Annotated in this window: 49 protein-coding genes; 26 read left to right on the plus strand and 23 right to left on the minus strand. The window is 66.8% G+C overall.

Annotated features, from left to right (window positions below; translation table 11 throughout):
* Nucleotides 1-395: 395 nt before the first annotated feature.
* The 10 genes from GIW57_RS10940 to GIW57_RS10985 all read right to left on the minus strand — a co-directional run bounded on the left by GIW57_RS10940 (nt 396) and on the right by GIW57_RS10985 (nt 16,993).
* Nucleotides 396-821, minus strand: coding sequence for a DUF2752 domain-containing protein (locus GIW57_RS10940; RefSeq protein ID WP_236510689.1), 426 nt, complete (start codon nt 819-821; stop codon nt 396-398).
* 43 nt (nt 822-864) lie between these two features.
* Nucleotides 865-1,149 carry a CD225/dispanin family protein gene (locus GIW57_RS10945; protein ID WP_100462178.1) on the minus strand — a complete coding sequence of 95 codons (285 nt, stop codon included), beginning with the start codon at nt 1,147-1,149 and terminating at the stop codon, nt 865-867.
* Between the two features lie 33 nt (nt 1,150-1,182).
* Nucleotides 1,183-1,470: a CD225/dispanin family protein gene (locus GIW57_RS10950; protein WP_089237339.1), complete on the minus strand. Its 288-nt coding sequence runs from the start codon at nt 1,468-1,470 to the stop codon at nt 1,183-1,185.
* Nucleotides 1,471-1,665: 195 nt separating this feature from the next.
* Nucleotides 1,666-3,555 (minus strand): MFS transporter, encoded by a 1,890-nt coding sequence (locus GIW57_RS10955; protein ID WP_100462179.1) that lies wholly within the window; start codon nt 3,553-3,555, stop codon nt 1,666-1,668.
* A gap of 144 nt (nt 3,556-3,699) precedes the next feature.
* Nucleotides 3,700-4,497, minus strand: a complete 798-nt coding sequence (locus tag GIW57_RS10960; RefSeq protein ID WP_236510692.1) for an SDR family oxidoreductase — start codon at nt 4,495-4,497, stop codon at nt 3,700-3,702.
* A 129-nt stretch (nt 4,498-4,626) separates the two neighbouring features.
* On the minus strand, nt 4,627-6,804 hold the full coding sequence (gene yccS / locus GIW57_RS10965) for a YccS family putative transporter (RefSeq protein ID WP_236510695.1): 2,178 nt from the start codon (nt 6,802-6,804) through the stop codon (nt 4,627-4,629).
* A gap of 183 nt (nt 6,805-6,987) precedes the next feature.
* Nucleotides 6,988-9,045, minus strand: coding sequence for a TonB-dependent receptor (locus GIW57_RS10970; RefSeq protein ID WP_236510698.1), 2,058 nt, complete (start codon nt 9,043-9,045; stop codon nt 6,988-6,990).
* Between the two features lie 247 nt (nt 9,046-9,292).
* The gene (locus tag GIW57_RS10975) at nt 9,293-12,415 is read right to left on the minus strand and encodes an efflux RND transporter permease subunit (RefSeq protein WP_236510701.1); all 3,123 of its coding nucleotides are present in this window, start codon (nt 12,413-12,415) and stop codon (nt 9,293-9,295) included.
* A 31-nt stretch (nt 12,416-12,446) separates the two neighbouring features.
* Entirely contained in the window at nt 12,447-15,680 is a 3,234-nt protein-coding gene (locus GIW57_RS10980) for an efflux RND transporter permease subunit (protein ID WP_100462184.1), read from the minus strand.
* 74 nt (nt 15,681-15,754) lie between these two features.
* Entirely contained in the window at nt 15,755-16,993 is a 1,239-nt protein-coding gene (locus GIW57_RS10985) for an efflux RND transporter periplasmic adaptor subunit (protein ID WP_236510704.1), read from the minus strand.
* 186 nt (nt 16,994-17,179) lie between these two features.
* Between GIW57_RS10985 and GIW57_RS10990 the strand changes: the two genes are divergently transcribed.
* The 12 genes from GIW57_RS10990 (at nt 17,180) to GIW57_RS11045 (ending at nt 29,946) form a co-directional block, all read left to right on the plus strand.
* Nucleotides 17,180-18,499 carry a M20 family metallopeptidase gene (locus GIW57_RS10990; RefSeq protein ID WP_236510707.1) on the plus strand — a complete coding sequence of 440 codons (1,320 nt, stop codon included), beginning with the start codon at nt 17,180-17,182 and terminating at the stop codon, nt 18,497-18,499.
* A 556-nt stretch (nt 18,500-19,055) separates the two neighbouring features.
* A complete protein-coding gene (queF, locus tag GIW57_RS10995; RefSeq protein ID WP_236510710.1) occupies nt 19,056-19,874 on the plus strand; it encodes an NADPH-dependent 7-cyano-7-deazaguanine reductase QueF in 819 nt (272 codons plus the stop codon).
* Between the two features lie 262 nt (nt 19,875-20,136).
* Complete coding sequence (locus GIW57_RS11000) at nt 20,137-20,430, plus strand: LysM peptidoglycan-binding domain-containing protein (RefSeq protein WP_025878595.1); 294 nt, start codon at nt 20,137-20,139, stop codon at nt 20,428-20,430.
* Between the two features lie 47 nt (nt 20,431-20,477).
* Nucleotides 20,478-20,981 (plus strand): hypothetical protein, encoded by a 504-nt coding sequence (locus GIW57_RS11005; RefSeq protein WP_100462188.1) that lies wholly within the window; start codon nt 20,478-20,480, stop codon nt 20,979-20,981.
* A 351-nt stretch (nt 20,982-21,332) separates the two neighbouring features.
* Complete coding sequence (locus GIW57_RS11010) at nt 21,333-23,555, plus strand: NADP-dependent isocitrate dehydrogenase (RefSeq protein ID WP_100462189.1); 2,223 nt, start codon at nt 21,333-21,335, stop codon at nt 23,553-23,555.
* Nucleotides 23,556-23,882: 327 nt separating this feature from the next.
* Entirely contained in the window at nt 23,883-24,830 is a 948-nt protein-coding gene (locus GIW57_RS11015) for a hypothetical protein (RefSeq protein WP_236510713.1), read from the plus strand.
* Nucleotides 24,823-25,371, plus strand: coding sequence for an ATP/GTP-binding protein (locus GIW57_RS11020; RefSeq protein ID WP_089237316.1), 549 nt, complete (start codon nt 24,823-24,825; stop codon nt 25,369-25,371). The genes GIW57_RS11015 and GIW57_RS11020 overlap by 8 nt, the downstream gene beginning before the upstream one ends.
* Nucleotides 25,364-25,780, plus strand: a complete 417-nt coding sequence (locus tag GIW57_RS11025) for a roadblock/LC7 domain-containing protein (protein ID WP_100462191.1) — start codon at nt 25,364-25,366, stop codon at nt 25,778-25,780. Before GIW57_RS11020 ends, GIW57_RS11025 begins: the two co-directional genes overlap by 8 nt.
* Before the next feature lie 52 nt (nt 25,781-25,832).
* Entirely contained in the window at nt 25,833-26,192 is a 360-nt protein-coding gene (locus GIW57_RS11030) for a hypothetical protein (protein WP_025878601.1), read from the plus strand.
* Between the two features lie 114 nt (nt 26,193-26,306).
* Nucleotides 26,307-28,037 (plus strand): bifunctional isocitrate dehydrogenase kinase/phosphatase, encoded by a 1,731-nt coding sequence (gene aceK, locus GIW57_RS11035; RefSeq protein ID WP_100462192.1) that lies wholly within the window; start codon nt 26,307-26,309, stop codon nt 28,035-28,037.
* Between the two features lie 63 nt (nt 28,038-28,100).
* A complete protein-coding gene (locus GIW57_RS11040; RefSeq protein ID WP_236510716.1) occupies nt 28,101-28,994 on the plus strand; it encodes an energy transducer TonB in 894 nt (297 codons plus the stop codon).
* Nucleotides 28,995-29,070: 76 nt separating this feature from the next.
* Nucleotides 29,071-29,946 carry an energy transducer TonB gene (locus GIW57_RS11045; RefSeq protein WP_268927330.1) on the plus strand — a complete coding sequence of 292 codons (876 nt, stop codon included), beginning with the start codon at nt 29,071-29,073 and terminating at the stop codon, nt 29,944-29,946.
* A gap of 58 nt (nt 29,947-30,004) precedes the next feature.
* Here GIW57_RS11045 and GIW57_RS11050 read toward each other — a convergent pair whose 3' ends face one another.
* From GIW57_RS11050 to trxA, 3 genes are all read right to left on the minus strand, one after another.
* On the minus strand, nt 30,005-31,579 hold the full coding sequence (locus tag GIW57_RS11050) for a sensor domain-containing diguanylate cyclase (RefSeq protein WP_236510721.1): 1,575 nt from the start codon (nt 31,577-31,579) through the stop codon (nt 30,005-30,007).
* Between the two features lie 223 nt (nt 31,580-31,802).
* Nucleotides 31,803-33,569 (minus strand): transcription termination factor Rho, encoded by a 1,767-nt coding sequence (gene rho / locus GIW57_RS11055; protein ID WP_100462196.1) that lies wholly within the window; start codon nt 33,567-33,569, stop codon nt 31,803-31,805.
* A gap of 229 nt (nt 33,570-33,798) precedes the next feature.
* Complete coding sequence (gene trxA / locus GIW57_RS11060) at nt 33,799-34,128, minus strand: thioredoxin (protein WP_025878607.1); 330 nt, start codon at nt 34,126-34,128, stop codon at nt 33,799-33,801.
* A 512-nt stretch (nt 34,129-34,640) separates the two neighbouring features.
* Here trxA and rhlB point away from each other — a divergent pair.
* From rhlB to rpoH, 6 genes are all read left to right on the plus strand, one after another.
* Nucleotides 34,641-36,371 (plus strand): ATP-dependent RNA helicase RhlB, encoded by a 1,731-nt coding sequence (rhlB, locus tag GIW57_RS11065; protein ID WP_100462197.1) that lies wholly within the window; start codon nt 34,641-34,643, stop codon nt 36,369-36,371.
* A 116-nt stretch (nt 36,372-36,487) separates the two neighbouring features.
* A complete protein-coding gene (gene ftsE, locus GIW57_RS11070; RefSeq protein WP_025878609.1) occupies nt 36,488-37,174 on the plus strand; it encodes a cell division ATP-binding protein FtsE in 687 nt (228 codons plus the stop codon).
* Between the two features lie 2 nt (nt 37,175-37,176).
* Nucleotides 37,177-38,124: a permease-like cell division protein FtsX gene (gene ftsX / locus GIW57_RS11075; RefSeq protein ID WP_089237302.1), complete on the plus strand. Its 948-nt coding sequence runs from the start codon at nt 37,177-37,179 to the stop codon at nt 38,122-38,124.
* Nucleotides 38,125-38,131: 7 nt separating this feature from the next.
* Complete coding sequence (locus GIW57_RS11080; RefSeq protein ID WP_089237300.1) at nt 38,132-38,974, plus strand: response regulator; 843 nt, start codon at nt 38,132-38,134, stop codon at nt 38,972-38,974.
* Nucleotides 38,971-39,696 (plus strand): uracil-DNA glycosylase, encoded by a 726-nt coding sequence (gene ung, locus GIW57_RS11085; RefSeq protein ID WP_236510723.1) that lies wholly within the window; start codon nt 38,971-38,973, stop codon nt 39,694-39,696. Before GIW57_RS11080 ends, ung begins: the two co-directional genes overlap by 4 nt.
* 254 nt (nt 39,697-39,950) lie before the next feature.
* Entirely contained in the window at nt 39,951-40,826 is an 876-nt protein-coding gene (rpoH, locus tag GIW57_RS11090; RefSeq protein ID WP_100462199.1) for an RNA polymerase sigma factor RpoH, read from the plus strand.
* Between the two features lie 201 nt (nt 40,827-41,027).
* On the opposite strand, the gene purD is transcribed toward rpoH, so the two are convergent.
* From purD to purH, 3 genes are read right to left on the minus strand one after another with little or no spacing between them, the layout of a single operon-like run.
* A complete protein-coding gene (gene purD, locus GIW57_RS11095; protein WP_236510725.1) occupies nt 41,028-42,311 on the minus strand; it encodes a phosphoribosylamine--glycine ligase in 1,284 nt (427 codons plus the stop codon).
* 58 nt (nt 42,312-42,369) lie between these two features.
* Complete coding sequence (locus tag GIW57_RS11100) at nt 42,370-43,248, minus strand: hypothetical protein (RefSeq protein ID WP_100462201.1); 879 nt, start codon at nt 43,246-43,248, stop codon at nt 42,370-42,372.
* 17 nt (nt 43,249-43,265) lie between these two features.
* A complete protein-coding gene (gene purH / locus GIW57_RS11105) occupies nt 43,266-44,849 on the minus strand; it encodes a bifunctional phosphoribosylaminoimidazolecarboxamide formyltransferase/IMP cyclohydrolase (protein WP_100462202.1) in 1,584 nt (527 codons plus the stop codon).
* Between the two features lie 204 nt (nt 44,850-45,053).
* Here purH and GIW57_RS11110 point away from each other — a divergent pair, with 204 nt between their 5' ends.
* The 6 genes from GIW57_RS11110 to GIW57_RS11135 are packed head-to-tail and all read left to right on the plus strand — an operon-like array spanning nt 45,054 to nt 50,864.
* Nucleotides 45,054-45,671, plus strand: a complete 618-nt coding sequence (locus GIW57_RS11110; protein WP_100462203.1) for a CDP-alcohol phosphatidyltransferase family protein — start codon at nt 45,054-45,056, stop codon at nt 45,669-45,671.
* 39 nt (nt 45,672-45,710) lie between these two features.
* Nucleotides 45,711-47,462, plus strand: coding sequence for a bifunctional alpha/beta hydrolase/class I SAM-dependent methyltransferase (locus GIW57_RS11115; protein WP_236510727.1), 1,752 nt, complete (start codon nt 45,711-45,713; stop codon nt 47,460-47,462).
* Nucleotides 47,462-48,796: a phosphatase PAP2/dual specificity phosphatase family protein gene (locus GIW57_RS11120; RefSeq protein WP_236510729.1), complete on the plus strand. Its 1,335-nt coding sequence runs from the start codon at nt 47,462-47,464 to the stop codon at nt 48,794-48,796. The genes GIW57_RS11115 and GIW57_RS11120 overlap by 1 nt, the downstream gene beginning before the upstream one ends.
* On the plus strand, nt 48,793-49,230 hold the full coding sequence (locus GIW57_RS11125) for a hypothetical protein (RefSeq protein ID WP_236510731.1): 438 nt from the start codon (nt 48,793-48,795) through the stop codon (nt 49,228-49,230). The genes GIW57_RS11120 and GIW57_RS11125 overlap by 4 nt, the downstream gene beginning before the upstream one ends.
* A gap of 12 nt (nt 49,231-49,242) precedes the next feature.
* On the plus strand, nt 49,243-49,872 hold the full coding sequence (locus tag GIW57_RS11130) for a lysophospholipid acyltransferase family protein (RefSeq protein ID WP_025878621.1): 630 nt from the start codon (nt 49,243-49,245) through the stop codon (nt 49,870-49,872).
* Entirely contained in the window at nt 49,869-50,864 is a 996-nt protein-coding gene (locus tag GIW57_RS11135) for a phosphatidate cytidylyltransferase (protein WP_089237282.1), read from the plus strand. Before GIW57_RS11130 ends, GIW57_RS11135 begins: the two co-directional genes overlap by 4 nt.
* Nucleotides 50,865-50,957: 93 nt before the next feature.
* Here the strand turns inward: GIW57_RS11135 and fis are convergent, their stop codons facing one another.
* From fis to prmA, 3 genes are all read right to left on the minus strand, one after another.
* Nucleotides 50,958-51,233, minus strand: coding sequence for a DNA-binding transcriptional regulator Fis (gene fis / locus GIW57_RS11140; protein WP_006397198.1), 276 nt, complete (start codon nt 51,231-51,233; stop codon nt 50,958-50,960).
* A 115-nt stretch (nt 51,234-51,348) separates the two neighbouring features.
* Entirely contained in the window at nt 51,349-52,098 is a 750-nt protein-coding gene (locus tag GIW57_RS11145) for a DUF3426 domain-containing protein (protein WP_236510733.1), read from the minus strand.
* Nucleotides 52,099-52,140: 42 nt separating this feature from the next.
* On the minus strand, nt 52,141-53,061 hold the full coding sequence (prmA, locus tag GIW57_RS11150; RefSeq protein ID WP_100462747.1) for a 50S ribosomal protein L11 methyltransferase: 921 nt from the start codon (nt 53,059-53,061) through the stop codon (nt 52,141-52,143).
* A gap of 150 nt (nt 53,062-53,211) precedes the next feature.
* On the opposite strand from prmA, the gene GIW57_RS11155 reads away from it, so the two are divergent.
* Nucleotides 53,212-54,177: a hypothetical protein gene (locus GIW57_RS11155; RefSeq protein WP_236510735.1), complete on the plus strand. Its 966-nt coding sequence runs from the start codon at nt 53,212-53,214 to the stop codon at nt 54,175-54,177.
* Entirely contained in the window at nt 54,174-54,548 is a 375-nt protein-coding gene (locus GIW57_RS11160) for a hypothetical protein (protein ID WP_100462209.1), read from the plus strand. The genes GIW57_RS11155 and GIW57_RS11160 overlap by 4 nt, the downstream gene beginning before the upstream one ends.
* Before the next feature lie 137 nt (nt 54,549-54,685).
* Here GIW57_RS11160 and accC read toward each other — a convergent pair whose 3' ends face one another.
* The 4 genes from accC to aroQ are packed head-to-tail and all read right to left on the minus strand — an operon-like array spanning nt 54,686 to nt 57,483.
* Nucleotides 54,686-56,053, minus strand: coding sequence for an acetyl-CoA carboxylase biotin carboxylase subunit (gene accC, locus GIW57_RS11165; protein WP_100462210.1), 1,368 nt, complete (start codon nt 56,051-56,053; stop codon nt 54,686-54,688).
* Between the two features lie 12 nt (nt 56,054-56,065).
* Nucleotides 56,066-56,557: an acetyl-CoA carboxylase biotin carboxyl carrier protein gene (gene accB, locus GIW57_RS11170; protein WP_100462211.1), complete on the minus strand. Its 492-nt coding sequence runs from the start codon at nt 56,555-56,557 to the stop codon at nt 56,066-56,068.
* 54 nt (nt 56,558-56,611) lie between these two features.
* Nucleotides 56,612-57,034, minus strand: a complete 423-nt coding sequence (locus GIW57_RS11175; RefSeq protein ID WP_089237270.1) for a lysozyme inhibitor LprI family protein — start codon at nt 57,032-57,034, stop codon at nt 56,612-56,614.
* Nucleotides 57,031-57,483, minus strand: a complete 453-nt coding sequence (gene aroQ, locus GIW57_RS11180; protein WP_100462212.1) for a type II 3-dehydroquinate dehydratase — start codon at nt 57,481-57,483, stop codon at nt 57,031-57,033. The genes GIW57_RS11175 and aroQ overlap by 4 nt, the downstream gene beginning before the upstream one ends.
* Nucleotides 57,484-57,671: the final 188 nt, after the last annotated feature.

Here is a 57,671-nt window from a genome sequence, read left to right on the forward strand (position 1 = left end):
GGGTTGGGCGTCCTGCCCAACCCGCCCGAGGCATGCCTCGGGCCCATGGCGCCAACGGTCCTGCAGCCCCACACCGCCCCACCCCCGACAGGTTCCGGCGGCTGTTGGTAGGTGTCGACCTTGGTCGACACGGTAGATCCACGCCATGCGTGGATGCCGAGCGCAGCGACCCGCTTCCGCTTTTGATCTTCTCTTCTTTCTTCCGTGGTGGGCGCACGGAAATTGTGCGTGGCCGGGCGGGTGGGTTGCGCAGGGGCGTAAGCCGCATGGATGCGGCGACCGAGCTTACATGGACGTACTTGCAGCGACCCCTGCGCAGCCCACCCGCCCGGCCAACCCCAACGGCTTCTGCTTCCAGCGACCAACCACGAGGGGCTGCGCCGTTGGCTGGAAACCTACACCGGAGCCAGCGCGGTAAAAGGCGCCCACGGCAGGTTGCGCAGCACGGCATAGCCCGGCAGCAGCCACAGCCAGAACGTGGGACTGGCCAGTACCCGCATCAGCGGATCGAGCACGCGCGGGCGCACGTCAGCCATGTTGAGCAGCATCAGGAACAGGAAGGGCAGGCTGATGACCAGCAACGGGTTCATCGCCATCGCGCCGGGCAGGTCGAAGTGGACCAGTGAATACAGGCAGCGCGTGCTGCCGCAGCCGGGGCAGTAGAAGCCGGTCAGTGCGTACAGCGGGCAGCCCGGCAGCGGATTGCCGGAGACATACGGATTGACGTGGCGCAGGACCACGGCGGCACCCGCGGCCAGACCGGAAGCGGCCAGCAGCGGAGCCCAGCGGGCGAGTCGGGAACGCGCAGGAAGTGCGGACATGCGGGAGCGGGATCCGGCGCGTGGCCGGACCCCGTCGCGGGCATCAGTAGCTGCCGTTGCCGCCGCTCAGCGCGCCCAGGCCGCCAACGGCCATGATCACGATGAAGTACAGCACCATGACGACGACGGCGGCGATGGCCGACCACATGGCCCATTTCTTGGCCTTGTCGGCCGAATCACGGGCACCGGCGACGTCGCCAGCAGCCAGCTTGCCGTTGACCTGGGCGGCGTAGACGATCGACACGATGCCGGCCGGCAGGCAGCAGAACAGGGTGGACAGGATGGCCCAGACCAGATTGTTGGGGACCTGCGGGGTACTGGTGTTCATGGTTCAAGCTCCTCGATGGGTGGTGGTGGTGAATCAAAGGTCGGATAGAGCGCCCAGCACGGCCAGGCCGCCGAACAGCCCGAACCACAACAGCAACAGGACCGGCAGGGCAACGGCCGAAGCCACCGCCCACCAGCCCGCCTTGCGCGACGCGCTGTATGCCCCCGGCAGGTCACCGGCCGCGCGGCGACCATCGACCTGGGCGGCATACACGATCGACACCACGCCCAACGGCAGGCAGCAGAACAGCGTCGTCAGGATCGCCCAGACCAGATGGTTGGGGATGTAGACCGGACGGCTGAGCGGTGGCGGTTGATTCAAAGCAAGACTCCATTCCTTGGTGGCCGGCCGTGTGAACTGGCCGAACCTCCCCCCTGTGGGTGCGTAATCTACCGCAACCTGCGACGCATGTATGCGGTTACAGCCAGATCCCGACGCCTTCGGCGCTTGACGGGACAAGAAAAAGCCGGCGCTTGGCGCCGGCTTTCAGAGCACGCTGCGGCGCGATCGGCCCCCTCAGGCGAGATCGCCGCGCAGGGTACGGACCTGGGCTTCCAGGGTGGCGGCATCGGTCGAATGGCCATCCACCGCCGGTGCCGCGACCACCTCTACGGTCGCCCGGAACCGGCGCGGCACGCGCATGCGGCCCAGCCGGGTATCGCGGCGGCTCCACATGCTCGACCACATGCCGCGCAGGGCCATCGGCACCACCGGTACCGGGCGGCGTTCGAGGATCTTCTCCACGCCGGACTTGAACGGTGCCATCGTGCCGTCGCGGGTCAGTGCGCCTTCCGGGAAGATGCACACCAGCTCGCCTTCGGCGAGTGCGGCATCGACTTCATCGAACGCACGCTGCATCAGCGCAGGATCTTCGCGCGCACCGGCGATCGGGATCGCCTTGGCGGTGCGGAAGATCCAGCGCATCACCGGGATATTGAAGATCTTGTAGTACATGACGAAACGCACGGGACGCGGAATCGTCGCCGACAAAATCAGTGCGTCCATGTAGCTGACGTGGTTGCAGACCAGCAGCGCGGCGCCTTCATCGGGCACGTTGCCCTCGATGCCATGCGGGCGCAGGCGATACAGCGTGCGCACCATCACCCAGCTGAGGAAACGCATCAGGAATTCGGGGACGATGGTGAAGATGTAGATCGCCACCACGGCATTGGCGATGGCCAATGCCAGGAACAGCTGCGGGATGGTCCAGCCGAGCAGGCGCTGGGTGAGAAGGCCAAGTACCGCCGCAGCGACGATGAAGCCGGAGTTCTGGATGTTCAGCGCGGCGAACACGCGCGACATCTCCGACTTCGGCGTGCGGCTCTGGATCAACGCAAACAGCGGCACCACGAAGAAGCCGGTGAACAGGCCGATGCCGAGCAGGTCGACGATGATGCGGATGCTGCCGGCCTGGTGCACGAACTGGGTGACCGACAGGCCCTGCGCGGTGGCTTCACCGGCGCGTGCGAAGTACAGGTCGAGCAGGAACGCGGTCATGCCGAACGCGCCCAGCGGCACCAGGCCGATCTCCACGGTGCGCGCCGACAGCTTTTCGCACAGCAGCGAACCAACGCCGGTGCCTACCGAAAACAGCGCCAGCGCGAAGATGTACAGGGTGGGCTCGCCACCGAGGTTGGTAACCGCATAGGACGGCAGCTGCGCGGTGAGGATGGTGCCGACGAACCAGAACCAGGACACGCCGAGGATGGCGTTGCGTACCGACTTCTGCTTCCTGGCCATGCGCAGCACGGCCAGCGATTCGGGGATCGGGTTCCAGTTGATCTTCAGATCCGGCGCGCCCGCATCGACCTTGGGGATCATGCGCGCGGCGAGGTTGCCGCAGATCGCCAGCGCGATGACCGCCGTGGCGGCCACGATCGGTCCATGGGTGCCGGCCAGGGTGAACACCAGGCCGCCGACGATCATGCCGGTCAGGATCGACATCGACGTGCCCATCTCGACCAGGCCATTGCCACCGGTCAGTTCTTCCGGGCGCAGTACCGAGGGCAGCACCGAGTACTTCACCGGGCCGAACAGGGTGGATTGCAGGCCCGTGCAGAACAGGGCCACCAGCAGCACCGGCAGGCTCTCGGTCAGAAAGCCCACCGCCGCCAGCGTCATGATCACGATCTCCATGGTGGTGGTGATCACGATCAGTCGCGACTTCTCCAGCTTTTCCGCGATCTGCCCGGCCAGGGCGGAGAACAGGAAGTAGGGCAGGATGAACAGCGCCGGCGCCAGGTTGGTGTAGAGCGTGCGCTCGCTCTCGGCAACGCCGAGGTAGAACAGCAGGCCGATGATCGCCTGCCGGTACACGTTGTCGTTGAAGGCACCCAACCCCTGCACGATGAAGAACGGCAGGAAACGGCGCTGGCGCAGCAGGGCGAACTGGTTGTGACCGGACATGGAACCTCCTTGGACCGGCGCAGCCTAGCATTCCTGCCCATCCGTCGGGACCGTGGCGGCATGCATCCACGCATGGCGTGGATCTACTCAGACCCCTCGGTGCGGACGGTGGGTGCGGACGGTTGGTCCGCACACCTGAGAACCTCAGACGATATCGTCGACTACGCCGCCATCGACCCGCAACGCTGCTCCGGAGGTGGCCGACGCCTGCGGCGAGGCGAGGTAGACCACCATGTTGGCCACTTCTTCGACGGTGGCCGCGCGCTGGATCAGCGACGCAGGACGATGGGCCATCACGAACTCACGGCCGATCTGTTCCAGCGGCTTGCCGGTACGCGCGCGTTCTTCTTCGAACATCGTTGCGAAGCCGTCGGACAACGTCGGGCCGGGCAGCACCGCATTGACGGTGACGCCGCTGCCGGCCACGCGCTTGGCCAGGCCGCGCGACAGCGACAGCTGCGCGGTCTTGCTGACGCCGTAATGGATCATGTCGGCCGGAATGTTGCGTGCCGATTCGGAGGAGATGAACAGCACGCGGCCCCAGCCGGCGTCGACCATCGCCGGCAGCAGGGCGCGCGACAGGCGCACGCCGGACATGACGTTGGTCTGCCAGTACTGCTCCCAGGTGGCATCGTCGGTTTCGAAGAAATCCTGCGGGCCGAAGATGCCGGCATTGTTGACCAGGATGTCGACTCTTCCCGGCAGGCCGGCCAGCAGGGTGTCGACGCCGCTGGCATCGGACAGGTCGGCGGCCACGCCCAGCACGTTGGCGCCGGGAATGGCAGACAGCAGGCGCTGGCGCGCGCGCTCCACGCTGTCGGCACTGCGGCCGTTGAGGATGACCTGCGCACCGGCGGCAGCGAGCCCCTGTGCGATGGCGTGGCCGATGCCAGCGGTGGAGGCGGTGACCAGCGCGGTGCGGTCGTTGAGTTCGATCTTCATGGAGGAGATCCTGCGTGGGCGACACGGCAGTATCGGCGCCGGGGCGTGATCGGAATGCCCCCGTGGACGCAACACGATGTTGCACGGCCGACAGCCGCTCCAGTAGATCCACGCCACGCGTGGATGCCATCAGCTCAAACCACGCACCGCACCATTGGCCGCCGCTCTCACCTTCGGCAGCATCCGCAGCACCAGCGCCATCTGCGTACGGATCAGCTGCAGTTTCGGTGGCATCGTCTCATCAAGCTGCTCCAGTTCCGCAGCCACCGCGCGATCGGCGTCGTTGTCTTCCTCCGACACCGGTTGCTGCGCAGTCAATGCCGACGCCAGCTGCTGCAATGCCTTGCGCACCCGCTCGCCAGCGGCCAGCGCCAGTGGATCACCCGCGTAGCTGTCGACCTGGTCGCGGTGCGCACCCAGCGCCGACAGGTGCCCGAGCAGGGTGTTGGACAACGCCAGGAAGTGGAAACCCGAATCGAGGTTGCGGCGCACGTGGCCCGGTTCGCGCAGCATGTTCGACAACGCGGTGGACAGTGCGGCATCGGCGTTGTGCATGTCGCGGCGGGCGATGCGGTAGGCCAGATCGTCGCGCATGCCGCTGCGGTACTGGCCCAGCACCGATTCCAGATAACGGGCGGCGGTATCCAGCACCCGCGCCAGCACGCGGTGCAGCTGTCGGCCTTGCCAGTCCGGCAGGATCAGGAACGCGGCGGCGGCGGCGATCGCGCAGCCGAGGATTGTATCGACCATGCGCGGCACGATCAGCACGAAGCCGTCGCCGATCAGGTTGAAGCAGGTCAATGCCATCACCGTGATGGCGGCCGAGGCGACCAGATAGCGGTCGGTACGCGTGAAGAAGAACAGCAGCGCCGACAACAGCGCGATCAGCAGCTGGATGTCCAACCGGGGGAACAGCTGCAGCAGTGCCCAGGTCAGTACCAGGCCGGCCAGCGTACCGACGATGCGTTGGGCCAGGCGCTGGCGGGTGGCACCGAAGCTGGGCCTGCACACGAACACGATGGTCAGCAGCACCCACGAGCCGTTCTGTGCATTGAACAGACGGATGGCAACGAAACCGGCGATCAGTGCCAGCGCCATGCGCAGGCCATGGCGGAACAGCACCGAGCCCGGGGTGAGCTGCTGACGCAGGCGCACGCCCATTTCGCGCAGCGTGTGCGGGTTGCTGTCGCGCAGGCGGGTATCGACGTTGTCCAGGCTGGCTTCGGAACGCTCGGCATCGAGCAGGCGGCGCTCGATGCTGCGCAGGTTGTGCACCAGCAGGTCCAGCGAGCCGAGCAGGCGCTGCCACTGCGGGCGTTGCTGGTCGCGCAGGTAGGTCAGCGCATCGGCAAGATCGCGCCCGGCCTGCTGGTTGCTCTCGCCGTAGACGAACGGGCGGCGCAGCCGGATCGCTTCGCCCAGCCGTGCACAGGCCTGGCCCTGCAGGTCGAGCAGGCGCTGGCAGCGGTACAGCACGTCGCTGTGGAAGAACGCATCGACCAGCGCGCCGTACGGATAGTGCGAGGAGCTGGCGCGCTCATGGAAATCCTGTGCCATGTAGTACAGGCGCAGGTACAGGCCGGAATTGACGCCAGGCCGACCGGAGCGGCCAAAGCGCGCCAGGATCGCCGTCTTCGCCTCGTTCAACGCACCGACCACGCGGCGGTTCTGTTCGGCCAGGTCGAGCTGGCGGCGCTGCAGGTCCGCCTCGCGCACGGGTTCGAACAGGGCGGCCTTGAGCTGCAGGTAACGGCCCAGTTCTACGTACAGGCGGGCCACGCGCTCGCGCACCGGCCGGTTGGCGAACAGCGTGGTCCACAGAATCGACAGCAGCCCGTACCAGACCGCGCCCGCCAGCAGGTGGCTGACCGCATCCAGCGCACTGTGCAGGTCATGGGCACCATGCTGCTCCAGGCCGATCATGGTGTAGATGGCCAGGGTGACGGTCGCCTGGGCGATGGACGCGTAACGCTCGCCGAGTGCGCCGAGCAGTGTCAGGCCGAACGTGGACAGCGCAAGGGCCGTGATGAAGATCCACGGCCAGGGGAACAGCCAGATCACCGAGGCCGCCGCCAGGCAGAAGCACAGCAGCGACAGCAGCACGGCCTTGGTCCGGCCCCACCAGTTGTCATCTGTCTCGGCAATCGCGCTGGCGATGATGCCGAGGAACACGCCAGGCAGCGCGGTCAGCGCATCCAGGTGCCAGCACACGGCCAGGGCCGCTGTCAGGGCAATGAACACCCGCAGGCCATAGCTGGCCTTCTCGTGGGCCCACAGGCGGCTGAGGCGGGATTCGCGTGCGGACATGCAGGCTCGGCGGAAGGATCGACCTCCATTATTGCGGGCCGCGCGTGAAATGGTAGATCCACGCCATGCGTGGATGATTTTCCGCTCCATACCCGGTAGCGCCGGCCGCCGGCCGGCTCCTCATGAGCCCGGACGAAGGTGCGAGGAGCCGGACAGCGGCCGGCACTACCGTTTGCCGGTCGCTTACATGTCGAACCGCACGCTCAGCGCGAAGGTGCGCGGCAGGCCGACGCCGGCATTGGACCAGTACCTGCGGTTGGTCAGGTTCTCCACGCTGGCACGCAGGGTCACCGGGTGGCCGGAGGCCAGCAGGCGGTAGCCGATGCCGGCATTGACGAGCGTGTAGTCGGGCAGCTTCAGGGTGTTGTCGGCGTCATACCAGACATCGCCGTAGTAGCGCACGGCGGCATAGGTCTCCAGCCCTTCCACCCACGGCAGCTGGTAGGTGGCGTGCAGCACGCCGCTCCAGCGTGCTGCACCGACGGTGCGGTTGCCTTCCTGCGCCGCGCTGCCCGGTGACAGCTTGTCGTAGGTCGGGTCAAGCCAGGTCACGCCACCACCGACGGTCAGCGCATCGCTCAGGTGCAGGTCGGCGCTGGCCTCGATGCCTTCGTACAGGGTGATGCCATCCTGCACCAGGCGCTTGCCTGCATCGGTCAGCTGATCGATGTTGGCGCCGCGCTCCAGGCGGAAGGCAGCGACGTTCGCGTTCCAGCGATCCGCTTCAACCTTGGCGCCGATCTCGTACTGCTTGCTGATGGTGGGGTCGAGCACATCGCCGGCATTGACGTAGCTGTTGCCGACGCGGCCGCCGGCTTCCAGCGACTCGATGTAGCTGGCATACAGGGTGACGGCGTCGCTGGGCTTGAACATCACCGCGTAGGTCGGGGTGACCGGATAGGTGTGGTAGGCGCCCTTGGTCTCGAAATCGTTGTGGCGCCAACCGGCCAGTACCGACCAGCCATGGCCGAGGTCGACGGTATCGCTGACGAACACGGCCTTCTGCACGGTTTCGCTGCCACGGCTCATCACCCGCGAACCGACTGCGTCGTGGCGGATGTCATGGCGCTGGTAGAGGTTGGCGCGGCCGATCAGGCTGAACTCGTAAGGACGATCCCAGCCCAGTCCGGTCTGGTGGCTGACCCCGGCCACCAACTGGTGCCGCAGCGGGCCGGTGCCGAAGCTGCCCTGCACCAGTGCCTGCGCCAGCTTCCACTCGCTCTTGCCGCCGAGCTCGTAGACGTTGACGTCGTAGTCGCCGTTGAGGTCGTCGATGTAGGCGAAAATCTTGTTGACGTCGTTCCACGAGGTGGTGACGCCATAGCTCAGGCTTGCCTTCCAGTCGCTGTTGATCTGCCAGTTCAGTGCGGTGGACAGCAGGCTGGAGCGGGTGTCGTAGTAGGTGCCAGGCACGCTGTTGTCGACATCGCCAGCGATCGGCCGCGGCAGCGACGTCAGGCCACGGAAGTAGTACTGCGGTGATTCCTCGCGCAGGTCGCGCGACTGGAATACGCCGTCGAAGGTCCAGGTGAGGGCATCGCTCAGGCGCGCGTCCAGCGACAGTGCGCCGACCTTGCGATCGACATGGCCGCCGTTGAAGGTTTCGCCCTTTTCCTGGTAGGCGTTGAAGCGGTAGCCGAACATCTGCTCGTTGCCGAAGCGGCCGCCGACGTCGATGCCGCCGCTGACGATGCCCTGCTCGCGCCAGCCGAGCTGGGCGGAGAAGGTCGGTACCTCGGTCGGCTTCTTGGTGATGTAGTTGACGATGCCGCCTGGTGCGCCGAAGCCGTACAGGAACCCGCCGGGGCCCTTCAGCAGGTCGACCTGTTCCATCACCTCCAGCGGCCACTCGGTGCCCCAGGACGAGACCTGCAGGCCGTTGACCCGGTAGCTGTCGAAATTCAGGTCGATGCCACGGTTGCGGATCGGCGAGCTCCAGCCGCTGGCATAGGCGCTTACCTGCGTGGTGACCGAGGGGTCTAGCAGGAAGGCTTCGCCCAGCGAGACGACCTGGCGCTGTTCGATCTGCTCCCGGCCGACGGCGGTGATCGCAAACGGGGTATCACGCAGGACGCGATCGCCCAGGGCGCCGGCCTCGGTGTGGGTACGCTCGGCGATGACCTTGACCGCGTCCAGATCGGTGGCACTACGGGCGTCGGCGGAGGCTTCGGCGTGTGCCGTGCAGGCGGCGGACAGCGCTACGGCCAGCACGGCCAGGCGGGGGGAGCGGATGGGCAACATCGATGGGGTCCTCGGCGGACGGCCACGGGCCATCCGCCCATGCAGGGGGAAAGGTCGGTGGCTGGGATCACGCAGGCGTGCCGGCAACGGCAGCGGGGCGCCGCAAGGGGGCGCAGGACCATGGCTGGATGAGAATTGTTCTCTTTTCGTTACAGCGCGTCAAATGCCATCGGCGTGCGGACCAACGGTCCGCACCCACCAGAGACAGGTGTTGCAGTAGATCCACGCCATGCGTGGATGGGCCTTGCTATGCCCGCTGCGCGCGCCTGAGCAGCTTCGCTTCACGCCTGCGCGCACGCCGCGCCTTCCAGCGCTCGGCCAGGCACGAGAAGATCACGTACAGCGCCGGCGTACTGAGCAGGGTCAGGCTCTGCGAGAACAGCAGGCCGCCGATCATCGCGATGCCCAGCGGGCGACGCAGTTCCGAACCTTCACCCAGGCCGATCGCCAGCGGCACCGCCGCCAGGATCGCCACCATCGTGGTCATCATGATCGGGCGGAAACGCACGATGCTGGCTTCGCGTGCCGCCTCGCGCGCGGTCAGCCCATGTTCGCGCTGCGCCACCAGGGCGAAGTCGATCATCATGATCGCGTTCTTCTTGACGATGCCGATCAGCAGCACCAGCGCGATCATCGAGATCACCGACAGTTCGGTGTTGGTGCCGAACAGCGCCAGCAACGCACCCACGCCGGCTGCCGGCAGGGTGGACAGGATCGTCACCGGGTGGATCAGGCTTTCGTACAGGATGCCCAGCACCAGGTAGACGGTGAGGATCGCCGCCAGTACCAGGATCAGCATGTCGCTGGGGTCGGAATTGAAGCCGAAGCCCGCGTCGTCGGCCAGGCGGATGTCGCCGGGCATGCGCATGCCCGCCACGGTGCTGTCGATGATGGCCTTGGCCTCGCCCATGCTGACGCCGGGGGCGAGGTTATAGCTCAGGTCCATCGTCGTGTACTGGTTTTCATGGGTGATCTGCGAGGGCGCGAGGCCCGGCGCCTGTCTGGCCACCGCCGTGATCGGCACCATCTCGCCGTTGCGCGCGCGCACATGCACTTCGTCCAGCGCCGCGGGCGTGGCGGTCTGCGACGGCAGCGCATTGACCACCACGCTGTACTGGTTGATGTCCGAGTAGATGGTGGAGATCTGGCGCTGGCCGAAGGCGCCGTACAGCGCACCGTCGATGGCGCCGACCGAGATGCCCAGGCGCGCGGCCTTGGCGCGGTCGATCTCGATGTTCTGGCGCAGGCCGGCGTTGTCGACGTCGGTGCCGACATCGCGCAGCTTCGGGTTCTTCTTCAACGCCGCCTGCAGCTTGGGCAGCCATTCCTGCAGCGCGGCCAGATCGTTGCCCTGCAGCGAGACGCGGTACTGCGCGCCCTGGCTGTTGCCACCACCATCATTGCTGGGCAGGTCCTGGATTGCGCGCAGGCGCAGCTGCAGGTCCGGGTAGCGGTCGGCCTTCGCACTCAGTCGTGCCAGTGCGTGTGCGGTGGTTTCGCGGCGGCCTTCCTTGCGCGACTTCAGTTCGACGTTGAACTGCGCGCTGGAGCCCTGGCGGCCACTGCCCAGGCGTACGCCCACGGTCTTCACCGCCGGGTCGGCCATCAGCATGTCGGTGATGCGACGCTGGCGGCTGACCATGTCCTCGAAGGACACCGTCGCACTGGAGTTGGCGCGGCCCCAGATCAGGCCGGTGTCCTGCGGGGGGAATGCCCCCTTCTTCACCGCACCGAACAGGAAGATGGTGACGCCGATCAGGATCAACGGCGTCAACGACAGCAGCAGCGCATGGCGCAGCGAGAAATCAAGGAACACGGTGTAGACACGCAGCATCCGCTCGTGACCGGCATCAAGCCAGCGGCCGAAGCGCGACGGTGCAGCTTTGTGGTCGTGCGCGCTGAGGAAGCGGCTGCACAGCGCCGGGGTCAGCGTCAACGAAACGATCATCGACACCACGATCGCCGCCACCAGGGTCACGGTGAACTCGCGGAAGAACGCGCCCATCATGCCGCTGGCGAACAGCAGCGGGATGAACACCGCCACCAGCGAGGCGGTGATCGAGACGATGGTGAAGCCGATTTCACGCGCACCGGCGAAGGCCGCCTGCATCCGCGGCATGCCCTCGTCGAGGTGGCGCATGATGTTCTCGATCACCACGATCGCATCGTCGACCACGAAGCCGATCGCGATCACCAGCGCCAGCAGGCTCAGGTTGTTCAGGGTGAAGCCCATCACGTACATCACCAGCGCGGCACCGGCCAGTGACAGCGGCACGGTGACCGCAGCGATCAGCGTCGGCGCCAATCGGCGCAGGAACAGCGCCATCGTCAGCACCACCATCGCCAGGCTGATCAGCAGGGTGATCTGCACTTCGTGCAGCGACGACCGGATGGTCGGGGTGCGGTCGAAGTAGGGCGTCATCGTGGTGCCCGGCTGCAGGTAATCGCGCAACGCGGGTATCTGCGCTTTCACCCGGTCCACGGTTTCCACGATGTTGGCGCCGGCACGGGTGAACACGTACATCACCACGGCCGGTTTGTGGTCGAACCACGCAGCCTGGTAGGCGTCCTGCTGGCCGTCGTAGACGTTGGCGATGTCCTTCAGGCGGATCACCCGGCCGTCGCCCTGGGTCTTGACCACCAGATCGGCGAAGTCGGCGGCGCGTGCGACCGAATCGTTGGCAATGATCGCGGTGGTGGTGTTGCCATCGCTGAGGAAGCCGGTGGGCGAGGTCACGTTGGCCGCGCGCACGGCATTGCGCAGGTCGTCAGCGGTCAGTCCCAACGCGTTCATCAGGCGCAGGTTGACGTCCACGCGCACCGCCGGCGTGGAGGCACCAGCGATGTCCACCGAGGCGACACCGCCGATCTGGCGGATGCGCTGGGCCAGCAGCGAATCGGCGACGTTGTACAGCTCATCGGCGGACTGCGTCTGCGACGTCAGCGCGATGGCGATCACCGGGTCGTCGTTCGGGTTCGCCTTCTGGTACATCGGCGAGCCCATGCCCGAGGGCAGGTCGGCCTGCGCCGAATTGATCGCCGTCTGTACGTCCAGCGCGGCTGAATCGATGTCGCGGTCGCTCTGGAAGATCATGAACACCAGCGAGCTGCCTTCCGAACTCGACGAGCGCATGCGGTCGATGCCCGGCAGCTGGCCGAGGTGGCGTTCCAGCGGCGCGGTCACCGTGGAGGCCATGGTCGCTGCGTCCGCACCGGACTGGCTGGCGTGCACGAAGATCACCGGGATCTCGATGTTCGGCAGTGCCGACACGCCGAGCCGCAGGTAGCAGATCACGCCGACCATGAACAAGCCGATGGCCAGCAGGGCGGTGCCGATCGGACGGCGGATGAAGGGGCCGGACAGGTTCACCGTGCAGCCCCCCGGAGGCTCGGGGCCAGGGTCATGCCTGCGGCTCCTGTGCCGTGCCATCGCGCAGCGCACGCTGTTCACGGCGACGGGCAAGCCATTCCGAGAAGCGTTCCATGTACAGGTAGATCACCGGCGTGGTGTACAGGGTCACCAGCTGCGACAGCAGCAGGCCGCCGACGATGGCGATGCCCAGCGGGCGACGCAGTTCCGAGCCGATGCCGGTGCCCAGCGCCAGCGGCAACGCGCCGAGCATGGCTGCCGCGGTGGTCATCATGATCGGGCGGAAGCGCAGCAGGCAGGCACGGCGGATGGCCTCGCGTGCGTTGGCACCGGTGCGCCGCGCCTCGATGGCGAAGTCGACCATCATGATGCCGTTCTTCTTGACGATGCCGATCAGCAGCACGATGCCGACGATGCCATCCACCGAAAGGCTCAGGCCACAGACCATCAGTGCCAGCAGCGCACCGACGCCGGCCGGCGGCAGGGTCGAGATGATCGTGATCGGGTGGATGTAGCTCTCATACAGCACGCCCAGCACGATGTAGATCACCACCAGCGACGCCAGCAGCAGCCACACCACGTCGGTCTGGCTGCCGGTGAATTCGGCGGCCTTGCCGATGAACTGCGCATGCACGTGCGCCGGCATGTCCAGGCTGGCCTTGGTGGCTTCGATGGCCTTGACCGCATCGGACAGCGAATAGCCCGGGGCGACGTTGAACGACACCGTCACCGCAGGCAGCTGCTGCTGGTGGCTGACCAGCAGCGGCGCGCTGGACACCTTGGCCTCGGCCAGCGCCGACAGCGGGATGATGCTGCCGGCACCGACGGTGATGCCGGTGTTCTGCGCACCGATACCGGTGGCCGTGGACGAGTTGGAGGAAGTGACCTGGCCGAAGCTGGTCGCGTTGGTGCCGGTCAGTGCGCCGGCGCCATTGGAGGCGACCGCCAGCTGTTCCATCAGCGCAGTGCTGGTACGGAACTGCGGCGCCACTTCCAGCACCACCCGGTACTGGTTGAGCTCGGTGAAGATGGTCGAGATCTGGCGCTGGCCGAACGCATCGTAGAGCGTGTCGTCGATGGTCTGCATCGGCACGCCCAGCACGCTGGCCTTGTCGCGGTCGATGTTCAGTTCCAGTGCGCGGCCCTGGTTGGACAGGTTGTTGTCGACGTCGGCCAGTTCCGGGCGCTGGCGCAGCGCCTGGGTCAGGCGGTTGGCCTGCAGTGCAACCTCCGCGCTGTCCACGTCCGACAGCGAGTACTGGTACTCGGTGGCGGCCACGCGGGTATCCAGGGTCACGTCCTGTACCGGCTTCAGGTACAGCGCCACGCCGGGAATGCCGGCGACGGACTTCTGCAGGCGCGGCAGGATGTCATCCAGTCCGTCCCGATCGCCGCGCTCTTTCAGCACGATCGACAGCTGGCCCTGGTTGAGCGTGGGATTCATGCTGCCGGCGCCGATGAAGGCTGACACGCCGGTCACGTCCGGGTCCTTGCGCAGCGCCTCGGCAACCTGCTTGGTGCGCTGCTCCATCTGCGGGAACGCGATGTTCTGGTCGGCCTGGACCACGGCGGTGATCAGGCCGGTGTCCTGTTCGGGCAGCAGTCCCTTGGGAATCAACACGTACAGCAGCACGGTCAACACCAGCGCGGCAGCGGCCACGGCCAAGGTGAGGGGCTGGTGTTCCAGCACCCAGTCCAGGCTGCGCTCGTACAGGCCGACGGTGCGCGTCCACAGGTTCTGCTTGCCGGCCGCGGCGGCACGCTCGTGCGCGTCCTCGCCCTCGGGCAGCGCATCGGGCTTGAGCAGGTAGGCACACATCATCGGGGTGAGCGTCAGCGAGATCAGCATCGACAGCACCACCGCGATGCTCAGCACCCAGGCGAACTCGTGGAACAGGCGGCCGGTGACGCCGGGCATCAGCAGCAGCGGCAGGAACACCGCCACCAGTGAAACCGTCAGCGACAGTACGGTGAAGCCGATCTGGCGTGCACCGATCTCGGCCGCTTCCTTGCCGCTCTTGCCTTGTTCGATGTAGCGCACGATGTTCTCGATCATCACGATCGCATCGTCGACCACGAAGCCGGTGGCCACCACCAGCGCCATCAGCGAGAGGTTGTCCAGCGACATGCCGGTAAAGGCCATCACCGCGAAGGTGCCGGCCAGCGACAACGGCACCGCCACCGAGGGAATGATCGTGGCCCAGAACCGTCGCAGGAACACGAAGATCACCGCCACCACCAGGCCGATGGTCAGGATCAGGGTGAACTGCACTTCATGCACCGACGCGCGGATGGTTTCGGTGCGGTCGGAGAACACTTCCAGGTGCACGTCGGCCGGCAGCACGCCCTGCAGCTGCGGTAGCAGCGCGCGGATGCGCTCGACGGTCTGCACGATGTTGGCGCCCGGCTGTCGCCGCACTTCCAGCAGCACCGCCGGCTTGCCATCGGCCCATGCGGCGAGCTGGTCGTTCTCCACGCCATCGATCACTTCGGCCACGTCGGACAGACGCACCGGGCGGCCGTTCTTGTAGCTGATGATGGTGTCGCGGTACTCGGCAGCGCTGGCCAGCTGGTCGTTGGTGCCGATGCTGTAGGACTGGGTCTTGCCGTTCAGCGAGCCCTTCGGCGCATTGACGTTGGCCTGGGTGAGCGCGCTGCGCAGCTCTTCCAGGGTCAGGCCCATGTTCGACAGCTGCGCCGGATTGACCTGGATGCGCACGGCCGGACGCACGTTGCCGGCGATCGACACCAGTCCCACGCCCTGCACCTGCGACAGGCGCTGGGCGAGGATCGAGTCCGCGTAGTTGTTGACGTCGCGCAGCGGCCGCGTATCGGAGGTCAGCTTGAGGGTGACGATGGCCGCGTCTGCCGGATTCACCCGGTTGTAGACCGGCTGGTACGGCAGCGACGAGGGCAGGGTGGCCTGGCGGATCGCCGCCTGCACGTCCTGTGCGGCGATGTCGATGTCGCGGTCCATCGAGAACTGCAGGATGATCGTGGACAACCCCGCCGAGGAATCGGAGGTCATCAGTTCCAGCCCGGAGATCTGCCCGAACTGGCGCTCCAGCGGCGTGGTCACCAGCGAGGCCATGGTGGTGGCGTTGGCACCGGGGTACTGGGTGGTCACCACCAGGCTGGGCGCATCGATTTCCGGCAGCGCCGACACCGGCAGCTTGCGGTAACCGAGGATGCCCAGAAGCAACAAGCCCGCCATCAACAGCGAGGTGGCAATCGGGCGGCGGATGAAGATCGTCGAAAAGCCCACGGACTGATCCTTGCTGGCACTTCAATGGCAGCGCCGGCGGGATCGCCGGCGCGGGGAAGAGCAGGGGCCTGCGCTCAGCGCGGGCCACCACCGCGGCGACCGCCGCCACTCTTCTGTTCGGCGGCCTTCAGTTCGGCCTCGGTCGGCGCGGCCGGCGTTTCACCCGGCTTCAGCGCGGTCACCTTGCTGCCCGGCTTCAGGCGGAACTGGCCTTCGCTGACCACGCGCTCGCCGCCCTTCAGGCCTTCGGCGATCTGCACCTGGCTGTCGCCCACTTCCACGCCACTGCGCACGGTCTGCATCTTCACCGTGTTGTCGCCCTGCACGACATAGACGTACTCGCCGTCCGGGCCACGCAATACCGCCTGGGTCGGGATCACCACGCCGCCGCCGATGGTGCGCAACTGCATGCGCACGTTGACGAACTGGCCCGGCCACAGGCCGTTGTCGGTGTTGTCGAACACCGCGCGCGCCTTGAAAGTACCGCTGTCGGCGCTGATCAGGTTGTCGACCACATCCAGCTTGCCGTCGCCGCTGAGCACGTGCGAATCGGCGCGGTCCAGCGCGGCGACCGGCACGCTGCCGGCAGCCTGCGCCTGGCGCACGTCGCCGAGCTGGCGCTCGGGCAGGTTGAACAGCACGTGGATCGGGTGAATCTGGGTCAGGGTGACCAGTGCGGTGCCGGCGTTGACCACATTGCCGGCGTCGACCGCGCGGATGCCGGCGATGCCGGTGATCGGTGCGGTGACCTTGGTGTACTGCAGCTGCACCTGCGCCGAGCGCATGCTCGCTTCATTGGCGGCAACCGCGCTTTCGTACTGTGCCACTTGGTTTCGTTGTGTATCCAGATCGGTCTTGGCCACGAACTGGCGGTACTCCGGCGCGTTCGAACGCTGGTAGTTCGAGCGCGCGGTGGCCAGCAGGGCTTCGTTCTGGCGCTTGGAGGCGACGGCCTGGTCATAGCTGGCCTGGGCGGTGCGCGGGTCGATCACCGCCAGCACGTCGCCCTTCTTCACTTCCTGGCCTTCGCGGAAATTGAGGCTCATCAGCTGGCCGCCCACCTGCGGGCTGACGGTCACGGTGTTCATCGCGGTTACCGTGCCCAGCGCGCTGGCATACACCGGCACGTCCTGGCGTACGGCATCGACCACGGTTACCGGCACCGGGCCGGCATCGGGATCTTCACCGCCCTCGCGGGCGCCTGCTTCCTGCCCTGCGGCCTTGTCCTTGCCGCCACCGAGTACGCGCAGGCCGACCACGGCCAGCACCAGTACCGCCACGACCAGCAGCACGATCTTCCAAACACGTGACATTCAAGACTCCAAGAGGGCTGGACGGGGCGGCACCCCGGGTGGCAATGCGCAAAGCATACCTGTGGCCCACCGGGTTTCCTGCATGACGGATGGGACGGGCGCTCAGACCAGTGGGCGAAGGTGGAGGTTCCCGTAGCGGCGAGGTTGCCCTACATTCAGGTGCAGACCCCTTCCGTGGAGATCGAGATGCGCCCTTCGTTGCTGCTGTCCGCCCTGCTGCTGGCCCTGCCGGCCCTTGCCCATGCCGAGGACGCCCAGCGCCCGGAAGTGACCTCCGCCGCGCAGCGCCTGCAGGCCAAGGTGGTTGAATGGCGACGCGATTTCCATCAGCACCCGGAGCTGTCCAACCGCGAGGAGCGCACCTCCGCCGAGGTCGCCAAGCGCCTGCGCGCGATGGGCCTGAAGCCGAAGACCGGCATCGCCCACCATGGCGTGGTGGCGATCATCGAAGGCGGCAAGCCCGGCCCGAAGATCGCCCTGCGTGCCGACATGGACGCACTGCCGGTGACCGAGCAGACCGGCTTGCCATTCGCGTCAAAAGCCACCGCGCAGTACCGCGGGCAGACCGTGGGCGTGATGCACGCCTGTGGCCATGACGCGCACACCGCCACCCTGTTGGGCGTGGCTGAAGCGCTGGTGGCGATGAAGAAGGACCTGCCGGGCCAGGTGATGCTGATCTTCCAGCCCTCCGAGGAAGGCGCGCCGCCGCCGGAAGAGGGCGGTGCTGCGCTGATGCTGAAGGAAGGCCTGTTTGCCGACTTCAAGCCCGAGGCGGTATTCGGCCTGCATGTGTTCTCCAGCGTGCAGGCAGGGCAGATCGCGGTGCGCGGTGGCCCGCTGATGGCCGCATCCGATCGTTTCGGCATCAAGGTGATCGGCCGCCAGACGCATGGCTCGGCACCGTGGAACGGCGTCGACCCGATTGTTGCCACTGCCGATCTGATCGGCACCGCACAGACCATCGTCAGCCGCCGCGCCAACCTCTCCAAGCAGCCGGCGGTGCTGACCTTCGGCGCGATCAACGGCGGCATCCGCTACAACATCATTCCCGATGAAGTGGAGATGGTCGGCACCATCCGCACCTTCGATGAAGGCATGCGCCAGCAGATCTTCGCCGACCTGCGCAACGTGGCCGATCACACGGCTGCCGCGCACGGGGCCAAGGCGGTGACCGACATCTACGAATCGGAAGGCAACCCGGCCACGGTGAACGACCCGGCGTTGACCGCGAAGATGCTGCCGAGCCTGCAGGCGGTGGTGGGCAAGGACAACGTGTACGAACCGCCGCTGCAGATGGGCGCGGAGGATTTCTCGCTGTACGCGAAGGAAGTGCCGGGCATGTTCTTCTTCGTCGGCTCGACCAGCGTGGGGATCGACCCGGCGACGGCGCCGGCCAATCATTCGCCGAAGTTCCTGCTGGATGAGAAGGCGCTGGATGTCGGATTCCGCGCGCTGCTGCAGGTTAGCCTGGATTATCTGCATGGTGCCGGCACCCCGGCGGGGTGAGGGTTACCGGCAGGGCTTGCAGCCCTGCACTCGCCGAGGCAACGGCAACAGCCGGAGCAACAGCAAGAGCGGGCTATCCGTGGGATGGCGGAGTGGATCCGGTGGCAGGGGACGGCGCAAGTACGTCCATGTAGCCTCGGTCGCGCCATCCATGGCGCTCACGCCCCTGCCACCGGACCCACCCCGCCTTCGACAGTTTCCTGCTGCTGTCGGAACGACATCCTGCTCTGGTAGGTGTCGACCTTGGTCGACACGGCGGACGTCATGAACGTCTGAAGCATCGGCTTTTGATTTTGATTTTTCTGATCTTTCCCGTGGTGGCGGCCGCGCGCAGGAAACTGTCAGAGGTCGGGCGGGGAGGCTGGGCAGGGGCGTGAGCCGCATGGATGCGGCGACCGAGCTTACATGGACGTACTTGCAGCGCCCCCTGCCCAGCCTCCCCGCCCGGCCAACCCCAGAATCCCGGCTGTACGCGACCAACCAACCCACCACGGAGGGGCTCCGCCGTTGGCCGACCCGGCCGAAGGCCGGCCCTGCGCGCGATACAATAAGCAGCATGAACACCCCACAGGATTCCAGCCTCGGTCGCGAGGTCAGTTACCCGTCGCAGTACGATCCCGGCCTGCTGTTTCCCATCCCCCGCGTCGGCGCCCGCGCCGAGATCGGTCTCGACGAGACCGCGCTGCCGTTCGTCGGCCACGACCGCTGGCACGCCTTCGAGCTGAGCTGGCTCGACCCGCGTGGCAAACCGCAGGTCGCCGTCGCCACCGTGCAGGTGCCGTGCACCTCGCCGCGGCTGATCGAGTCGAAGTCGTTCAAGCTGTATCTGAACTCGCTCAACAGCACCCGTCTGGACAGCGCCGAAGCCCTGCGCGAGCGCCTCGTCGCCGACCTTTCGGCCTGCGCCGGTGCCCCGGTCCAGGTCACGTTCGGCCTGCCGGCGCTGCGCGAGTCTCCGCTGGGCGAGTTGATCGACGGTCTTGACGTGGACATCGACTGCTATGGCCCGCCGCAGGCGGACTACCTGTCGGCCCATGCCGACGTGCTGGTGGAGGAGACCCTGGTCTCGGCCCTGCTGAAGTCCAACTGCCCGGTCACCGGCCAGCCGGACTGGGCCACCGTCAGCCTGCGTTATCGCGGCCCGCAGATCGATCGTGCCGGCCTGCTGCGCTACCTGGTCAGCTACCGCGAGCACGCCGAGTTCCACGAGCAGTGCGTCGAGCGCATCTTCAGCGAGGTGTCGGCGCGCTGCCGGCCGCAGTGGCTGGAAGTGGAAGCCCGCTATACCCGCCGCGGTGGCCTGGACATCAACCCGTGGCGCGCCAGCCACGGCATCGCCGCCCCGGCCGCGACCTACCGCGAACTGCGCCAGTAACCGCCGCAGGCGGCTACAGGTAGCGCCGGGCCATGCCCGGCGAGTGCAGCGGCCTGATCCAGAGCCGCCGGCCAGCGGCCGGCGCTACCGTCGGGCCGCCCTGTCACGGGCAGCGCCGGGCCATGCCCGGCGAGCCCATCGGGGGCGTTCCGCCTCGATTGTTCAGCCGCCCCGGGGTGCGGCTTCACATCGGCACCATCCCCATTTAACAACCTCTATGACACCGTGCCAGCCATGTAGTCATACAGACGGGAGTGTGTGGATGAGTACCGAGAAGAAAGCCGATTTCTCCGGCGTCAGTGGCAGCGTCGACAGTACCGCCCAGCAGGTCCCCAAGGCGGACTTCTCCGGCGTCAGTGCCTCGGTGGACAGTACCGCCGAGGTGGTCAGCGGTGGTACCTACACCGTGCAGAAGGGGGATTCGCTGTCGAAGATCGCCAAGCAGCACCTGGGCGATGCCAACGCCTGGAAGAAGATCTTCGAAGCCAACCGCGATGTGCTCGACGACCCGGACAAGATCTTCCCGGGCCAGACCCTGAAACTGCCGCCGAAGTAATGCCGGCGATCCAATCGCCGTCCGACAATCCCTGTGAGGAACCCCGAATGATCAAGACGACCCCGCTTCAGAATGCCCTGCTGGCCGCGCTGCTGGGCAGTGTCGCCCTGGTGGGCTGCAAGAAGAAGGAAGAAACCGCAGACAACAACGCGGCTCCGGCGGCAACCACGCCGGCAGAGGCGCCCGCGCCGATGACCGGTGCGCCGCCGCCCATGGCTGCATCGGCCGTTGCGGTGTCGGCCGTCACCGTCGGCAAGTCTGCTGCTGCTGACAAGTCGGTAACCACGGCAGCCCTGTTCGCACCGAAGGACGATGTCATCGTCTCGGTGAAGACAGATGGCGCGGCCAACAATGTCACCGTCGGCGCCAAGCTGACCTACCAGGATGGCCAGGTGGCCGGTGAGCAGAACGCGACCCTGAACACCAGCGGTGCAGAGACCACCAACATCACCTTCAAGAATGCCAATGGCTGGCCGGCCGGCAAGTACCGCGCCGAAGTCATTGTCGATGGCAAGGCGGCCGGAACGCCGCAGGAGTTCGAGGTCAAGTAAGTCCCGCCGACTCTCTCCCGGTTGGACTCACGATGGACGCAGCCGCGAGGCTGCGTCCTTTTTTGTTTGTGGCTTTCCGCGAAGGCTACATCCACGCATGGCGTGGATCTACTGACGCTTGGCACGTGGTGCATCCGTCCACGGCATGCGTGGATGGATCACAGCGTTGCCGGGGCGCAGTACCGCCGCGTATGGCGCGGCTTTGCCCCGCGCGGCTGAAAACGCGACAATGCAGGGGTTTCCCCGGCGCGCGCCCACCCTGACGGCGGCGGGGGAAAGCGACACGGTTGCACGTGGCCCGGCGCTGGCGCCGGCCTTCCCCTGAGCACTGCTACAGAGTCCAAGTCCCCCATGTCCAAGATCCTCTACACGCTGACCGACGAAGCACCGTTCCTGGCCACCCAGTCGCTGCTGCCGATCGTCGACGCCTATACCTCCACCGCCGGCATCGCGGTGGAAACCCGTGACATCTCGCTGTCCGGCCGCATCCTGTCGCTGTTCCCGGAACTGCTGAGCGATGCGCAGAAGGTCAACGATGACCTGGCCGAGCTGGGCCAGCTGGCGACCACCCCCGACGCCAACATCATCAAGCTGCCGAACATCTCCGCCTCGGTGCCGCAGCTGAAGGCGGCCATCAAGGAACTGCAGGACCAGGGTTATCCGCTGCCGGATTATCCGGAAACTCCGGCTGACGACCAGCAGCGCGACTACAAGGCGCGCTACGACAAGGTCAAGGGCAGTGCAGTGAATCCGGTGCTGCGCGAAGGCAACTCCGATCGGCGCGCGCCGCTGTCGGTGAAGAACTACGCCCGCAAGCATCCGCACCGCATGGGCGCCTGGGCGTCCGATTCGAAGTCGCACGTCGCGCACATGGCCGCCGGTGATTTCTACGGCAGCGAGAAGTCGGCCACGCTGGCCAACGCCGGTTCGCTGAAGATCACCTTCCACGGCACGGACGGCAGCACCGTCGTGCTGAAGGAAAAGACCGCGGTCAAGGCCGGCGAGATCGTCGACGCCGCGGTGATGAGCCGCAAGGCACTGGCCGCTTTCATCGGCGAGCAGATCGCCGATGCCAAGGCCCAGGGCGTGCTGTTCTCGCTGCACCTGAAGGCGACCATGATGAAGGTCTCCGACCCGATCATGTTCGGCGTGGCGGTCAACGAGTTCTACAAGGACGTGCTGGCCAAGCACGCCGACGTGCTCAAGCAGGCCGGTTTCGATGCCAACAACGGCATCGGTGACCTGGCCGCACGCCTGCCGTCGCTGCCCGAAGCCACCCGCACCGCCATCGAAGCCGACCTGGCTGCCGAGTACGCACAGCGCCCGGGCGTGGCCATGGTCAACTCCGACAAGGGCATCACCAACCTGCACGTGCCGAGCGATGTGATCGTCGACGCATCGATGCCGGCGATGATCCGCGACTCCGGCAAGATGTGGAACGCCGAAGGCAAGCTGCAGGACACCAAGGCGGTCATTCCGGACCGCTGCTATGCCGGCGTGTACCAGGCGGTCATCGACGACTGCCGCAGCAACGGTGCCTTCAACCCGGCCACCATGGGCTCGGTGCCCAACGTCGGCCTGATGGCGCAGAAGGCTGAAGAGTACGGCTCGCACGACAAGACCTTCCAGATCGCTGCCGACGGCGTGGTCAAGGTCACCGACGACGCCGGCAACGTGGTGTTCGAACACGCCGTGGAAGCGGGCGACATCTGGCGCATGTGCCAGACCAAGGACGCGCCGATCCAGGACTGGGTCAAGCTGGCCGTCGAACGCGCCCGCCTGAGCAGCACCCCGGCCGTGTTCTGGCTGGACGCCGCCCGCGCCCACGACGCGCAGGTCATCGCCAAGGTCGAGACCTACCTGAAGGACCACGACACCAACGGCCTGGACATCCGCATCCTGCCGCCGGTGGAAGCGACCGCCTTCTCGCTGGCCCGCATCCGCAAGGGCGAGGACACCATTTCGGTGACCGGCAACGTGCTGCGTGATTACCTCACCGACCTGTTCCCGATCATGGAACTGGGCACCAGCGCCAAGATGCTGTCGATCGTGCCGCTGATGGCCGGTGGCGGCCTGTTCGAGACCGGTGCCGGTGGTTCGGCCCCGAAGCACGTGCAGCAGTTCGTCGAAGAGGATTACCTGCGTTGGGATTCGCTGGGTGAATTCCTGGCCCTGGCCGCGTCGCTGGAGCACCTGGGCAACCGCTACGACAACGCCGCTGCCCGCGTGCTGGCCAAGGCGCTGGACGAGGCCAACGGTCAGTTCCTGGACAACGACAAGTCGCCGTCGCGCAAGCTCGGTGGCATCGACAACCGTGGCAGCCACTTCTACATCGCCCTGTACTGGGCGCAGGCGCTGGCCGCGCAGAACGAAGACGCCGCATTGCAGGCACGCTTCGCTCCGTTGGCGAAGGCGCTGGCCGACAACGAGCAGAAGATCGTTGACGAGCTGATCGCGGTGCAGGGCAAGGCCGTGGACATCGGTGGCTACTACCGTCCGGACGTGGCCAAGGCCGCTGCCGCGATGCGTCCGAGCGCGACCTTCAACGCCGCGCTGGAGCAGCTGCGCGGCTGATCCATCGCTGCCCGGTTGTGACCGTGAAACCCGCGCTCCGGCGCGGGTTTCTTTTTTGCGGGCCGGGGTCGGATCCCTGTGCACCGCAGAGGGATCTGACCCCGCCCGTGGCGTAGGTCCACTCGGGCCCGGAACCGTGAAATCCGTCGTCTGTCGGAATGCCGTCAAAGCGGCATGAAACTTGCCCGCGATGGCCGTCGCAGAACGGATGCGTGCGTGTTTGCCACTGCCACCAATATGAGCAGTCGATCACGACGATGGCGGCAAGCCATGGCCTAGCCTTGGCGATGCGAGACCGCCGGGGAGGTGGTCGCACGGGGAACACGGATGGCACGCGTGCTCGTAGTGGGAACCGATATCCAGGGCGAACAGGCCCTGCTGCAGCGGCTGCGATTGGCCTCGGCGTTGCCCGACGGGCAGATCCGCCGCAGCCAGGACCTGGACGACTGCGACCTGCTGGTGATCCGCGATACACCGGCGCTGCGCAACGCGGCACTGCGCATGCGCCAGCAGCGCCCGCGGCTGCACTGCTGGATCGAAGACCTGGGTGGCCAGTTGCGCGAAGGCGATGGTGGCCAGGACGTATTGGATGATGGCGCGATAGGACGCGCACTGCGCGGCATGCAGGCCGGTACGGCAGCGACACCGATCCGCCTGGCGGACGGCGCACACGCGATCACCCGTCTGCTGCGCGAGCGCCTGCCATTGCGGCAGGGGCAGGCGCTGTTGGGCGAGGGCGCAGAACCACTGTTGCTGCTGGATCTGGAACAGGACCAGGCGGTGTTGCTGCGCGAGCCGGCCACGGTGCTGGTGGAACGGCTGGCACAGGGCTTCGAGCATCTGTACCTGGACGCATTGCAGCCGGCACAGCTGCAGGCACTGGCGGGTGACCGCACGCGACTGCCGCTGCGTCCGCTGCTGTGGCAATGGGCACAGCGCAGCCGCCACTGGCAGGCGTTGGATGAGCGCCTGCGCGGGGCCTCGGTGAAGCTGCTGCGCTGGCCGGATTTCCGCGTGCTCGGCCACGATCACGATGGCTTCCGCCTGTGTTCGCTGCTGCTCAAGCGTGCCTGCACGGTGGACGAATGCGCGATGCTGCTGGATCTTCCCGCCGCCGCCGTGCGCGATTTCATCCACGCCGCCTACCTGTGTGGCTATGCACAGCTGCAGGCCGCGCCTGCCGCACCGCTGGCGGGTGCACGTGCCAGCACTGCCGACACCAGCCTGCTCGCACGCCTGTGGCGCACGCTGCGCGGGAGTGACCGCGATGCGTGAGCACAAGGTGGTGGTGCTCGGTGGCATGGGCAGCGGCAAATCGACCTTGGTACGCAGCATCGCCGCCGGTGCAGTGGTCGACACCGACGTAGCCAACAGCGACCGCGCGGGGGCGGACAAGGCGTCGACCACGGTGGCGCTGGACTACGCCGATATCGACCTGCCCAACGGCGAAAGGCTGCGCCTGTATGGCACGCCCGGCCAGCAGCGCTTTGATTTCCTGTGGCCGATCCTGCTGCAGGGCGCGCGCGGTGCCGTGCTGCTGCTGGATGCGCGCCGGGCCGGCGTGGCCGCCGAGCTGGACGCCTACCTGCAGGTGCTGCGCCCGTTCGGTCCGGCATTGGCGCTGGTGGTGGCGGTGACCCATCTTGACCAGGTGCCGGCAGCGGCACTGGATGACTGGGCCGATCGCGCCCGGCTCGATGGCCAGCCGCTGCCGTTGCTGGCAGTGGATGCGCGTGATCGCGAACAAGGACTGCTGCTGATGGACGTACTGATGAGCGAAATGGAAGCGCATGCACTGGTGGCCGCACATGGCTGATGGACAAGGCGCGCCGTTGCCGGACGCGCAGCAGCGCGAGCGCCTGCAGCCGTTGCTGCAGGACCTGCAGCAACGGGTGGAAGGGGTACGGACCGTGGTGCTCGCCAGTGTCGATGGCTTTGCCCTGGTCAGCGCCGGTGCGGAGGGGCGCGGCGAGCGACTGGCGGCGATGACCAGCGCGATGCTGGCCCTCGCCGCGGCGGTGGGGCGCGAGCTGGCACTGGGCGATCTGCAGACGCTGATGCTGGAGGCCGCCGGCGGCAAGGTGCTGATGCTGGCCATCCAGGCGGAGGGACGAGCGCCGCTGCTGCTGATGGCGGCCTGCGACCAGCGCAGCGTGATTGGTCAGGTGCTGTGGCAGAGCAGGGAATGTGGTCAGGCGATCCTGACCGAACTCAGCGGATCGTGAGCCCGGCCGCAGGGGAACGAGGGGCTCGAACCAACATTGAGAGGGGTGCAACGTGGCTGGATTGAATGATTCGTTGACTGCACTGATGGGCATCGATGGCGCGCAGGCCGTGGCGCTGGTCGACTACGAGAGCGGAATGCTGCTGGGTGAAGCCGGTTCGGGCATGGACATGGAAGTGGCTGCGGCCGGCAATACCGAAGTGATCCGCGCGAAGATGAAAACCGCCGCCTCGCTCAACCTCAACGATGGCATCGAGGACATCCTGATCTCGCTCGGCAAGGCGTATCACATCATGCGCCCGGTGGCGAAGAAGAAGGGACTGTTCTTCTACATCGTGCTGGACCGGACCAAGTCCAACCTCGCCCTGGCGCGGCGCAAGGTGCAGGACGTGGAGGCCGAACTGGCGATCTGAGCCGGGAGGATTGCTGTAGAGCCGAAGGCTGCCGCAAGGGCAGCGGCCTTCGGCTCTACACAAGCGACCCCACGCCAGCGTATGGTGGCATCGGTTCTCCGTCGTGAGCCGTACATGCCGCCCGCTGTCATTTCCGCCGAACTTGCACCGCGCATCGCTGATGCGATCCGTGATGGCTTCGAGGACTACCACGCGCGATTCGCCGCGATCTCGGCGCGTGCCCGCGTGCGTTTCCAGCAGCGCGACTGGGCAGCGGCGCGCCACGATGCGGTGGAGCGCATCGCCCTCTACGACCAGTGCATCGCCGAGCAGATGGATGCGCTGCGACGGCTGGCCGGTGACGCCATCAGCGAACGCGCGCTGTGGCTGCAGGTGCACGCGCACTACAGCGCCCTGCTGCAGGGCCTGATCGATGCCGAGCTGTACAAGACCTTCTACAACACCCTGTCGCGGCGGCTGTTCGCCATCCGCGGCGTGGATCCGGAAGTGGAGTTCATCGCTTTTGACGTCGAGCCCTCCGATGCGATCACCCATCCGGTGGCGCGGCATACCTATGCCGTCTCGCCGACGCGGCCGGTGGAGGCGCTGCAGCGGGTGCTGGCCGACTACCGCTTCGATGTTCCGTATGCGCACCAGCTGCGCTGTGCCGCCGCCATCGCCGTGCGCCTGCAGGATGATCTGGCGCACTGGGGCGACACGCCAGTACGCAGCATCGAACTGCTCGATACCGTGTTCTACCGCGAGCGTCGCGCCTATCTGGTCGGGCGCGTGTTCGGCGAACACCGTTTCTCGCCTTGCGTGATCGCGCTGGTCAACGACGACCAGGGCCTGCGCGCCGATGCCGTGCTGACCCGGCGCCGCGATGTGGCCCACCTGTTCGGCGTGTCACGCAGCTATTTCCAGGCCAACCTGGCCACCGTTGGTGATGCCGTGGTGTTCCTGCGCAGCCTTTTGCCGGGCAAGCCGATCGACGAGATCTACACCGTGCTCGGACGCGCCAAGCAGGGCAAGACCGAGCGCTACCGGACGTTCTTCCGCCACTTCAATGAACACCCGAACGAGCGCCTGGCGCATGCCGAAGGCACGCCGGGCATGGTCATGGCGGTGTTCACCCTGCCCAGCTACCCGTTGGTGTTCAAGCTGATCCGCGACCGCTTCGCCTGGCCCAAGGCGATGTCGCGGCAGCAGGTGGAGGAAAAGTACGCGCTGGTGTTCAACCTCGATCGCGTCGGCCGCCTGCTCGATGCACAGCCCTACCGGCACCTGCGCTTCCCGCGCGGACGCTTTGCCCCGGCGTTGCTGGACGAACTGCTGCAGCAGTGCGCGCAGAGCGTGCGCGTGGATGGCGACGAGGTGGAGATCGCGTTGTGCTACGTGCAGCGGCGCTTCCGGCCACTGAACCTCTACCTGCGCGAGCAGGCCGGCGAGGCCGTGCGTGCAGCCGTACTCGACTACGCGCAGGCGATCACCGACATGGCACGCAACAATATCTTCCCCGGCGACATGCTGCCGAAAAACTTCGGCGTGTCGCGCCACGGCCGTGCCGTGTTCTACGACTACGACGAGTTGTGCCTGGTCAGCGACTGCGTGTTCCGTGCCTGGCCCACGCCACGCTCCGCCGAAGAAGCGATGGCCGACGAGCCCTGGTTCCATGTCGGCCCGCGCGATGTATTCCCGGAGCGGTTCGGGCCTTTCATGGGGTTGCCGGCGCAGGAGCTGGCAGCAGTGCGCGAGCACTATCGGCATCTGTTCGACCCCGCCTGGTGGCAGGGACTGCAGGCGCGCTTTGCGGCGGGTGATTATCCGGACACGCCACCCTATTCGGCTGCGCAGCGGTTGGCGTGATCGGCTGTGCCGACGGCGGCGAACTGGGGTAATCTCGGAACTCTCATCACCAAGGATCGGGCCATGATGCGTTCTCCGCTGTTTCTCGCCTTCGCGCTTGCGACCGGCACGGCTGGCTCCCTGCTCAGCACTGATGCCGCAGCGCAGAGCACGCGCGCGGTGCGTGCCACCGCCGAAGCCAGCATGGTCTTGACCGGCAACATCGATGTCGCCGCAGATGGCGCGGTCAGCGGCCTCGTACTCGACCAGCAGGCATCGATCACGCCTGCCATCGCTGCGTTCGTGGACGGCACGATCCGCAAGTGGCAGTTCGAACCCACCCTGGTGGACGGCAGGCCCGTGGCGAAACATGCACCGTTGCGCGTGCGTCTGCTGGGCCGGCCCGGGGCCGACGGCAACACGGAAGTGCGCATGACCAGCGTGGACTTCAGCGAATATGACGACAAGGCCACCGATGCGGTGACCGCCGAGCAGATGCGGCCTCCGCGCTATCCGGAAGCGGCTTTCCGCGTCGGTGCACAGGGCGAGGTGATGCTGCTGGTCAAGGTCGAGCGTGACGGTGCGGTTGCCGATGTCGTCGCCGAACAGGTGAACATGGGCGTGGTCGCACCCGAACACGTAATGAAGAAGATGCGCGACATGCTGGCCAAGGCCAGCATCAGCGAGGCCCGCAAGTGGACGTTCACGCCGCCGACCTCCGGTGAGGACAAAGGCCTGGCGTTCTGGACCGTGCGCGTGCCGGTCACCTTCGCGCTGAGCGAGAAGGGCAGCAGGCAACCGCCCAGCCCCTACGGGCGCTGGCAGGCCTACATTCCCGGCCCGCGCCAGCAGGCCCCGTGGCGCACCACCGAGGACGCCGCGCAGGTCGGCAGCGACCTGTTGCCGGCCGGCGGCGTGTACATGGTCGACAGCGCCACCCGCGGGCTGCGTCTGTTGACCCTGCTTGCCGAGCAGTGATGTTAGCCAACCGACCCCAGGTTGCATCGGCGCGGGCGTCAGACTTCATCGTTTTCATGCACAAGGAGTGGCTGTGATGCGTTCTTCTCTTTTCCTCGCGCTGGCCCTTGCGGTGTCTGGCGGTGCGGTGCTGATCGATACCGCCGCTGCGCAGACCGCGCGCGAGGTTCGCAGGCAGGCCGAGGCCAGCATGACCCTCAGCGGCGTCATCGACATCGGCCGCGAAGGCGAGGTTGAAGGGTTCCAGCTCGACCGTCGCGAAAAAGTCGATGCGGCTATTGCCGGTTTCGTGGACAACGCCGTGCAGGGCTGGCGTTTCGAACCGGTGCTGGTCGATGGCAAGCCCGTGCAGGCACGCACGGCGGTGCGCCTGCGGCTGATCGCCGACAACCCGGACGAAGGCAGCATGCGGGTGCGCCTGGTCGATGCCAATTTCAGCAAAGCAGGTGGCGAGCGCGAGGTCAGCACCGACAAGGTGACCAGCGACAGACTGCGCGCGCCGGAGTACCCGCCGCAGGCGTTGACCCTGCAGGGCGAGGGCACGGTCATGTTGATGGTCAAGGTCGGCCGTGATGGCACGGTGGCTGATGTGATCGCCGAGCAGACCAATCTGACTGTGGTTGGCACCGCGCGCGTGATGAGCCAGCTGCGCGATATCCTGGCCAAGGCCAGCGTCAGGAACGCGAAGCGTTGGACGTTCACCCCGCCCACCACTGGCGAGGCAAAGGATCGCGACTTCTGGACCGTGCGCGTACCGGTGCGATTCGCCTTCGAGGATTCGCGCGAGCGCTACGGGCGCTGGGCCGCCTACATTCCGGGCCCGCGCCAGCTGGCGCCGTGGAAGACCGGCGAGGAAACCCGGGTGGCCGGCACCGACCTGCTGCCCGAAGGCGGTGTGTACATGGTCGGTCGCGCGCAGGAAGGCCCGCGCCTGCTGACCCCGCTGGGCTGATGCGTCATTGCGGGATGCGCCGGCTCTGTCGCGGCGCATCCCGCTTGAATCGAGGTGCTCAATCGGCGTGCGGGTACACCACGACCCGGTTGCGGCCCTGTTCCTTGGCCAGGTACAGGGCTTTGTCGGCCAGGCGCAGTGCCTGCTCCGGATCCGTGTGGAAACTGGGGAAGTGGGCCACGCCCAAGGACACGGTGATCGTGCCCACCGGGGCGAAGGGCTCGTCGGCGATGGCCTGGCGCAGGCGCTCGCCGGCCTGCCGGGCCGCTTCGACGCCAACGCCCGGCAGCAGCACCAGGAACTCCTCACCGCCGGCGCGGCACAGCACGTCGGTCTCGCGCGAATGGCGGCGCATCTGTTCGGCGATATGCACGATGGCCGCATCACCGACGTCGTGACCGTGGCTGTCGTTGATCGATTTGAAGCGGTCGATATCCAGCGTCAGGATCGCAAACGGCAGGCCCTGCGCCTGCAGTGCGTCGAGCGCCTGCTGCAGTCCGCGACGGTTGAGCAGGCCGGTCAGCGGATCGGTGCGGCTGGCCCGGTTGAGCGTGCCGATCCGATCCTGCAGCGCACTGAAGCTGTACAGCACGGCCTGTTTCAGCTGCGCCACTTCGAAGTACCAGGCTCGGATGCCATTGACGTGGCTGATCGCATTGCCGGTGTCTTCGCCATCCTGCACGTTGCGCGCCAGCTGCCACAGCGGCAGCGAAATGCGCCGTGCGAACCACCAGGTGATCAGCAGCGACAACACGCCCAGCGGAATGGCATTCCAGATCACCGCCGACATCAGCCGTGACAGCGGCTGCAGCGTCGCCTCGGTCGGGCGCTGCGCGACGATGCCCCAGCCGGTCGCCGCGACAGGCGCGTAGCCGGCCAGCATCGCCACCTGGTGGTTGTTGCGCACCTGCTGCGCACCGCGCTGGCCGCGCATCACCTCTTTCACCGCCGGGTTGTTCAGCGCGTAGGTACCCACTTCCTTGGGATTGATGTGGTAGATCAGGCGGCCATGGCGATCCACCACGTACAGGTAGGAACCGTCGCGGTAGTAGTGCGTACCCAGCAGGGTGTTGAGGGCGCTGCGCTGGCGCAGGTACAGGGTGCCGCTGACATAACCGCGGTACTGGCCGCTGCGGTCGAACACCGGGTGCGAGATCGAGATCAGCAGCTTGCCGGTGGCCGACTGGTAGGGATCGCTGATCATCGGCTCGCGCCGCTCGAGCGCCGCCTTGCTGCCAGCGCTGCGCAGGATCTCGCCCTGCAGCTGCAGGCTCTGCGGCGAGGTCGCGATCACCCGCCCATCGCTGGCCACGACCAGCGAAGAATTGAAGCTGCTGGACTGCAGTTGCAGACGGCTGGCCTCATCCTGCGCCTGGGCCGGATCCATGTCGCTGTTGCCAAGCCGGGTGGCGGCGTAGGCCAGCTGCTGCTGCGCGGCCAGCAGGAAATTCTGCGTGGTCTCGGCCAGCTTGGTGGCATACACGCGGTTGGCTTCCAGAGTGTTTCCCACCAGCTGGTCGCGCTGCACGCGATAGCTGGCAAGCAGCGTATTGGCCAGGGCGATGACGGCGCTGAGCAGGGCCAGGGCAAGGATCAGCTTGCCCAGGTTGAGCCGGGGGGACAGTGTGCGCATGCGGTTGAAGGATCGGGCAGGGCTGGACCCGCCGGATTCTCCGGATGGGGCAACAGCGGGAATCGGCGGCCCGGCCAGCGCGGTCGGGGCGGAGAGTCAGGCATTTGTCCCGCAGATTATCGCCAAAACTCCGGACCGCGAAGTGAAGCCGTTTGTCCTGACGCCTTCCAAAGAAAAAGCCCCGCATAGCGGGGCCTTTTCGTAGTGCATCAATGCCGCGCGATCAGCGCTTCATCGAACCGAAGAACTCGTCGTTGGACTTGGTGTTCTTCATCTTGTCCAGCAGGAATTCCATTGCCGTCATTTCATCCATCGGATGCAGCAGCTTGCGCAGGATCCAGATCTTCTGCAGCAGTTCCGGTTCGATCAGCAGGTCTTCGCGACGGGTGCCCGAGCGGTTGATGTCGATGGCCGGGAACACGCGCTTTTCAGAGATGCGGCGGCTCAGGTGCACTTCGCTGTTGCCGGTGCCCTTGAACTCTTCGTAGATCACCTCGTCCATCTTCGAGCCGGTATCGACCAGCGCGGTGGCGATGATGGTCAGGCTGCCGCCTTCTTCCACGTTGCGTGCGGCACCGAAGAAGCGCTTCGGACGGTGCAGGGCGTTGGCGTCCACACCACCGGTCAGCACCTTGCCGGAGCTGGGCACCACGTTGTTGTAGGCGCGTGCCAGGCGGGTGATCGAGTCGAGCAGGATCACCACGTCCTTCTTGTGCTCGACCAGGCGCTTGGCGCGCTCGATCACCATTTCGGCAACCTGTACGTGGCGTGCGGCCGGCTCATCGAAGGTCGAGCTGATGACTTCGCCGCGCACGGTGCGCTGCATTTCGGTCACTTCTTCCGGGCGCTCATCGATCAGCAGCACGATCAGGTGCACGTCCGGATGGTTGGTGGTGATGGCCGTGGCGACCTGCTGCATCATCATCGTCTTGCCGGCCTTCGGCTGGGAAACGATGAGCGAACGCTGGCCCTTGCCCTGCGGTGCCATCAGGTCGAGGATGCGACCGGTGATGTCTTCCGAGGAACCGTTGCCGCGCTCCAGGGTGAAGCGGCGGCGCGGGAACAGGGGGGTCAGGTTCTCGAACAGCACCTTGTTCTTCGACGCTTCCAGCGGCTCACCGTTGATGGTGTCCACGATCGACAGCGCGAAGTAGCGCTCGCCGTCCTTCGGGAAGCGGATGCGGCCGGACAGGTGGTCGCCGGTGCGCAGGTTGAAGCGGCGGATCTGGCTGGGCGAGATGTAGGTATCGTCCGGGCCGGCCAGGTAGCTGGCTTCGGCCGCGCGCAGGAAGCCGAAGCCGTCCGGCAGGATTTCCAGCACACCGTCGGCGGCCACGCCGTCACCGTGGCGGGTCAGCACCTTCAGCAGCGCGAAGATCACGTCCTGCTTGCGGGCACGGGCCACGCCTTCGGAAATCTGCAGCTGCTCGGCGATATCCAGCAGCTTCTGGGCCGGCATGCGCTTGAGGTCGCTCAGCGAATAGACCGGGAAGCCCTCGGGCACGTTGGCGTGCGGACGCGGTACGAACGGCTGCTGTTCACCGTTGTCGTTGGGCATGCCGTCGTCGCGGAAGCGACCGCCGTTGCCACCGCCGCCGCCATTGCGATCACGGTCGCGGCGGTTGCGGAAACGGTCACGGCGGTTGCCCTGGCCCTGCTGGCCCTGCTGGCCGCCCTGGTTGTAGGGGTTCTGGTTCTGGCCGCCGCCCTGGTTGTTCTGCTGCGACTGCCGCGGCTGGCCGGATTCGCGGCCCTCACCACCTTCGCCACCGCCACTGCTGGCAGGGGCCTCGGCGGCGGGTGCGCTCGGCGCGGAAGGCGCTGCGGCCGGTGCCGGCGCTTCGGGTGCGGCTGCCAGCGGCAGGGCAGGCTGCGCCGGAGCGCTGGTTTCGGCGGCGGCCGGAGCGGCAGCCTTGGTTACGCGGGCTTTGCGCACGCGCTTTTCGGCGGGCGCATCGGCGCTACCGGTTTCGGAAGTGTTATCGGACAAGAGCGTTATTCCTCGCTTGAAGGTGCGAGCGCCCGGCTGGGGCGGCGAACATTGGGAATGGGTCTGGAAGAAACTGCGTCCAGAAGATGCGGCACGCGAACGCGGCCGGATATGCCGACACTATCATCGGCCCGCGGCGCCACGCAAGGGTCGCCGGATACGGTATTCAGTCAGGCGCCGGGGCGCCCGCCCGGCAGCCGTGGAAAACGGCTGCCGGTCACCCGCAGGATCAGGCCAGGGCCTTGTCCAGCAGGCCGGCCAGCTGGGCCTTGCCAACGGCACCAATCTGCTCGCCGACCTTCTCGCCATCCTTGAAGACGACCAGGTAGGGAATCGAGCGCACGTGGTACTTGGCGGCCAGCGCGCGGTTGTTGTCCACGTTGACCTTGGCGATCTTGGCGCGGCCCTGGTAGGCATCGGCCAGTTCGTCCAGTGCCGGGGCGATCATCTTGCAGGGGCCACACCATTCGGCCCAGAAATCGACCAGCACCGGTTCCTTGGAATTCAGTACGGCGCTATCAAAGTCGGCATCGCCGACGTGTACAACCTTGTCGCTCATCTTGGTTTCTCGTCTTGGATTGCACCCGGCCAGGCCGGAGGTGGGTGAACTGGGCCATGCCCGGTGGCGTGACCCTCGTCGTTGCCTCGCGGCGGACTGCCACGGTGCGTTCGGCGGGATGCCTGGACGCTCACGGCCGGCAGTGTACCCCTATCGCAGGGCGCGGACAGATGCTGGCTGGAACCCAGCGTATCGTGATCGGGGTTGAGCACGGTATGTGTCCGATTTCACTGTCCATGGCTGAAATGGGGGTGCTGGCGCGGTAGGCCATGGGCGCATGGGCCGCTGTTCAAGCGCGGTACTGCGGGGTGAAGAGGTGCGTCTCCCTAGACTCTGAGACGCCTGATTCCGGTTTGCCGGCCCGAGTGCGGTAAACTGGGGCATTGTGCGGCGCGCGGACCCGAGGGGTCCCGGCCAGCCCGACCCGCCGCAGGGGCCGCAGTTTGCGACGGAGCCCCAGACAGATTTCAGTGCCGCCGCCCGCAGGCGCGTGGCCATACCAAGACGGACACATGAGCGACAAACCGCTGACCGATTTGACTTTTTCTTCCTTCGATCTGCATCCGGCCCTGCAGGCCGGTCTTGAAGGAGCCGGATTCACCCGCTGCACGCCCATCCAGGCGCTGACCCTGCCGGTCGCGCTGCCCGGTGGCGACGTCGCCGGCCAGGCCCAGACCGGCACCGGCAAGACGCTGGCCTTCCTGGTCGCTGTCGTGAACCGCCTGCTGACGCGCCCGGCGCTGGCCGATCGCAAGCCGGAAGATCCGCGCGCGCTGATCCTCGCCCCGACCCGCGAACTGGCCATCCAGATCCACAAGGATGCGGTCAAGTTCGGCTCCGACCTCGGCCTGCGCTTCGCGCTGGTCTACGGTGGCGTGGATTACGACAAGCAGCGCGAGATCCTGCAGCAGGGCGTGGACGTGATCATCGCCACCCCCGGCCGCCTGATCGACTACGTCAAGCAGCACAAGGTGGTCTCGCTGCATGCCTGCGAGATCTGCGTGCTGGACGAAGCCGACCGCATGTTCGACCTGGGCTTCATCAAGGACATCCGCTTCCTGCTGCGCCGCATGCCGGAGCGCTCCACCCGCCAGACCCTGCTGTTCAGCGCCACCTTGAGCCACCGCGTGCTCGAGCTGGCCTATGAGCACATGAACGAGCCGCAGAAGCTGGTGGTCGAAGCCGAGACCATCACCGCCGCGCGCGTGCGCCAGCGCATCTACTTCCCGGCCGACGAAGAGAAGATCCCGCTGCTGCTGGGCCTGCTGTCGCGCAGCGAAGGCGCGCGCACCATGGTCTTCGTCAATACCAAGGTGTTCGTCGAGCGCGTTGCCCGTTCGCTGGAACGTGCCGGCTACCGCGTCGGCGTGCTGTCCGGCGACGTGCCGCAGAAGAAGCGTGAGAGCCTGCTCAACCGCTTCCAGAAGGGCCAGCTGGAAATCCTGGTGGCGACCGACGTGGCCGCCCGCGGCCTGCACATCGACGGCATCAAGTACGTCTACAACTACGACCTGCCGTTCGACGCCGAAGACTACGTGCACCGCATCGGCCGTACCGCCCGCCTGGGCGAGGAAGGCGATGCCATCAGCTTCGCCTGCGAGCGCTACGCGATGGGCCTGCCGGACATCGAGGCCTACATCGAACAGAAGATCCCGGTCGAAGCGGTCACCAGCGAGATCCTGACCTCGCTGCCGCGCCCGGAGCGTGCCGCCCCGGCACCGGGTGAGGAAGGCGACGAGAACGAAAGCGTCGGCCAGATCTTCCGCGAAGCACGCGAAGCGCGTGCCGCCGAGGAAGAGCGTCGTGGCGGTGGCCGCAGTGGCGGTCGTTCCGGCAGCGGTGCTGGCGCCGGGCGTGGTGGCCGTGATGGCGAGCGCAGCGGCGAGCGCCGTCCGCGTGGCCCGCGCAAGCCGCGTGTGGAAGGCGAGCAGGTTGCTGCCGCCGCAGTCGAGGGTGCGGTGACGGCTGAAGCCGCTGCCGTGCAGGCCCCGCGTCCGCCGCGCGCTGAGGCTGCGCCGGAAGGTGCGGTGGATGGCGAGCGCAAGCCGCGCAAGCGTCGTCGTCGTCGCCACGGCCGTCCGGTCGAGGGTGCAGAGGGCGTGGCAAGCAACGCCGGCAACGGCGCCAGCCCGGTCACCCCGGTGCAGGTGGTGGCCAAGCCGGTGCGCACCAGCGCCGACGCCGGCGACTCGTTCCTGACCCGTATCGGCCGCAAGATCCGCCGGATGCTGTCGGGCAGCTGATCCGGTAGCACCCGACCGTTGGTCGGGTGGCATCAAGGGTGTGCCGACCAACGGTCGGCACCCACCCTGCGGCCCGGCGCTACCGATCTGTCGCGCCGGTCCTGCATAATCGGGGCATGAGTGTCCTGCGCTTCGACAATGTCAGCAAACAGTACGCCGGTGGCCACGAAGCCCTGACCGATGTCAGCTTCGAGGTCGCGCCGGGCGAAATGCTGTTCGTCACCGGTCACTCCGGGGCGGGCAAGAGCACCCTGCTCAAGTTGATCCACCTCGACGAGCGGCCCAGCCGCGGCGCGGTGATGTTCGACGAGCGCAACCTGCTGAAGGTGCGCGGCGGCGATGTGCCGCGGCATCGACGCGCGGTCGGCGCGGTCTACCAGGACCACCGCCTGCTGATGGACCGCTCCATTGCCGAGAACGTGGCCCTGCCGCTGATCCTGCGCGGCACCCGCCGTGGCGACATCAACAAGCGCGTCCGTTCGGTGCTCGAGCGCATGGGCCTGGGCCACCGCGAGAAGGCGCTGCCCTCGCAGCTGTCGGCCGGTGAGCAGCAGCGCGTCGGCATTGCCCGTGCCATCGTCGGCGAGCCCAAGCTGCTGGTGGCCGACGAGCCGACCGGCAACCTCGACCCGACCCTGGCGGCGGAAATCATGTCCCTCTTCGCCGAGCTGCCCGCGCGCGGCACCAGCGTGCTGGTGGTCAGCCATGACCTGCCGCTGCTGCGCCACATGCGCAAGCGCGTGCTGATCCTCGACCACGGCCGGCTGGTGGACGACATCTCGCCGCAGGATCTGGCGGAGTAACCATGGCCAAGAACGAAAACACCGAAGCCGCTGCGCCGTCGCGCCTGGGCGTGTGGTTCCAGCATCACGTGCACAGCGTGGTGTTCAGCCTCGGCCGCGCCTGCCGCAAACCGTGGGCGACGCTGCTGACCGTGATGGTCATGGCGCTGGCCCTGGCGCTGCCGCTGGGCCTGTCGATCGCGCTGGACAACCTCAAGCAGTTTGCCGGCAGCGTGCAGCAGTCGCGCGACATCAACGTCTTCCTGAAGGCCGACGTCGACGGCCCCGGTGCGCTGCGCCTGGCCGGTGAACTACGCGATCGCCCGGATGTTGCCAGCGTCACCGTGCGCACGCCGGAGCAGGGCCTGGAGGAACTGCGCCAGGCCGGTCTCGGCGAGGCCATCGACGCACTCAATGACAACCCGCTGCCCTCGCTGCTGGTGATCACCCCCGGCCAGGGCCAGGACGATGCGCGGCTGGCACGCGCGCTGGAAAGCCTGCCCGGGGCGGACCTGGTCCAGCATGACGCGTTGTGGCGCCAGCGCCTGGATGCATGGCTCGCGTTCGGCGCGCGGCTGGTGCAGGTGCTGTCGGTGCTGCTCGGCGTCGGTGCTGCGCTGGTGGTCGGCAACACCGTGCGCCTGGACATCCAGGCCCGCCGCGAGGAAATCGGCGTACTGCAGCTGCTCGGCGCCAGCGATGGTTTCATCCGCCGCCCGTTCCTGTACCTGGGCGCCTGGTATGGCCTGGGCGCCGGCGCGGTCGCACTGGGCCTGATCGGCATTGCCGGTGCCGCCCTGCGCGCGCCGCTGGCCGAGCTGTCGCGCAGCTACGGCAGCCCGTTCGTGCTGCATGGCCTGGACCTGCTGCATGGCAGCCTGGTACTGCTCGGCACCTTGTTGCTGGGCTGGCTGGGTGCATGGCTGGTGACCGGCCACTTCCTCCGCCAGACCCGCCCGACCGACACCTGAGACCGGCATGCAACCGCAAGCGCTGAAGCACCTTGAAGGGCCCGCGACGCGGGTGATGGTGGTTGACGGTTCCAAGCTGGTGCGCAAGCTGATCGCCGACGTCCTGCAGCGCGATCTGCCGGGCGTGGAGGTGATCGGCTGCGACAGCATCGAAGACGCCCAGCATGCGCTGGCGCAGGGCCCGGTTGATCTGGTGACCACCTCGCTGACCCTGCGCGATGGCGACGGGCTGGCGCTGGCACGGATGGTGCGCGAAGCCGCCGGACAGGCCTATGTGCCGGTGATCGTGGTCTCCGGCGACGCCCAGCAGCACCTGGAGCAGCGCCGTTTCACCGAGTACGTCACCGATTACTTCGACAAATCGCTGGGCCACGAGGCCCTGGCGACGTTCGTGCGCGGCTACGTGCAGCCGCAGACCATTCCCGGCGCGACCATCCTCTACATCGAGGACAGCCGTGTGGTGGCCGAGGCGACCAAGCGCATGCTCGAGCGCCAGCAGCTCAACGTGATGCATGTGGTCAGCGCCGAAGAGGCGTTCACCCTGCTGACCGCCGAATCGCTGGGTCGCAGCCGCCATCGCATCGACCTGGTGCTGACCGACGTGACCCTGAAGGGAGAGCTGAGCGGCCGCGACGTGGTGCAGCGCGTGCGCGTGGACTTCGGCTACGGCAAGCGCCGCCTGCCGTTGCTGGTGATGACCGGCGATGGCAATCCGCACAACCAGACCGGCCTGCTGCAGGCTGGCGCCAACGACCTGGTGCTGAAGCCGATCGAAGAGCGCCTGCTGATCACCAAGGTGCTGTTCCAGCTGCGGCTGGCCCGACTGAATGATGGACCCCTGTTGCGATGATCGATGAAGTAGTGGACACCCCGGCGATCCAGCTGGAACCGAGCTGGAAACAGCGTGTGGGCGACTACCTGCTGCAGCCGCAGATGCGCGAGCTGTCCAGCTTCCTGCGGCAGCGCAAGGCCAGCGGTGCGGCGGTGTTCCCGCCCGGCCCGCAGATCTTCGCCGCGTTCGATGCCACCCCGTTCGATCAGGTGAAAGTGGTCATCCTCGGCCAGGACCCGTACCACGGCCGCGGCCAGGCCCACGGCCTGAGTTTCTCGGTGCAGCCGGGCGTGCCGGTGCCGCCGTCGCTGTTGAACATCTACAAGGAAATCGAGGGTGACCTCGCCATCCCGCGCCCCGACCACGGCTGCCTGATTCCCTGGGCACAGCGCGGCGTGCTGCTGCTCAACGCCGTGTTGACGGTGGAAGAGGGCAAGGCCGGTGCCCATCAGGGGCGTGGATGGGAAGGCTTCACCGACCACGTGGTGGACGTGCTCAACCGCGAGCGCGAGGGCCTGGTGTTCATGCTTTGGGGCGCCTACGCGCAGCAGAAGGGCAAGGTGATCGATACTGGCCGCCACCGCGTGCTGAAATCGCCGCATCCCTCGCCGCTGTCGGCCCGCCGCGGCTTCCTCGGCTGCCGTCATTTTTCGATGGCCAACGAGTACCTGCAGCGCCGCGGGCAGGCCCCGATCGACTGGTCGCTGCCGCCGCGGGCGTCGCTGGCGCCATCGGGCTGAACGGCGGGCAACGCTTCCCGGCGTTTCATGGGCGAAACTGCCGCCTGTTCAGCTCCCTTTGACCCGGAATGGCCGTGCTTTCCGGGCTAGTGGGTTGAATTCCAAGGGATTGTGTATCCCGAAAAGCGCGCTCGCCACTGTCATCAAATCGCGTTACGGTAAGGCTCTGTTTGGGACCAGTGTTTCATCAGTGGAATGCTGGAACTTTTTCCTCCTTTAGCAGTCCAATTCCCCGACTGCTAAGATGGGTGCCTATGAGCCAGAACACCTCTACTGCCCTTGTGGCAAACAATCTGCCGATTCCCAGTGCGCTCGGTTCGCTGGACGCCTATATCGGTGCCGTGCACCAGATCCCGGTGCTGTCGGTCGATAACGAACAGGACCTGGCCCGTCGCTTCCGCGACGGCAACGATCTGGACGCTGCCCGTGAGCTGGTGCATTCGCACCTGCGCTTCGTGGTGCACGTGGCCCGCGGCTACAACGGCTACGGCCTTGCGCTCGGCGACCTGATCCAGGAAGGCAACATCGGCCTGATGAAGGCGGTCAAGCGCTTCGACCCCGACATGGGCGTGCGCCTGGTGTCCTTCGCCGTGCATTGGATCCGTGCCGAGATGCACGAGTTCATCCTGAAGAACTGGCGCATCGTCAAGGTCGCCACGACCAAGGCGCAGCGCAAGCTGTTCTTCAACCTGCGCAAGTCGAAGAAGCGCCTGGGCTGGATGAATGCCGCCGAAGTCACCGCGGTGGCCAAGGACCTGAACGTGTCCGAGCGCGAGGTGCTGGAAATGGAGTCGCGCCTGTCCGGCCGCGATATCGGTTTCGATGCGCCGACCGACGAAGACAACGACCATGCACCGCCGTCGCCGGCTGCGTATCTGGTGGCCAATGACGAAGATCCGTCGATGGCCTACGAGCGCGAGGACAGCGAAGACAACCAGATGCAGCTGCTGCGCGAAGGCCTGGCCGAGCTGGATGCGCGTTCGCGCGACATCATCCGCCGCCGCTGGCTGGATGCGGACAGCAAGGTGACGCTGCAGGAGCTGGCAGACGAGTACGGTGTGTCGGCCGAGCGTATCCGCCAGGTCGAAGCGAACGCGCTGAAGAAGATGAAGGCGCTGTTCACCGCGTAAGGCGGCGAGGCGTTTGAGTAATGGAAAGGCCCGGCATTGCCGGGCCTTTTCTGTTGGTGGGCCTTTCATCCACGCATGGCTTGGATCTACTACGGGGCACACCCTGCATGAACGAATCACACCGTAGATCACCCCATGCGTGGATGCGGCAAGATCCAGTACATCCACGTCATGCGTGGATGTACTGATGCCGCGCGGGCCTCAACCCTCCCGCGCGATCGCCCGCCAGCCGATGTCGGTACGGTGGAACTCGTTGGCCCAGCTCACCTTCGCCACACCCGCATACGCGTTCGCCTGCGCATCGCGCACGCTGTCACCCAGTGCCGCCACGCACAGCACGCGGCCGCCGGCGCTGAGCACCTGGCCCTGCGCGTCCAGCGTCGTGCCGGCATGGAAAACCTTGGCCGTTGCCGGCACCTCATCCAGGCCGGAGATCACCTCACCGATGATCGGCGTTTCCGGGTATGGCTTGGCCGCCAGCACCACGCCCAGTGACGGGCGCGGATCCCACTGCGCGTCGACCTGGTCCAGGCGGCCATCGATCGCCGCTTCCACCAGCTCCACCAGGTCCGACTGCAGGCGCAGCATCACCGGCTGCGTTTCCGGGTCGCCGAAACGCACGTTGAACTCGATCACCTTCGGCGCGCCGCCGGCATCGATCATCAGGCCCGCGTAGAGGAAGCCGGTGAATGGGATGCCGTCGGCAATCATGCCCTGCACGGTCGGGTTGACCACTTCGCGCATCACCCGTGCATGCACTTCAGGTGTCACCACCGGGGCCGGCGAGTACGCACCCATGCCGCCGGTGTTCGGGCCGGTGTCGCCGTCGCCGACGCGCTTGTGATCCTGCGAGGTGGCCATCGGCAATGCATGCACGCCGTCGACCATCGAAATGAAGCTGGCTTCCTCGCCGTCGAGGAATTCCTCGATCACCACGCGCGCACCGGCATCGCCGAAGGCGTTGCCCGAGAGCATGTCACGCACGGCGTCTTCGGCTTCGGCCAGCGTCATCGCCACGATCACGCCCTTGCCGGCGGCCAGGCCGTCGGCCTTGACCACGATCGGCGCGCCCTTCTCGCGCAGGTAGGCCAGTGCCGCATCCACCTCGGTGTGCACGGAATAGAACGCGGTGGGGATGTTGTGGCGGGCCAGGAAGTCCTTGGCGTAGGCCTTGCTGCCTTCCAGCTGCGCGGCGGCAGCCGTCGGCCCGAAGATGCGCAGGCCGGCGGCGCGGAAGCGGTCGACCACGCCGGCCACCAGCGGCACTTCCGGGCCGACCACGGTCAGCGCTACGCCTTCGGCCTGGGCCAGGGCGAGCAGGCCATCGATGTCGGTGACTTTCACCGCAACGTTGCGGCACTTGTCTTCGTTGGCGGTGCCGGCATTGCCGGGCGCTACGAGCACTTCAGTGACACGGGAGGACTGGGCCAGCTTCCATGCCAGGGCGTGTTCGCGGCCGCCAGAGCCGATGACAAGTACGTTCATCACGAGATTCCAGATTGCGTGGGAAGGGAAGGTCGATATCCCCGGCGGCGCGCGTGGTTCACTCGCAGCCTTCGCGTTGCAGCGACTCGGGGAAGGAGTAGGTCCAGGACTTCGGGTCCAGGGTGAAGCGATGTTCCTGCCGTACCTGCTTGCCACCGCAGGTGCTGCCGGTTTCCTCGATCAGCAGCGGCCAGACGCGCGCGTTGCGATCGCTGTCATCGAAGCGCAGCGCGAAGTCGATGCTGAAGCGACGGGTGCGGCAGTCCTCGGCAGTGTCGGGGTCGGCGGCCGCGTCGACGTTCTCGCATTCGTACTGGGCGTCGTTGTCGATGTGGCTGCGCACGTTGCCGGTGGCGACCAGTCCCTTTGGCCCCGGCAGGATCAGTGACTGCGAGAGCAGCGAGAAGCCCTGGCCGAACCAGCCATCTTCGACGCGGAAGCCGTAGAAATCGCTGCCAGCGCGGATGATGCTGGCGCTGCCGGGCTGACCGCCACTGCCGAAGCGCGCGCCGGTCAGTTCGCTCACGACTTCGAAGCCTTCGCCCTTGGGATGCAGCACGAAGAAGTCGATGGTTCCCGGGTCGATGTGCGCGCCATCGGCCAGCGCACCGCACACTGCCAGCAGCTGCTGCCAGCTGTCGCCGGTCACCACCGGCTGCTCCGCGCAGACCTGCCAGTCCACGGGACGGGTTTCGCCTTCCTGGGTCCAGGTGCCGCGCCACTCCCCCGACAGCTTGGCGTCCTTGCCGTAGCGCCCGGTCAGGAATGACTGCAGCTGCGCGGTGCGGCTGACATGGGTGGCCGGTGCGCTGGGGGCGGCCTTTGCCGCATCTGCCTGCGGGGCCGATGCGGGTTCGGCGGCCGGCTTGCAGCCGGCCAGCAGGGTGGTGCCAATGAAGGCGAGCACGGCGAGCGGTTTCAAGGAGACTGCAGACATCCGTGTCGCTCCGATAATCAGTGGCGGAAGTGGCGAACGCCGGTGAACACCATGGCCAGGCCGTGCTCGTCGGCGGCGGCGATGACTTCCGCGTCGCGCATCGATCCGCCCGGCTGGATCACCGCCTTGATGCCGGCCGCGGCTGCAGCGTCGATGCCATCGCGGAACGGGAAGAACGCATCGGAGGCCATCACCGAACCCTCGACCACCAGGTTCGCATCGGCCGCCTTGATGCCGGCGATGCGCGCGGAATACACACGGCTCATCTGGCCGGCACCCACACCGATGGTGCGGTTGTCCTTGGCATAGACGATCGCGTTGGACTTCACGAACTTGGCGACCTTCCAGGCGAACAGCAGGTCGGTGAACTGCTTGTCGGTCGGCGCCAGCGTGCTGACCACCTTCAGTTCGTCGCGGGTCATGCCGCGGTTGTCCGACGACTGCAGCAGCAGGCCGGAGCCCACACGCTTGTTGTCGAAGTTGTTGAGGCCATCGCCGTGCGGGATGCGCAGCACGCGCACGTTGGCCTTCTTCTGCGCGTATTCCAGCGCGGCCGGTTCGTAATCCGGGGCGATCAGTACTTCCACGAACTGGCGGTCGAGGATCACCTGCGCAGTCGCAGCGTCGAGCGGCTTGTTGAAGGCGATGATGCCGCCGAAAGCGCTGGTCGGGTCGGTGGCATAGGCCAGTTCGTAGGCATCGCCATTGCCGGCACCAACGGCCACGCCGCACGGGTTGGCATGCTTGACGATGACACAGGCCGGCGCATCGAACTGGCGCACGCATTCCCATGCCGCATCGGCATCGGCCAGGTTGTTGTAGCTCAGTTCCTTGCCCTGCAGCTGCTGGAAGGTGGCCAGCGTGCCCGGCACCGGATGCAGGTCGCGGTAGAACGCGCCACTCTGGTGCGGGTTCTCGCCGTAGCGCAGGTCCATCACCTTCACGAAGGTGGAATTCATCTGCGCCGGGTACTCGGCACGCGCCGGCACGGCAGCGTCGGTGGCGGTGACGGCAGACAGGTAGTTGCTGATCGCCGCGTCGTACTGGGCGACGCGGTTGAACGCGGCTACCGAGAAAGCGAAACGGGTGCCGGCCGACAGCTGGCCATCGTTGGCGTCGAGCGAGGCCAGCAGTTCGGCGTACTGCGACGGGTCGGTAGCCACCGCCACGCGGGCGAAGTTCTTGGCCGCCGAGCGCAGCATCGCCGGACCGCCGATGTCGATGTTCTCCACCGCATCGGCCAGGGTGCAGTCGGCCTTGGCGGTGACCGCTTCGAACGGATACAGGTTCAGCACCAGCAGATCGATGGCGCCGATGCCGTGCTCGGCCATCACGGCGTCATCCAGGCCGGAACGGCCCAGCAGGCCGCCGTGCACCATCGGATGCAGGGTCTTGACCCGGCCATCCATCATTTCCGGGAAGCCAGTGACCTCGGCCACGTCCTTCACGGCCAGGCCCGCATCGCGGATCGCCTTGGCGGTACCGCCGGTGGACAGCAGCTCAACGCCGCGTGCAGCCAGCGCGGTGGCCAGTTCGACCAGGCCGGTCTTGTCGGAAACGGAAAGGAGGGCCCGGCGGACGGGCAACAGATCAGCGGTCATGGGGACAGGGCAATCGGCAGCGGAGCGGGGCCGATATTGTAGGCGGTGGGGGCCGGTGGCGGGGCTCGCAGGCGGCAAATTCGACGCCCGGCAGGGATTGATGCCATGCCCGCCCCACCAGGTTGGACACGGCAGCCCTTGTCGGAACCGGTTGTCGATAGGGTAGGCTGTGCCCGCACTGCCAAGGATTAGCGGGTTCAGATCGTGTCGATCTATGCATTGAAAGGACGTTTCCAGGACCTGCTGCGTCCGGCCGTACACGGCCTGTACCGCATCGGCGTCACCGCCAACGTGGTGACCGTGGCTGCCGCTGTGGTCTCGCTGCTGGTGGCTGCCGCAGTGTGGTACTGCGCCCCCGCGCAGCCGCTACTGTATCTGGCGCTGCCGCTGTGGATGCTGCTGCGCATGGCCCTCAACGCGGTCGACGGCATGCTGGCCCGCGAGTTCGGCCAGCAATCGCGGCTGGGCGCTTATCTGAACGAGTTGTGCGATGTGATCGCCGACGCGGCGCTGTACCTGAGCCTGCTCAGCGTGCCGGGCGTGCGCCCGGAGGCACTGTGGCTGCTGGCCTGGGCCGCCGCGCTGAGCGAATACGCTGGCGTGCTGGGCTTGATGGTCGGCGCCAGTCGCCGCTATGACGGCCCGATGGGCAAGAGCGACCGCGCATTCGTGATCGGTGTGCTGGGCCTGCTGCTGGCGTTCGGCTGGGGCGGTGCGATGACGGTCAGCGGCGTGGCCGCTGCGATGGCGGTGCTGTGCGGGGTGACGATGGTCAACCGCGTACGCCGGGGATTGAAGGAATCGGCGGTTTCGCCGCAGTAAACACAACACGGCTACACGCCATTCCAATACGGAGATTGCATGCGTCAGGCGCAGGAACGGGAATTCCACAGCTTCGACCAGGTACCGCTGTTTTACCGGTACTGGCCGAGCACCACGGCAACCACGCCGGCCAAGGCCATCGTGCTGCTGCATCGCGGCCATGAACACTCCGGCCGTGTAGCCCATCTGGTCGACGAACTGGGCCTGCCCGACACGGCCTTCTTTGCGTGGGACGCGCGCGGCAATGGCCGCTCGCCCGGCGCGCGCGGCGACGCACCGGGCTTCCCGGCGCTGGTACGCGACCTGGACAGTTTCATCGCCCATATCGGTGCCGAGCACGGCATCGCGATCGAGGACATCGTGGTCATCGCGCAGAGCGTGGGTGCAGTGGTTGCCGCCACCTGGGTGCACGATTACGCGCCGCGCCTGCGCGCACTGGTGATGGCCTCGCCTGCGTTCAAGGTGAAGCTGTACGTGCCGTTCGCACGCGCAGGGCTGGCGCTGATGCAGAAGCTGCGCGGCAACTTCTTCGTCAACAGCTACGTCAAGCCGCAGTGGCTGACCCACGACCCGGCGCGGGTGGAAAGCTACCGCACCGATCCGCTGATCACCCGGCCGATCTCGGTGCGCGTACTGCTGGGCCTGTACGAAGCGGCCGACCGCATCGTGGCCGACGCGCAGGCGATCAGCGTGCCGGTGCAGTTGCTGGTGTCCGGTTCGGACTTCGTGGTGCATCGCGGCCCGCAGGACCGTTTCTACGAACGTCTGTCCAGCCCGATCAAGGAGCGCGTGCACCTGCCGGGCTTCTTCCACGACACCCTGGGCGAGCGCGACCGTGCACCGGCACTGGCTCGCGTGCGCAGCTTCATCCAGGCACGCTTTGCCGAACCGCTGCAGGAGCTGTCGCGGCGCGATGCGCATCGGCATGGCCCGACCTTCGAAGAATCGGAGATCCTGTCGTGGCCGCCGGAGCGCAACAGCCTGGCCGACCTGCGCTGGCGCGTGGTGCGCGGTGGCCTGCGCTTCGGTGGCACGCTGTCCGAAGGCATCGCGCTGGGCCTGCAGACCGGTTTCGACTCGGGCAGCACGCTGGACTACATCTACCGTGATGAAGCGCGGGGCAAGGGCCCGCTGGGCCGGATGGTCGACCGCAACTATCTGGATGCGATCGGTTGGCGCGGCATCCGCGTGCGCGGCAAGCATCTGCAGGAACTGCTGCGCGATGCCGCCCAGCGACTGCGCGGGCAGGGCGCGCCGGTGCGCGTGCTGGACGTGGCTGCCGGCCATGGCCGTTACGTGCTGGAAGCACTCGGCCAGGGTGAACAACGGGCCGACCGCATTGTGCTGCGTGATTTCAGCGATCTGAACGTGACCCAGGGCAAGGCCCTGATCGAGCGCCTCGGCGCGGCCGACATCGCCCGCTTCGAACAGGGCGATGCGTTCGATCCGGCACAGCTGGCATCGGTGGACCCGGCGCCGACGCTGGCGGTGGTATCCGGCCTGTACGAACTGTTTCCGGACAACGATGCGGTGCTGCGTTCGCTGCAGGGCATCGCCGCGACCGTCCCGGTGGGCGGTTACCTGGCCTATACCGGGCAGCCGTGGCATCCGCAGCTGGAGTTCATCGCGCGTGCGTTGACCAGCCACCGTGGTGGCGCGGCATGGGTGATGCGTCGCCGTACCCAGCACGAGATGGACGAACTGGTGCGCCTGGCCGGCTTCCAGAAGGTGGCCCAGCGTATCGATGATTTCGGCATCTTCACCGTATCGCTGGCACGCCGGATCGCGTGATGGCGACGCTGGTGGCAACCGCATCACCGAGCGAGACGCGTCCGTGGCGGCGCGCCCTGCTGTGGCTGGCCCTGCTGGGGCCGTTCTTCTTTGCCAGTTATGGCTTTGCCAACTGGATGGCGGGCCGCCACGCCGAACTGCCGGTGCTGGCGTTCGCCTGGGAGACGCGGATTCCGTTCGTGCCATGGACGATCGTGCCGTACTGGTCGATCGACCTGTTCTATGCGATCTCGTTCTTCCTGTGCCGGCGCCGGCTGGAGCTGGACCGGCACGCGCTGCGCCTGCTCAGTGCGCAGGTGATCGCGGTGGCCTGCTTCCTGCTGTGGCCACTGCGCTTCAGCTTCGAGCGGCCGGAAATCGGCGGTGTGTTCGGCTGGTTGTTCGACGTGTTGCTGGGCTTCGACAAGCCCTTCAACCAGGCGCCGTCGCTGCACATCGTGCTGCTGATCGTGCTGTGGGTGAAGTTCGCGCAGTACCTGCACGGTGCCTGGCGGCTGCTGCTGCATGTATGGGCGCTGCTGATCGGCATTTCGGTGCTGACCACGTTCCAGCATCACTTCATCGACATTCCCACCGGGCTGCTGGCCGGCTGGTTGTGCGTGTGGCTGTGGCCGGAGCAGGGCACGCCGCCGTTGCGCGCCTGGCAGGCCACGGGTGACCCGAAACGCTGGCGGCTGGCGGCGTTGTATGCGCTGGGTGCCGCTCTGTTGCTGGTGCCGGTGGTGATGCTGCGCGGCGCTGCGTTGTGGCTGCTGTGGCCGATGGTGTCGTTGCTGCTGGTGTCGTTGGCCTATGCCGGGCTGGGCACGGCGGTGTTCCAGAAGCGCGCCGATGGCCGGTTGACGATGGCTGCGCGCTGGCTGCTGGCACCGTACCTCGCTGCCGCGTGGATCAACTCGCGGTTGTGGACGCGCCGCGCGCCACAGCCCGTGCCGGTCATCGGCACCGTCTGGCTGGGGCGACTGCCGGGTGCTGCACTGCCGGTGCCGCTGGTGGGGGTGGTCGACACCTGTGCCGAGCTTTCCTGTCGCGCGCCAGGGGCAGCGTATGCCAGCGTGCCGATGCTGGACCTGGTGGTGCCATCGGCGGCGCAGCTGCGTGCGGCGGCGGACGCCATCGAACGCCTGCGCGACCATGGCCCGGTGCTGGTGTGCTGTGCACTGGGCTATTCGCGCAGCGCGGCCAGTGTGGCGACCTGGTTGCTGCGCACCGGCCATGCGCGCGATGTGGCTGAAGCGGTGGCGATCGTGCGCGCTGCGCGGCCGGGCATCGTGCTGCATGACGTTCATCTACAGGCGATCGCGGCCGCTGCCGCGCAGGAGACCGTTGCATGAGCGCTGTGCCCGATCTGCCGATGATGCATCTGCTGCTGCGGCAGGGACGCCTGCCTGCCGCGTTGTCGCTGGGCCTGCTGCTGGTGGCGCTGTTGCTGCTGGGCATCGAACCGGGGCTGGCGATGTTCGCCGCTGGCCTGCTGCTGTTGAGCCTGGTTGCAGGCGTCGTGCAGGCGTACTACGCGGTGCGGGTGCAGTTGGATGCCAGCCTGCTGGGCTTGTTGCAGCAGGAAGGCCTGCAGGGCGAAGACGCGGCACAACGGGTGGACCAGGCACTGCACACGGCCGGCCTGCGCAGGCGGGACGCACAGGCGCCGACGCGTGGCTGGGATACGCGCTGGACCGGCATGCGTCGCCTGCTGATGCGCCAGTACGCCGCCACCCTCCTGCAGTTCGCTGTCCTGCTGCTGGCCGTGCTGTGGCCGCAGACGTGACCGGAGGTGCCGATGTTCGCTGAACTGATCGCCCGCGCCTGCAGTGCGGCCATCCATGTAGTGACCGGCGCACGCGCGCTGTGGGTCGGCTGTGCGCCGTCCAGCGAGCACCGCGTCTACTACGGCAACCACGCCAGTCATGGTGATTTCGTGCTGATCTGGTCGTCGATGCCGCCGGCACTGCGGCGCCAGGTGCGGCCGGTCGCCGCCGCCGAGTATTGGCAGCGCGATGGTCTGCGTCGCTATCTGATCGACGCGGTGTTCAATGGCGTGCTGGTGGAACGCGAGGCGGGCAACCGCCATCAGGATCCGCTGCAGGTGCTGCGTGACGCGGTGGATGAGGGCTGTTCGTTGATCCTGTTTCCGGAAGGCACGCGCAACATCGGCGATGAGCCGCTGCTGCCGTTCAAGAGCGGCATCTACCACCTGGCGCGGCAGCGCCCGGAACTCGAATTCGTGCCGGTGTGGATCGACAACCTCAAGCGGGTGATGCCGAAGGGGCGTTTCCTGCCGCTGCCGCTGCTGTGCACGGCGACGTTCGGTACGCCGCTGCGCTTGCAGGCCGATGAGGACAAGGCCGCGTTCCTGGCGCGCAGCCGCCAGGCGCTGTTGGCTCTGGCCCCGAACGGAGGCCGCGCATGAGCTTCATGATCGATGTGTCCGGTGATCTGGCCGCGCGCAGCGTAGGCCAGCAGACTGGGCTGCTGTTCGCCGGGGTGGGTGCGGTGCTGGTGCTGGCCACGCTGGTGGCCGAGACGCTGCGCTGGCGCCAGCGCGGCAAGCCCAGCGCGGTGATCGCCAACCTGGTCTCGCGTATCCGCGCGTGGTGGGTGATGGCCATCGTGGTCGGGCTGGCGTTGTTCTTCGGACGCGCCGGCGTGATCGTACTGTTCGCGATCATCTCGCTGTTCGCACTGCGTGAGTTCATCACCCTGGCGCCGACACGATCAGGCGACTACTACGCGTTGCTGGCTGCCTTCTACATCGTGCTGCCTTGGCAGTACTACCTGGTGTGGATCGACTGGTACGGCATGTACACGCTGTTGATTCCGGTATATGCGTTCCTGTTCCTGCCGATCCTGGCCACCATCGGTGGCGATACCACCCACTACCTGGAGCGCACGTCGAAGGTGCAGTGGGGCTTGATGATCTGCGTGTTCTGCATCTCGCACGTGCCGCTGCTGCTGAACCTGCGCGTGCCAGGCTACGATCCGGCGCGCAACGTGCTGCTGTTCGCCTTCCTGGTGATCGTGGTGCAGTCGTCGGACGTGCTGCAGTACATCTGGGGCAAGCTGCTGGGCAAGCACCTGATCGCGCCGAAGCTGTCGCCGTCGAAGACGGTGGAAGGCTTCGTGGGTGGCGTGCTCTGTGCCAGCGCGCTGGGTGCCGCGCTCTGGTGGATCACCCCGTTCACGCCGCTGCAGGCGTTCGGCCTGTCGCTGCTGATCAACCTGATGGGATTCTGGGGCGGCCTGGTGATGTCGGCGATCAAGCGCGACCGCGGCATCAAGGACTGGGGCAACATGATCGAGGGCCATGGCGGCATGCTCGATCGGCTGGATTCAGTGTGCTTCGCCGCGCCGGTGTTCTTCCATGTGGTGCGTTACTACTGGAAGGCGGGCGGCGGCGGCTGATTCCGCCGGAGGGCCATCCACGCATGGCGTGGATCTACTGGAACCAGGCGGACCCGGAACCGGTAGCGCCGGGCCATGCCCGGCGTGCTGCGCTTACGCGCTGATGCCGTATTCCTTCAGCTTCTTGCGCAGGGTGGCGCGGTGGATGCCCAGCATCGCTGCCGCGCGGCTCTGGTTGCCTTCGCAGTGGTTGAGCACTTCCACGAACAGTGGAATCTCCATCTCGCGCAGCACGATCTCGTAGACATCGTCCGCATCGCATCCATCGAGGTCGCGCAGGTAACGGCGCACGGACTGGGCCACGTGTTCGCGCAGCGGTGGCCGGGCAGCGCCACGACTGTTGTCAGGACGAGAAAGGACAGCGTTCAAGGGGGTTCCCGATCTGGTTGGTCCATGCACGCGGGGCGCCGGACCGGATGAGGTGATGGCGGTCAGTCTAGCGCGAGCGTGCCCGACCTGCCACGGCCGGACGGTCCGACCAAGGTCAAAGGAACTCGAAGGTGAATGCGACCGTGGATGCGGCAGGCTCCTGCACGCGGAAGGCGATGCGTGCGCTTTGACCCGGTTCAAGCGGGGCCGCCCCGGGGTTTTCACCGAGGTACTGCGCCGGTGTGAACACGCCGGTGCCGATCACACGACCATCGGCATCGGACAGCGACAGGCGCAGATCCGGCCATGCCTGCGGCCAGCGCGCGTCGTTGCGGATGCTGGCCTGGATCTGCAGGACGCCCGCCTGGGCCGGCAGCGGGCGGATTTCACGGCTGGTCATGGTGAATGCAGTGGGCTCGCGCCAGGCCGGCAGTTCGCAGCGCAGCACGTTGCACAGCGCGCCGATCCACGGCCGGGTGGCGGCATCGGCGGCCAGCCGTGCACGATCGGCAAGCACGCTCTGCAGCAACAGCAGCAGCGCCAATGCGGCCACCAGCAGCCAATGCCAGCGAGGGGTTGGCTGCGCCCGCGGGCGCACGCCGAGGAAGCTGGGCGCATCGGCGGCGGTGGCAACGATGCCGGGTGTGGCAGTGAAGGCCGGTTCGATGATCGGATCATCGGCAACCAGCGATTCTGCTTCTGTTGCCGCCACGATGTCCGTTGCCGGGTCGATGTCGTCGATCACCGGCGCTGCATCGGTCGCCACCGGGTCGCGCGGTCCGGTGGCTTCAGGCGTGGCATCGCGTTCCTGCGCGGTGCGCAGGAACGTCGCCAGGGGACGGCGCGGTGGGTTCGGCTCGGACATGCTCAGGGCGCGGGCTCGGATCCAGCGGTCATTCAACCACGATCAGGCGCGGCGTACGCCGGTGATACGCATCCAGTCGCCATCCTGGGTGGCCTGCAGGTCGTCGAACCACGCCGCATAGCGCTGCAGCAGTTCGCCTTCCTGGCCATGCAGGATGCCCGACAGGGCGATACGACCACCGGTGGCGACACGGGTGGCCAGCAGTTCGGCCAGTGCATCCAGCGCGGAGGCCAGGATGTTGGCGACCACGATCGGATAGGTGGCGACCGGTTCGTCCTGCGGCAGGTACACCTGCATGCGGGCCTGTTCGCCGTTGCGTTCGGCATTGTCGGCGGTGGCGATCAGTGCCTGCGGGTCGTTGTCCACGCCGATGGCCTGGGCGGCACCGAGCTTCAACGCGGCCAGGGCGAGAATGCCCGAGCCACAGCCGAAGTCGAGCACGCGCTGACCCTGCAGCTGGCCATCGACGGCCAACTGGTCCAGCCAGCGCAGGCACAGCGCGGTGGTCGGGTGGGTGCCCGAGCCGAAGGCCAGGCCCGGGTCGAGGCGCACGATGGCGGCATCGGCGGCCTGCGCGGCCTCCGGCAGCTCATGGTTCCACGGCACGATCCAGGTGCGGCTGCCGAAGTCCATCGGCTGGAACTGGTCCAGCCACGCGCGCTCCCAGTCTTCGTCTTCCACGGCGCGGAAGCTGCCGTTGCTCCAGTCCAGCTCCGGGTCGAAGGCTTCCAGCGCGGCCAGCAGCAGCAGGGCGTTGCTGTCGGCCGGGAACAGCGCGCTGAGCACCAGGGTGTCCCACAGCGGGGTCTCGCCCACGCCGGGCTCCAGGATGGCCTGCTCGTTGCTGGTATCGGCTTCGGCATCCAGCAGGGTCACCGCCAGCGCGCCGATGTCCTCCAGCGCATTCTCATAGCGGGGCTGGGTGGCTTCGGTGCAACGCAGGGTCAGTTCCAGGAACGGCATGGCGGTGAGGGCAATCGCGGGAAAGGGGGCCATGCTAGACCATCAGGGCGTCTCCGTATCGTCTGAGATGAACGAAGCCGATTCAGACAGGCCTCACGGGCCTTGCTAAACTCGGCGCTTTCCTGTGCGCCGTACCACCGACCGTTGCCGATGGCTTTCGCCCCGACCCTGAAAACCTGGTTGCTCGTCCTGCCGGCCGTGGCCGTGCTGGGCGTGGCCGGTTATCGGGCCAATGGCCACAGCCGGGACATGGACGCGCGCGTCGATGTGCCGCTGGCTGTCCAGGCCGGCGATGCGCAGGGGACGCTGGCACCGGTGATGCCGGAAGCCCTGGCACGCCGCCTCGCGGCTTTTGAACGTGGTACCGCGCTGCCTTCGGGCCTGCCGCTGGATATCCGCGCCGACATCGAAGGTGCCACCGATCTGTACGCCTACGCGCAGCGCCTGCGCGTGCAGGCTGACCAGGGCAACCATGAGGCGCGCTGGATGCTCAGCCGGGTCTATGACTACTGCGCGCAGTACGCCGTTGATCCGGGTGGCTACCGCCTGGACAACAACGTGCTGTCCGGCCTTGGCCTGAGTGCTGCACCGGAGATGGTGGAGGCGCGCGAGCGGGTGGTGCAGCGCTGCGGCGGCTTCGTACCCGGCGACAAGCTGGGGCCGGCGCTGGTGCTCGGCGAGCGTCGTCGTGCGGCCCAGCAGGGCAACCTCGCTGCCGAAGCGGCGCTGTTTGCCGAAGGTGAGCCGCTGCACGACAACGAGCAGTACCGTCGTGATCTGGTCGAGCGCGTGCGTACCTCGCGCGATCCGGAAGCCTATATGGCCATCGCGCCGGGCATGGGCCTGCGCGCGGCCGGCGACAAGGCGCTCGTCGGCATGGTCGCCGGAGAACAGCTCAGTGAACTGGCATGGCGGGTTGCGGCCTGCGAACTCGGTCTTCCCTGTGGAGCCGACAGTGTGCTGGTCAACAGTTTTTGTGCGAATGGAGGGATCTGTTCGCCGGATGGAACGCAGGACTTCCGTGATTTTGTGTATGACGCCGCGGTTTCGCGGCAAGGTGCGGGGAAAATGAAGGAATGGATCAAGCGATTGATTGGAACGAGGGACGGACGATGAACTACCGTCGATTCCTGCATGGGGCCAAGTTCTGGTTCTGGGTGGTGTTGTTCGTGGCGTATTCGGCCGGTGCGGTAGGCCTGCTGATGATCGACACCTACGAGGACCGCTACCGGCGTCTGTCGAAAGTGGAGCTGACCTCGGTGAAGACACAGGAAGACGTGCGCCGTGCAGGTGCCAGCCAGGTTGCCGCCGTTTACCGCGCGCAGAGCGGCGTGCCGTTCTCGTCGTTGCCGGCCGGCAGCACCTTCCAGGTGGTGTGGCCGGATGGCTCCAGCGAGACCATGGTGATCGTCGATCCGACCTCGCCGAACGGCGTGCGTCCGTTGGCGAACTCGCAGATTCCCGCGGAAGTGGCCGACAAGCGTTGAAGGTAACGCCGGGCCATGCCCGGCGGCAGTGCGCTGGGTTGCCTTATCGCAGGGCATGGCCCGGCGCTACCAGACGGTAAACAGAAAAGGGCGGGGAAATCCCCGCCCTTTTCGTGTGCAGCGACAGCAGCTGCCGATCAGGTCAACGCGATCGGCTTGCTCTTGCGCTCGGCAAGGCGCTTTTCCAGATAGTGGATGTTCTGGCCACCGGCCTGGAAGCCCTTGTCGCGCATGATGCGCTGCTGCAGGGCGATGTTGGTCTTGATGCCATCGACCACCATCTCGCTCAGCGCCACCCGCATGCGGGCGATGGCGGTCTCGCGGTCCGGACCGTGCACGATCAGCTTGCCGATCATCGAGTCGTAGTTCGACGGCACGCGGTAGCCACTGTAGATGTGGGTATCGACGCGCACGCCGGGACCGCCCGGTGCGTGGAAGCCGGTGATGGTGCCCGGGCTCGGCACGAAGGTCTCGGCGTCTTCGGCGTTGATGCGGCATTCGATCGCATGACCGGTCAGCACCACGTCGCTCTGCTTGATCGACAGCTTCTGGCCGGCAGCGATCTTCAGCTGTTCGGCGACCAGGTCGATGCCGGTGACCATCTCGGTGACCGGATGCTCCACCTGGATGCGGGTGTTCATTTCGATGAAGTAGAAGCGGCCGTCTTCGTACAGGAACTCGAAGGTGCCGGCGCCGCGGTAACCGATACGGATGCAGGCTTCCACGCACACCTTGCCGATCTGCTCGCGCTGCTCGGTGGTGATGCCCGGTGCCGGCGCTTCCTCGACCACCTTCTGGTGACGACGCTGCATCGAGCAGTCGCGCTCGCCGAGGTGGATGGCATTGCCCTGGCCGTCGGCCAGCACCTGGATCTCCACGTGGCGCGGATTCTCCAGGAACTTTTCCATGTAGACCTCGCCATTGCCGAACGCGGCCTTGGCCTCGCTCTTGGTGGTCTCGATGGAGGTCTTCAGCGAGGCTTCGGCGTGCACCACGCGCATGCCACGGCCACCGCCGCCACCGGCCGCCTTGATGATGACCGGATAGCCGATCTCGCGGGCGATCTTGGTGTTGGCGACGATGTCGTCGCCCAGCGGGCCGCCCGAGCCGGGTACGCACGGCACGCCGGCGGACTTCATGGCGCGGATCGCTTCGACCTTGTCGCCCATCAGGCGGATGGTGTCTGCCTTCGGGCCGATGAAGATGAAGCCGGACTCTTCCACGCGCTCGGCGAAGTTGGCGTTCTCGGACAGGAAGCCATACCCCGGGTGGATGGCCTGGGCGTCGGTGACCTCGGCCGCAGCGATCAATGCCGGGATGTTGAGGTAGCTTTCCGCCGACGGCGCCGGACCGATGCAGACCGATTCATCGGCCATGGCCACGTGCTTGAGGTTGCGGTCGACCGTGGAGTGCACGGCCACCGTGCGGATGCCCAAGGTATTGCACGCGCGCAGGATGCGCAGCGCGATTTCCCCTCGGTTGGCGATGACGACTTTGTCGAGCATGGCAGCCGCCCCTTAGCCGATCACGAACAGCGGCTGGTCGAATTCCACCGGCTGGCCGTTCTCGCCGAGGATGGCGACGATGGTGCCCGACGCATCGGCTTCGATCGGGTTGAACATCTTCATCGCTTCGATGATGGCCAGGGTCTCGCCGGCCTTGACCTGCTGGCCCACGCTGACGAACGCCGGCTTGTCCGGAGCGGACGAGGCGTAGAAGGTGCCGACCATCGGCGAGCGCAGCACGTGGCCTTCCGGCAGTGCGTTGCCCGGCTTGGCGGTGCCGCCGGTGGAGGCTTCGGTCGGCGACTGCATCGGCATTGCCGGGGTGGCCGGCTGGGCGACGGCCGGGGCGGCCATCATCATCTGCGGCTGGGCCTGCATCATGCCGTAGCCGGACACCGGAGCGCGCGACAGGCGCACCGACTCTTCGCCTTCCTTGATTTCGATTTCAGCCAGGTTCGACTCTTCCAGCAGGTCGATCAGCTTCTTGATTTTGCGGAGATCCATGGTGGCCTCTTTGCTCTTTGATGTCAGTGTGGTGGGAAGCGCGTTGCGCTCGGGTCAAAGCAGTTCGTAGAAGTCGCGCAGCTGCCGGGTGCGGTCGCGCGCGAGGGTGATCAGGCAGCGCATCTGCGCGCCGTTGCGCGCAGTGCCGTCGGAATTGAGGGCGTACACCGCCTGGCAGTCGTGGTCGCGCAGCTGCATCCATGCGCGCTGGGCCAGCACCAGTTCCTGTTCGGCGTTGCCGCAGTAGCTGCAGCTGCCGCCGTTGGCCGGCGTGCGCAGCTGCCTGCGTGCCTGGGCGTAGACGGCATTGAGTTCGACGTCGGCGGCCGCTGCCACGTCCGAGGCGCACAGGTCGCTCTCCATCGTGGTGGTCGGATGCGCACAGTCGATGCCTTCGGCCTCACGGTCGGACGCGGCGGCAGCGCCGCACAGGCCGGCCCACAGCACAACGCTGGCGAGGACGCGCGACAGGCTCATGACGCGGCGGCAGCCTGCACGCGTGCCAATGCCGCGTCCATCGCATAGCGGTAGCTGTCGGCGCCGAAGCCACACACCACGCCAACGGCCTTGTCGCTGAAATAGCTGTGCTGGCGGAAGGGCTCGCGGGTATGCGGGTTGGACAGGTGGATCTCGATGAACGGCACGGCCACCGCCGCCAGCGCATCGCGCAGGGCAACCGAGGTATGCGTGAAGGCGGCCGGGTTGATCAGGATGAAGGCGGTTCCGTCGTTGCGCGCGGCCTGCACACGATCCACCAGCACGTGCTCGGCGTTGGACTGCAGGCTCTCCAGCGCATGACCTGCGGCAGCGGCCTGGGCGACCAGCGCCTGGTCGATGTCCGCCAGCGTGGTGTGGCCGTAGACCTCCGGCTCGCGGGTGCCGAGCAGGTTGAGGTTGGGGCCATGCAGGACCAGCAGCTTCGCCATGGGATCCGATTGACGGGAAAGGGCGGCAGTCTGGCGGAAGCTGAGGATGCTGTCCAGTTCGGCGAAATTAGTGGCGTTTAAAACAATTGTTTGAAAAATGCCTTCGTCCGCGTGGTTGCGTGGTGGACGGGCGCGGGAAGACTTTCTATAGGAAGACTTTCTATAGATTAGATAGTGGAAATTGCGCG

Source organism: Stenotrophomonas sp. PA-6-5C (assembly GCF_021605635.1).
Taxonomy (GTDB): domain Bacteria; phylum Pseudomonadota; class Gammaproteobacteria; order Xanthomonadales; family Xanthomonadaceae; genus Stenotrophomonas; species Stenotrophomonas lactitubi.

What these genes read in the sequence shown, in the direction of transcription:
- GIW57_RS10940 (WP_236510689.1), bottom strand. Translation starts at nt 821, where the DNA reads ATGTCCGCACTTCCTGCGCGTTCCCGACTCGCCCGCTGGGCTCCGCTG.
- GIW57_RS10945 (WP_100462178.1), bottom strand. Translation starts at nt 1,149, where the DNA reads ATGAACACCAGTACCCCGCAGGTCCCCAACAATCTGGTCTGGGCCATC.
- GIW57_RS10955 (WP_100462179.1), bottom strand. Translation starts at nt 3,555, where the DNA reads ATGTCCGGTCACAACCAGTTCGCCCTGCTGCGCCAGCGCCGTTTCCTG.
- GIW57_RS10960 (WP_236510692.1), bottom strand. Translation starts at nt 4,497, where the DNA reads ATGAAGATCGAACTCAACGACCGCACCGCGCTGGTCACCGCCTCCACC.
- yccS (WP_236510695.1), bottom strand. Translation starts at nt 6,804, where the DNA reads ATGTCCGCACGCGAATCCCGCCTCAGCCGCCTGTGGGCCCACGAGAAG.
- GIW57_RS10970 (WP_236510698.1), bottom strand. Translation starts at nt 9,045, where the DNA reads ATGTTGCCCATCCGCTCCCCCCGCCTGGCCGTGCTGGCCGTAGCGCTG.
- GIW57_RS10985 (WP_236510704.1), bottom strand. Translation starts at nt 16,993, where the DNA reads ATGTCACGTGTTTGGAAGATCGTGCTGCTGGTCGTGGCGGTACTGGTG.
- GIW57_RS10990 (WP_236510707.1), top strand. Translation starts at nt 17,180, where the DNA reads ATGCGCCCTTCGTTGCTGCTGTCCGCCCTGCTGCTGGCCCTGCCGGCC.
- queF (WP_236510710.1), top strand. Translation starts at nt 19,056, where the DNA reads ATGAACACCCCACAGGATTCCAGCCTCGGTCGCGAGGTCAGTTACCCG.
- GIW57_RS11000 (WP_025878595.1), top strand. Translation starts at nt 20,137, where the DNA reads ATGAGTACCGAGAAGAAAGCCGATTTCTCCGGCGTCAGTGGCAGCGTC.
- GIW57_RS11005 (WP_100462188.1), top strand. Translation starts at nt 20,478, where the DNA reads ATGATCAAGACGACCCCGCTTCAGAATGCCCTGCTGGCCGCGCTGCTG.
- GIW57_RS11010 (WP_100462189.1), top strand. Translation starts at nt 21,333, where the DNA reads ATGTCCAAGATCCTCTACACGCTGACCGACGAAGCACCGTTCCTGGCC.
- GIW57_RS11015 (WP_236510713.1), top strand. Translation starts at nt 23,883, where the DNA reads ATGGCACGCGTGCTCGTAGTGGGAACCGATATCCAGGGCGAACAGGCC.
- GIW57_RS11020 (WP_089237316.1), top strand. Translation starts at nt 24,823, where the DNA reads ATGCGTGAGCACAAGGTGGTGGTGCTCGGTGGCATGGGCAGCGGCAAA.
- GIW57_RS11025 (WP_100462191.1), top strand. Translation starts at nt 25,364, where the DNA reads ATGGCTGATGGACAAGGCGCGCCGTTGCCGGACGCGCAGCAGCGCGAG.
- aceK (WP_100462192.1), top strand. Translation starts at nt 26,307, where the DNA reads ATGCCGCCCGCTGTCATTTCCGCCGAACTTGCACCGCGCATCGCTGAT.
- GIW57_RS11040 (WP_236510716.1), top strand. Translation starts at nt 28,101, where the DNA reads ATGATGCGTTCTCCGCTGTTTCTCGCCTTCGCGCTTGCGACCGGCACG.
- GIW57_RS11045 (WP_268927330.1), top strand. Translation starts at nt 29,071, where the DNA reads ATGCGTTCTTCTCTTTTCCTCGCGCTGGCCCTTGCGGTGTCTGGCGGT.
- GIW57_RS11050 (WP_236510721.1), bottom strand. Translation starts at nt 31,579, where the DNA reads ATGCGCACACTGTCCCCCCGGCTCAACCTGGGCAAGCTGATCCTTGCC.
- trxA (WP_025878607.1), bottom strand. Translation starts at nt 34,128, where the DNA reads ATGAGCGACAAGGTTGTACACGTCGGCGATGCCGACTTTGATAGCGCC.
- rhlB (WP_100462197.1), top strand. Translation starts at nt 34,641, where the DNA reads ATGAGCGACAAACCGCTGACCGATTTGACTTTTTCTTCCTTCGATCTG.
- ftsE (WP_025878609.1), top strand. Translation starts at nt 36,488, where the DNA reads ATGAGTGTCCTGCGCTTCGACAATGTCAGCAAACAGTACGCCGGTGGC.
- ftsX (WP_089237302.1), top strand. Translation starts at nt 37,177, where the DNA reads ATGGCCAAGAACGAAAACACCGAAGCCGCTGCGCCGTCGCGCCTGGGC.
- GIW57_RS11080 (WP_089237300.1), top strand. Translation starts at nt 38,132, where the DNA reads ATGCAACCGCAAGCGCTGAAGCACCTTGAAGGGCCCGCGACGCGGGTG.
- ung (WP_236510723.1), top strand. Translation starts at nt 38,971, where the DNA reads ATGATCGATGAAGTAGTGGACACCCCGGCGATCCAGCTGGAACCGAGC.
- rpoH (WP_100462199.1), top strand. Translation starts at nt 39,951, where the DNA reads ATGAGCCAGAACACCTCTACTGCCCTTGTGGCAAACAATCTGCCGATT.
- purD (WP_236510725.1), bottom strand. Translation starts at nt 42,311, where the DNA reads ATGAACGTACTTGTCATCGGCTCTGGCGGCCGCGAACACGCCCTGGCA.
- GIW57_RS11100 (WP_100462201.1), bottom strand. Translation starts at nt 43,248, where the DNA reads ATGTCTGCAGTCTCCTTGAAACCGCTCGCCGTGCTCGCCTTCATTGGC.
- purH (WP_100462202.1), bottom strand. Translation starts at nt 44,849, where the DNA reads ATGACCGCTGATCTGTTGCCCGTCCGCCGGGCCCTCCTTTCCGTTTCC.
- GIW57_RS11115 (WP_236510727.1), top strand. Translation starts at nt 45,711, where the DNA reads ATGCGTCAGGCGCAGGAACGGGAATTCCACAGCTTCGACCAGGTACCG.
- GIW57_RS11120 (WP_236510729.1), top strand. Translation starts at nt 47,462, where the DNA reads ATGGCGACGCTGGTGGCAACCGCATCACCGAGCGAGACGCGTCCGTGG.
- GIW57_RS11125 (WP_236510731.1), top strand. Translation starts at nt 48,793, where the DNA reads ATGAGCGCTGTGCCCGATCTGCCGATGATGCATCTGCTGCTGCGGCAG.
- GIW57_RS11130 (WP_025878621.1), top strand. Translation starts at nt 49,243, where the DNA reads ATGTTCGCTGAACTGATCGCCCGCGCCTGCAGTGCGGCCATCCATGTA.
- GIW57_RS11135 (WP_089237282.1), top strand. Translation starts at nt 49,869, where the DNA reads ATGAGCTTCATGATCGATGTGTCCGGTGATCTGGCCGCGCGCAGCGTA.
- GIW57_RS11145 (WP_236510733.1), bottom strand. Translation starts at nt 52,098, where the DNA reads ATGTCCGAGCCGAACCCACCGCGCCGTCCCCTGGCGACGTTCCTGCGC.
- prmA (WP_100462747.1), bottom strand. Translation starts at nt 53,061, where the DNA reads ATGCCGTTCCTGGAACTGACCCTGCGTTGCACCGAAGCCACCCAGCCC.
- GIW57_RS11155 (WP_236510735.1), top strand. Translation starts at nt 53,212, where the DNA reads ATGGCTTTCGCCCCGACCCTGAAAACCTGGTTGCTCGTCCTGCCGGCC.
- GIW57_RS11160 (WP_100462209.1), top strand. Translation starts at nt 54,174, where the DNA reads ATGAACTACCGTCGATTCCTGCATGGGGCCAAGTTCTGGTTCTGGGTG.
- accC (WP_100462210.1), bottom strand. Translation starts at nt 56,053, where the DNA reads ATGCTCGACAAAGTCGTCATCGCCAACCGAGGGGAAATCGCGCTGCGC.
- accB (WP_100462211.1), bottom strand. Translation starts at nt 56,557, where the DNA reads ATGGATCTCCGCAAAATCAAGAAGCTGATCGACCTGCTGGAAGAGTCG.
- GIW57_RS11175 (WP_089237270.1), bottom strand. Translation starts at nt 57,034, where the DNA reads ATGAGCCTGTCGCGCGTCCTCGCCAGCGTTGTGCTGTGGGCCGGCCTG.
- aroQ (WP_100462212.1), bottom strand. Translation starts at nt 57,483, where the DNA reads ATGGCGAAGCTGCTGGTCCTGCATGGCCCCAACCTCAACCTGCTCGGC.